Annotated in this window: 51 protein-coding genes (2 of these 51 only partly in view); 26 read left to right on the top strand and 25 right to left on the bottom strand. The window is 57.6% G+C overall.

Annotated elements, in window-relative coordinates; genetic code table 11:
• Positions 1–1,177, bottom strand: the 5' portion of a protein-coding gene (gene ascF, locus ACMGG1_RS21650; RefSeq protein WP_414161010.1) for a PTS cellobiose/arbutin/salicin transporter subunit IIBC. Its footprint begins 266 nt before the window's first position; 1,177 of the gene's 1,443 nt are visible here — the first part of the coding sequence; the start codon lies at positions 1,175–1,177; the stop codon falls past the left edge of the window.
• 283 nt (positions 1,178–1,460) lie between these two features.
• On the opposite strand from ascF, the gene ACMGG1_RS21645 reads away from it, so the two are divergent.
• Positions 1,461–2,495 (top strand): LacI family DNA-binding transcriptional regulator, encoded by a 1,035-nt coding sequence (locus ACMGG1_RS21645; protein WP_122080574.1) that lies wholly within the window; start codon positions 1,461–1,463, stop codon positions 2,493–2,495.
• On the opposite strand, the gene ACMGG1_RS21640 is transcribed toward ACMGG1_RS21645, so the two are convergent.
• Entirely contained in the window at positions 2,492–3,259 is a 768-nt protein-coding gene (locus ACMGG1_RS21640) for an AraC family transcriptional regulator (RefSeq protein WP_128865527.1), read from the bottom strand. The genes ACMGG1_RS21645 and ACMGG1_RS21640 overlap by 4 nt on opposite strands.
• Positions 3,260–3,363: 104 nt before the next feature.
• Between ACMGG1_RS21640 and ACMGG1_RS21635 the strand changes: the two genes are divergently transcribed.
• On the top strand, positions 3,364–4,533 hold the full coding sequence (locus tag ACMGG1_RS21635) for an MFS transporter (RefSeq protein WP_130016126.1): 1,170 nt from the start codon (positions 3,364–3,366) through the stop codon (positions 4,531–4,533).
• Positions 4,534–4,536: 3 nt separating this feature from the next.
• Here ACMGG1_RS21635 and ACMGG1_RS21630 read toward each other — a convergent pair whose 3' ends face one another.
• The 11 genes from ACMGG1_RS21630 to ACMGG1_RS21580 form a co-directional block, all read right to left on the bottom strand.
• A complete protein-coding gene (locus ACMGG1_RS21630; protein WP_128865529.1) occupies positions 4,537–5,307 on the bottom strand; it encodes a thioesterase II family protein in 771 nt (256 codons plus the stop codon).
• Positions 5,308–5,377: 70 nt separating this feature from the next.
• Positions 5,378–6,115 carry a tryptophan 2,3-dioxygenase family protein gene (locus tag ACMGG1_RS21625; protein WP_122076910.1) on the bottom strand — a complete coding sequence of 246 codons (738 nt, stop codon included), beginning with the start codon at positions 6,113–6,115 and terminating at the stop codon, positions 5,378–5,380.
• Entirely contained in the window at positions 6,112–6,924 is an 813-nt protein-coding gene (locus ACMGG1_RS21620) for a cyclase family protein (RefSeq protein ID WP_122076912.1), read from the bottom strand. Before ACMGG1_RS21620 ends, ACMGG1_RS21625 begins: the two co-directional genes overlap by 4 nt.
• Entirely contained in the window at positions 6,911–12,445 is a 5,535-nt protein-coding gene (locus tag ACMGG1_RS21615) for an amino acid adenylation domain-containing protein (protein WP_414161009.1), read from the bottom strand. Before ACMGG1_RS21615 ends, ACMGG1_RS21620 begins: the two co-directional genes overlap by 14 nt.
• A 269-nt stretch (positions 12,446–12,714) precedes the next feature.
• Entirely contained in the window at positions 12,715–13,644 is a 930-nt protein-coding gene (locus ACMGG1_RS21610; RefSeq protein WP_414161008.1) for a diiron oxygenase, read from the bottom strand.
• A gap of 15 nt (positions 13,645–13,659) precedes the next feature.
• Positions 13,660–13,944, bottom strand: a complete 285-nt coding sequence (locus ACMGG1_RS21605; protein WP_122076923.1) for a 2Fe-2S iron-sulfur cluster-binding protein — start codon at positions 13,942–13,944, stop codon at positions 13,660–13,662.
• A 418-nt stretch (positions 13,945–14,362) separates the two neighbouring features.
• Positions 14,363–15,325: a GTPase gene (gene yjiA / locus ACMGG1_RS21600; RefSeq protein ID WP_401423556.1), complete on the bottom strand. Its 963-nt coding sequence runs from the start codon at positions 15,323–15,325 to the stop codon at positions 14,363–14,365.
• A 12-nt stretch (positions 15,326–15,337) separates the two neighbouring features.
• The gene (locus ACMGG1_RS21595) at positions 15,338–15,541 is read right to left on the bottom strand and encodes a YbdD/YjiX family protein (RefSeq protein WP_004953088.1); all 204 of its coding nucleotides are present in this window, start codon (positions 15,539–15,541) and stop codon (positions 15,338–15,340) included.
• A 67-nt stretch (positions 15,542–15,608) separates the two neighbouring features.
• Positions 15,609–17,789, bottom strand: coding sequence for a carbon starvation CstA family protein (locus tag ACMGG1_RS21590; protein ID WP_414161007.1), 2,181 nt, complete (start codon positions 17,787–17,789; stop codon positions 15,609–15,611).
• A gap of 364 nt (positions 17,790–18,153) precedes the next feature.
• Positions 18,154–18,864, bottom strand: coding sequence for a trehalose-6-phosphate synthase (locus ACMGG1_RS21585; RefSeq protein ID WP_201895781.1), 711 nt, complete (start codon positions 18,862–18,864; stop codon positions 18,154–18,156).
• Between the two features lie 33 nt (positions 18,865–18,897).
• Positions 18,898–20,277 (bottom strand): glutamine synthetase family protein, encoded by a 1,380-nt coding sequence (locus tag ACMGG1_RS21580; RefSeq protein ID WP_371078742.1) that lies wholly within the window; start codon positions 20,275–20,277, stop codon positions 18,898–18,900.
• A 258-nt stretch (positions 20,278–20,535) separates the two neighbouring features.
• Here ACMGG1_RS21580 and ACMGG1_RS21575 point away from each other — a divergent pair, with 258 nt between their 5' ends.
• Together ACMGG1_RS21575 and ACMGG1_RS21570 are read left to right on the top strand one after the other, a co-directional pair.
• Positions 20,536–20,850 carry a hypothetical protein gene (locus tag ACMGG1_RS21575; RefSeq protein WP_414161006.1) on the top strand — a complete coding sequence of 105 codons (315 nt, stop codon included), beginning with the start codon at positions 20,536–20,538 and terminating at the stop codon, positions 20,848–20,850.
• Positions 20,851–20,953: 103 nt separating this feature from the next.
• Complete coding sequence (locus ACMGG1_RS21570) at positions 20,954–21,253, top strand: helix-turn-helix domain-containing protein (protein WP_128865536.1); 300 nt, start codon at positions 20,954–20,956, stop codon at positions 21,251–21,253.
• A gap of 37 nt (positions 21,254–21,290) precedes the next feature.
• Here ACMGG1_RS21570 and ACMGG1_RS21565 read toward each other — a convergent pair whose 3' ends face one another.
• Positions 21,291–22,367 carry a YncE family protein gene (locus tag ACMGG1_RS21565; protein ID WP_048762869.1) on the bottom strand — a complete coding sequence of 359 codons (1,077 nt, stop codon included), beginning with the start codon at positions 22,365–22,367 and terminating at the stop codon, positions 21,291–21,293.
• A gap of 587 nt (positions 22,368–22,954) precedes the next feature.
• Here ACMGG1_RS21565 and ACMGG1_RS21560 point away from each other — a divergent pair.
• The gene (locus ACMGG1_RS21560) at positions 22,955–24,091 is read left to right on the top strand and encodes a porin (protein ID WP_142816015.1); all 1,137 of its coding nucleotides are present in this window, start codon (positions 22,955–22,957) and stop codon (positions 24,089–24,091) included.
• 57 nt (positions 24,092–24,148) lie between these two features.
• Here the strand turns inward: ACMGG1_RS21560 and ACMGG1_RS21555 are convergent, their stop codons facing one another.
• Positions 24,149–24,967, bottom strand: coding sequence for an AraC family transcriptional regulator (locus ACMGG1_RS21555; protein ID WP_048762871.1), 819 nt, complete (start codon positions 24,965–24,967; stop codon positions 24,149–24,151).
• Positions 24,968–25,083: 116 nt separating this feature from the next.
• On the opposite strand from ACMGG1_RS21555, the gene ACMGG1_RS21550 reads away from it, so the two are divergent.
• The 8 genes from ACMGG1_RS21550 (at position 25,084) to ACMGG1_RS21515 (ending at position 33,458) form a co-directional block, all read left to right on the top strand.
• The gene (locus ACMGG1_RS21550) at positions 25,084–25,479 is read left to right on the top strand and encodes a hypothetical protein (protein ID WP_020825052.1); all 396 of its coding nucleotides are present in this window, start codon (positions 25,084–25,086) and stop codon (positions 25,477–25,479) included.
• A gap of 16 nt (positions 25,480–25,495) precedes the next feature.
• The gene (locus tag ACMGG1_RS21545) at positions 25,496–26,374 is read left to right on the top strand and encodes a helix-turn-helix domain-containing protein (protein WP_217331510.1); all 879 of its coding nucleotides are present in this window, start codon (positions 25,496–25,498) and stop codon (positions 26,372–26,374) included.
• A 171-nt stretch (positions 26,375–26,545) separates the two neighbouring features.
• Positions 26,546–27,466 (top strand): L,D-transpeptidase family protein, encoded by a 921-nt coding sequence (locus ACMGG1_RS21540; protein WP_041414166.1) that lies wholly within the window; start codon positions 26,546–26,548, stop codon positions 27,464–27,466.
• Positions 27,467–27,979: 513 nt separating this feature from the next.
• Positions 27,980–28,387, top strand: a complete 408-nt coding sequence (locus ACMGG1_RS21535) for an ExbD/TolR family protein (RefSeq protein ID WP_020825056.1) — start codon at positions 27,980–27,982, stop codon at positions 28,385–28,387.
• Between the two features lies 1 nt (position 28,388).
• Entirely contained in the window at positions 28,389–29,141 is a 753-nt protein-coding gene (locus ACMGG1_RS21530) for an energy transducer TonB (protein WP_116691340.1), read from the top strand.
• Between the two features lie 39 nt (positions 29,142–29,180).
• A complete protein-coding gene (locus ACMGG1_RS21525; RefSeq protein WP_046374590.1) occupies positions 29,181–31,421 on the top strand; it encodes a TonB-dependent receptor family protein in 2,241 nt (746 codons plus the stop codon).
• A gap of 143 nt (positions 31,422–31,564) precedes the next feature.
• Entirely contained in the window at positions 31,565–32,215 is a 651-nt protein-coding gene (locus ACMGG1_RS21520; protein WP_201895775.1) for a MotA/TolQ/ExbB proton channel family protein, read from the top strand.
• Complete coding sequence (locus ACMGG1_RS21515) at positions 32,208–33,458, top strand: phospholipase D-like domain-containing protein (RefSeq protein ID WP_414161005.1); 1,251 nt, start codon at positions 32,208–32,210, stop codon at positions 33,456–33,458. Before ACMGG1_RS21520 ends, ACMGG1_RS21515 begins: the two co-directional genes overlap by 8 nt.
• Before the next feature lie 102 nt (positions 33,459–33,560).
• Here the strand turns inward: ACMGG1_RS21515 and ACMGG1_RS21510 are convergent, their stop codons facing one another.
• The 4 genes from ACMGG1_RS21510 to ACMGG1_RS21495 form a co-directional block, all read right to left on the bottom strand.
• A complete protein-coding gene (locus tag ACMGG1_RS21510; RefSeq protein WP_020825062.1) occupies positions 33,561–34,667 on the bottom strand; it encodes a P1 family peptidase in 1,107 nt (368 codons plus the stop codon).
• Positions 34,668–34,669: 2 nt separating this feature from the next.
• Complete coding sequence (locus ACMGG1_RS21505) at positions 34,670–36,046, bottom strand: APC family permease (RefSeq protein ID WP_020825063.1); 1,377 nt, start codon at positions 36,044–36,046, stop codon at positions 34,670–34,672.
• Positions 36,047–36,205: 159 nt separating this feature from the next.
• Positions 36,206–37,714 (bottom strand): CoA-acylating methylmalonate-semialdehyde dehydrogenase, encoded by a 1,509-nt coding sequence (locus tag ACMGG1_RS21500; RefSeq protein ID WP_414161004.1) that lies wholly within the window; start codon positions 37,712–37,714, stop codon positions 36,206–36,208.
• 16 nt (positions 37,715–37,730) lie between these two features.
• Positions 37,731–39,071 carry an aspartate aminotransferase family protein gene (locus ACMGG1_RS21495; RefSeq protein ID WP_414161003.1) on the bottom strand — a complete coding sequence of 447 codons (1,341 nt, stop codon included), beginning with the start codon at positions 39,069–39,071 and terminating at the stop codon, positions 37,731–37,733.
• Positions 39,072–39,331: 260 nt separating this feature from the next.
• On the opposite strand from ACMGG1_RS21495, the gene ACMGG1_RS21490 reads away from it, so the two are divergent.
• Positions 39,332–40,261, top strand: a complete 930-nt coding sequence (locus ACMGG1_RS21490) for a LysR family transcriptional regulator (protein ID WP_020825066.1) — start codon at positions 39,332–39,334, stop codon at positions 40,259–40,261.
• 134 nt (positions 40,262–40,395) lie between these two features.
• Here the strand turns inward: ACMGG1_RS21490 and ACMGG1_RS21485 are convergent, their stop codons facing one another.
• Positions 40,396–41,523 (bottom strand): iron-containing alcohol dehydrogenase, encoded by a 1,128-nt coding sequence (locus ACMGG1_RS21485; RefSeq protein WP_414161002.1) that lies wholly within the window; start codon positions 41,521–41,523, stop codon positions 40,396–40,398.
• 266 nt (positions 41,524–41,789) lie between these two features.
• Between ACMGG1_RS21485 and ACMGG1_RS21480 the strand changes: the two genes are divergently transcribed.
• The 3 genes from ACMGG1_RS21480 (at position 41,790) to ACMGG1_RS21470 (ending at position 44,339) form a co-directional block, all read left to right on the top strand.
• On the top strand, positions 41,790–42,548 hold the full coding sequence (locus tag ACMGG1_RS21480; RefSeq protein WP_046374583.1) for a response regulator transcription factor: 759 nt from the start codon (positions 41,790–41,792) through the stop codon (positions 42,546–42,548).
• Positions 42,549–42,650: 102 nt separating this feature from the next.
• Complete coding sequence (locus ACMGG1_RS21475) at positions 42,651–43,952, top strand: NAD(P)/FAD-dependent oxidoreductase (protein ID WP_020825070.1); 1,302 nt, start codon at positions 42,651–42,653, stop codon at positions 43,950–43,952.
• A 21-nt stretch (positions 43,953–43,973) separates the two neighbouring features.
• A complete protein-coding gene (locus tag ACMGG1_RS21470; RefSeq protein WP_129983279.1) occupies positions 43,974–44,339 on the top strand; it encodes a cupin domain-containing protein in 366 nt (121 codons plus the stop codon).
• 40 nt (positions 44,340–44,379) lie between these two features.
• Here the strand turns inward: ACMGG1_RS21470 and ACMGG1_RS21465 are convergent, their stop codons facing one another.
• From ACMGG1_RS21465 to ACMGG1_RS21450, 4 genes are all read right to left on the bottom strand, one after another.
• Positions 44,380–45,186 (bottom strand): alpha/beta hydrolase, encoded by an 807-nt coding sequence (locus ACMGG1_RS21465; RefSeq protein ID WP_115060203.1) that lies wholly within the window; start codon positions 45,184–45,186, stop codon positions 44,380–44,382.
• An 86-nt stretch (positions 45,187–45,272) separates the two neighbouring features.
• Positions 45,273–46,385, bottom strand: a complete 1,113-nt coding sequence (locus tag ACMGG1_RS21460; protein WP_414161001.1) for a class II histone deacetylase — start codon at positions 46,383–46,385, stop codon at positions 45,273–45,275.
• Positions 46,386–46,398: 13 nt separating this feature from the next.
• Positions 46,399–47,571 (bottom strand): MFS transporter, encoded by a 1,173-nt coding sequence (locus ACMGG1_RS21455; protein ID WP_414161000.1) that lies wholly within the window; start codon positions 47,569–47,571, stop codon positions 46,399–46,401.
• 140 nt (positions 47,572–47,711) lie between these two features.
• On the bottom strand, positions 47,712–48,359 hold the full coding sequence (locus ACMGG1_RS21450) for a helix-turn-helix transcriptional regulator (RefSeq protein WP_046374577.1): 648 nt from the start codon (positions 48,357–48,359) through the stop codon (positions 47,712–47,714).
• Between the two features lie 565 nt (positions 48,360–48,924).
• Here ACMGG1_RS21450 and ACMGG1_RS21445 point away from each other — a divergent pair.
• From ACMGG1_RS21445 to ACMGG1_RS21425, 5 genes are read left to right on the top strand one after another with little or no spacing between them, the layout of a single operon-like run.
• Positions 48,925–50,418 (top strand): APC family permease, encoded by a 1,494-nt coding sequence (locus tag ACMGG1_RS21445; RefSeq protein WP_308531174.1) that lies wholly within the window; start codon positions 48,925–48,927, stop codon positions 50,416–50,418.
• Positions 50,393–50,980 carry a DUF3156 family protein gene (locus ACMGG1_RS21440; RefSeq protein ID WP_413510553.1) on the top strand — a complete coding sequence of 196 codons (588 nt, stop codon included), beginning with the start codon at positions 50,393–50,395 and terminating at the stop codon, positions 50,978–50,980. Before ACMGG1_RS21445 ends, ACMGG1_RS21440 begins: the two co-directional genes overlap by 26 nt.
• Positions 50,973–51,755: an SDR family NAD(P)-dependent oxidoreductase gene (locus ACMGG1_RS21435; protein WP_046374575.1), complete on the top strand. Its 783-nt coding sequence runs from the start codon at positions 50,973–50,975 to the stop codon at positions 51,753–51,755. Before ACMGG1_RS21440 ends, ACMGG1_RS21435 begins: the two co-directional genes overlap by 8 nt.
• A 10-nt stretch (positions 51,756–51,765) precedes the next feature.
• Complete coding sequence (locus tag ACMGG1_RS21430) at positions 51,766–52,563, top strand: molybdenum cofactor biosynthesis F family protein (RefSeq protein WP_129941569.1); 798 nt, start codon at positions 51,766–51,768, stop codon at positions 52,561–52,563.
• A gap of 4 nt (positions 52,564–52,567) precedes the next feature.
• Positions 52,568–53,359 (top strand): SDR family oxidoreductase, encoded by a 792-nt coding sequence (locus ACMGG1_RS21425; RefSeq protein ID WP_414160999.1) that lies wholly within the window; start codon positions 52,568–52,570, stop codon positions 53,357–53,359.
• Positions 53,360–53,411: 52 nt separating this feature from the next.
• On the opposite strand, the gene hpaR is transcribed toward ACMGG1_RS21425, so the two are convergent.
• Complete coding sequence (gene hpaR, locus ACMGG1_RS21420; RefSeq protein WP_041415197.1) at positions 53,412–53,864, bottom strand: homoprotocatechuate degradation operon regulator HpaR; 453 nt, start codon at positions 53,862–53,864, stop codon at positions 53,412–53,414.
• A 359-nt stretch (positions 53,865–54,223) separates the two neighbouring features.
• Here hpaR and ACMGG1_RS21415 point away from each other — a divergent pair, with 359 nt between their 5' ends.
• The 4 genes in view from ACMGG1_RS21415 to hpaD are tightly spaced (at most 37 nt apart) and all read left to right on the top strand, a layout consistent with a single transcriptional unit that may run on beyond the window.
• The gene (locus tag ACMGG1_RS21415; protein ID WP_046374572.1) at positions 54,224–54,856 is read left to right on the top strand and encodes a fumarylacetoacetate hydrolase family protein; all 633 of its coding nucleotides are present in this window, start codon (positions 54,224–54,226) and stop codon (positions 54,854–54,856) included.
• Positions 54,853–55,617, top strand: a complete 765-nt coding sequence (locus tag ACMGG1_RS21410; RefSeq protein ID WP_115060190.1) for a fumarylacetoacetate hydrolase family protein — start codon at positions 54,853–54,855, stop codon at positions 55,615–55,617. Before ACMGG1_RS21415 ends, ACMGG1_RS21410 begins: the two co-directional genes overlap by 4 nt.
• Positions 55,614–57,068: a 5-carboxymethyl-2-hydroxymuconate semialdehyde dehydrogenase gene (gene hpaE / locus ACMGG1_RS21405; protein WP_046374571.1), complete on the top strand. Its 1,455-nt coding sequence runs from the start codon at positions 55,614–55,616 to the stop codon at positions 57,066–57,068. Before ACMGG1_RS21410 ends, hpaE begins: the two co-directional genes overlap by 4 nt.
• A gap of 37 nt (positions 57,069–57,105) precedes the next feature.
• Positions 57,106–57,216, top strand: the 5' portion of a protein-coding gene (gene hpaD, locus ACMGG1_RS21400) for a 3,4-dihydroxyphenylacetate 2,3-dioxygenase (RefSeq protein WP_020825085.1). It continues 963 nt past the right edge of the window; 111 of the gene's 1,074 nt are visible here — the first part of the coding sequence; the start codon lies at positions 57,106–57,108; the stop codon falls past the right edge of the window.

Genomic DNA, 57,216 nt, shown 5'->3' with positions numbered 1-57,216 from the left:
GGCTGGCGATTAATGGGCGTTTGAGCCGCACCGCCACGCCGTACAGCGCCGGTTCGGAAATGCCCGCCACAATGGCGGAAGCGGCGGCGGCCAAGGCGGTCTGGCGCAGCTCGCGGTTCTTGGTTTTGAATGCCACCGCCAGCGAAGAGCCGCCGAGCGACAGGTTGGCGCCAATCTCCGAAGGCATCACCATGCCCTCTTTGCCGGTTTCGGCGATGGTCTGAATGATGGTCGGGGTGAAGACGCGGTGCATGCCGGTCATCACCAGCAGCGGCCAGATCGCCCCCATAATGGCGACGGAAAGCCAGCCCAAATAGCCATGCACGGTGTACACCAGCGCCGAGATACCGCTGCCGAGCCAGATGCCCAGCGGGCCGATCAACACAATGGCGATCGGCGCGGCGATCAGCACAATCAGCATCGGCTTAAGGAAGTTCTTGGTCACCGCCGGGGTGATGCGATCGACCCATCGTTCGATATACGACAGGATCCAGGTCATCACCAGCGCCGGGATCACCGTGTAGGTGTATTTCACCGCCGTCACCGGAATGTAGGCGAACTCCACCGCCTGGCCCTGCGCCGCCTTGGCCATTAAGTCGATAAAATTAGGGTGCAACAGCACACCGGCAATGGCGATCGCCAGCGACATGTTGGTTTTGAATTTAAGGGCGGCCGACGCGGCGACCATCACCGGCAGGAAGAAGAACGCGCCGTCGCCAATCACGTTGAGGATGATCAGCGTCGACGAGCCTTTGTCGAACAGGCCAGCCATATCCAGCATCATCGCCAGCAGCTTCACCATCGAACCGCCGATAATGGCCGGGATCAGCGGCGACATGGTGCCGACCAGCGCATCGAGAATGCCGGCGCCAATGCCTTTCAGGGTGATTTTGCGCTTTGCCGGTGCGGCCGCGGGGGCGTTACCCGGCATGCCGAGCGCCAGCACCGCCTGATAGGCTTTCGACACTTCGTTGCCGATGATCACCTGGCACTGCTCGCCGCTGTGCACCACGCCCATCACGCCGCTAATCGCTTTGAGTCTTGGCGTGTCGATCAGCGCCTTGTCTTTCACCACGAATCGCAGGCGGGTCATGCAGTGCGTAACGGCTTCGACGTTCGCGCGGCCGCCCAACGCATCCACGATGGCGTGCGAGATCTCTGTGTAGTTCTTCGGCATGGAATATCGTCTCTAAGATATGAATTCGGATTGCCCAAAGGCTCACTTTTACTGCCTGGGCGATCCGCCGTTCCATCTTAATGAAACGCCCACAAGAAACCGGTTTCACAAAATCATGATGATCTGTTTTAACTCTGGCAAGAATTATGATTTTTTGGTTTTTAATTTCGTGAAGCCAGTCACTTTAAGGCTGGGGAGGGCGGCAACGGCAGGCGCGAAAACATTCCAAAGGCGGGGCGTCTTGGGTAGACTGCGCGGAACCCTGGATTTTGACGGCGCAGAGATGGCAACAATACTTGAGGTGGCAAAAAGGGCCGGCGTTTCGAAAGCGACGGTGTCCCGCGTGTTATCCGGCAGCGGCTATGTGGGCCCGGAGAAGCGCGAACGGGTAGAGAAAGCCATCGCCGAGACCGGCTATCGGCCCAATCTGCTGGCGCGCAACCTCGCCACCAAAACCACTCAGACCATCGGGCTGGTGGTCACCAACACGCTGTACAGCGGCAACTATTTCAGCGAGCTGATGTTCCAGTCGGCGCGCATCATGGAAGAGCACGGCCGCCAACTGATCCTGGCGGACGGCAAGCACACCGCCGAAGAAGAAAAGGCCGCCATTCAATTCCTGTTGGACCTGCGCTGCGACGGCGTGATCATCTACCCACGCTTTCTGTCGATTGCGGAAATGGACGAGATCATTTCCCAGCACAAACAGCCGATCCTGGTGATCAACCGTCGGTTAAGGCTGAACGACAGCTACTGCATCTTCAGCGATCAGCACGCCACCAGCGCGGCGGCGGTGGGGCACCTGATCGAACAGGGGCACCGCGATATCGCTTTCATCACCGGTTCGCTGGATTCGCCCACCGGGCTGGAGCGGCTTTCCGGCTATAAAGCCGCGTTGGCGGAGCAGGGTATTGCCGTCAATAGCGCCCTGATTGTCGAGGGGAAGTGGAATGCGCAAAGCGGCATGGCGGCGGTCGATACGCTGGTGGCCAGCGGCAGCGCTTTCAGCGCCATTGTCGCCAGCAACGACGAGATGGCTATCGGCGCTATCAAGCGGTTGACGGAGCGCCAAATTCCGGTGCCGTCCGCCGTTTCGGTGATTGGTTTTGATGACATCCCGCTGGCACCTTATACCATCCCTTCGCTCTCCAGTATGAAAATGCCGGTGACCGACATGATCAAGGAAACCATCAATCGGCTGGTGTCGATGCTGGACGGCGGCGAGCTGAGCAAGCGCCCCACCTTCCCGGCCAGCCTGATCCTGCGCGATTCGGTAGCGGCGGGGCCTTATTTGTCGGCAGAGAAGGCGGACCGTTAACGGCGGATCAGCATATAGGCGCGCGGCGAGCTGCCGGTCATATTTTTAAAGAAGGTTGAGAAGGCGCTGTCGCTGGAGAATTCGAGCTTACCGGCGATATCTGACAGGCCGTATCCCTCCGCCAGCAGCTCGATGGCTTTGATCAAACGCCATTGCTGGCGCCACTGCTGGTAGCTCAATCCGGTCTCCTTGCGAAAGATGCGGCTGATGGTTTTCTCCGAAGCGCCACTGTAGCGCGCCAGCTCATTGAGCGGTGGCACTTCCTCCATGCCGGCCAATTGCCGTAAGCGGCGGTCCTTGGGCAGCGGCAATAAGGTCGGTTCGCGCTGCGCATGCCGTATTTCGTCCAGGCATACGGCAAGAATATTGGCGCTGGGGCCGCTTTCCCACTGGGTAGCAAAGTCGGCGATGGCGATCCGCTCCAGCACTTCCCGCAGCAAAGAAGAGGCCGACAGCACTTCCAGATGGGGCGAAAGGCCAGGGTAGCGCTGGTTGTCGAGATAAACCGAGCGATAGCCCGCCACGCCGGTAACCTGAACGCGGTGCACCACCTTGGGAGGGATCCAGGCAATGCGTGCCGGCGGCAGGAGGCAAATGCTTTCATTGAGCGTGATGCGCATACAGCCCCGCTGGCTGAACAGCAACTGCCCCATGTGGTGCCAGTGCGGCCCGGAATCATGCTGCGCCAGCTCGGCCGCAATGCCTAACACGCTATTGTTGATAGCATCGGGATCAAATTCGTCCTGTGCGCTGAGCCATGCCATAAATGTGTCCGATTTTATAAGTTTTTTGTCTTTTATATTGTAATGGTCAGGGTGGGGAAGGTGCTACTTTGTGGCCTACTTTCTTTTTGGAGACGGGATGTACCATGCAACGCAGACTGACCCTTACCCTGGCGACACTGATGATGATGTTTCCCCAGATTGTGGAAACGATCTATAGCCCGGCGCTCACGCATATTGCCGACGGTTTTCACGTCAGCGCGCAGGCCGCGGCGCAAACCCTGTCCTGTTACTTTTTCGCTTTTGCATTCGGGGTCGTCGTTTGGGGCCGTTTGTGTGACGTGATCGGCCGGCGCCCCACCATTTTGGCCGGTCTGGCGCTGTATCTGCTGGCGTCGATCATCGCCATCTTCAGCACTGGCTTTACCTTGTTGTTGGCGGCAAGGGTGTTGGCGGCGTTTGGCGCGGCGGTGGGCTCCGTAGGCACTCAGACCGCCATTCGCGACCGGTTCGACGGCTATGAGCTGGCGCGCGTGTTTTCCGTGATGGGGATTGCAATGGCGGTCAGCCCCGCGGTGGGGGTGCTGAGCGGCGCCCTGTTGACCCATTACTGGGGTTATCAGGGGGTGTTCGCCGGGCTGGCGGCGTTGGCCGCCTTGCTGCTGGCCTATGCCGCATGGCAGTTGCCGGAAACGCGCCCGGCGCAGGTGGTGAAAAGTTCTTTCTTCGGTACGTTAGGCCGCATGGCGAAAGACGGCGATATCTGGCGCAGCGCATGGCTGGTGGCCCTGTTCAACGTCTGTATGTTCAGCTATTACCAACTGGCGCCGTTTCGGTTTGAAGCGCTGGGCATTCCGCCGCAGTGGTTTGGCTATACCGGGTTGGTGCTGGCCGCCGGCGTTGGGATCGGCGCGGCAATCAACAAGTTTCTCATCGCCAAACAGTGGCTGTTTACACCGCTGCTGATGCTGGCCTGCGTATTGGCGCTGATCGGCGGCGGCCTGGTGTTCCTGTTGGAAGATAAGCTGTGGTTCGTGCTGCCGATGATGCTGGTGGTGATGGCGTACGGCATCGCGATCCCCAATATTCTGGCGCGGGCACTGCGGAATTATAAGGATTGCATGGGGACAGCGGGCGCAATTCTTGGCCTGATGTATTACCTGATGCTGGCGGCGGGGCTGGTGCTAGCCGGGATGGCGCAGCGGCCGGGCATCGTGCTGATGGCGAGCAGCGCCTGCGCGCTGCTGCTGGCGTGGACCGTCGTGCGCGGCGAACGCACCGTCGCATTGGGTAAACGCAACAGCGAGCAGGCGTAACCCTCAGCGGGGAGTTGGCGGGGCACTCAGCGGGCCCGCCAGCAAGGTATGAAGCGCCTCTATCACCGCATTGCGCTGTTCGTTCAAAAAGAGGTGCCTGCCGGGGAAGCGTCGTTCATGCACTTCGCCCCCGGCCAGCAACCGCCAATCCGCCAGATCCTGCCTGTCGACCCAAAGATCGTCCTCGCCATAAAAAACCGCCAGCGGGATCGGCAAATGTGTTTCCCGTGGGAAAATAAGCTGGCTGGCAAGCAGGAGATCGGCGCGGATCAGCGGCAAATAGGCGTCAAGCAGGTCGGCGTTTTCATCGGTGATTGCAGCCGTTTGCCCGGACTCGTGAAGTGTTTCAATCAGCGCGCTGCGCGTCAGGCGCAGCAAATGACCGTGCTTTGCCGCGTAGGGTGTGGAGCAGGCGGACACGATCAACCCTATGGGCGGCAGCCTGGCTGAGAGTGCGGTTGCCAGGGCCAACCGGCCGCCAAGGCTGTGTCCGAAAAAGACGCAGGGTTTGTCCTGCAGGGGGGCCAACGCCTGCTGCAGTTCGGCCACCAGCCCGCGGTGCTGGCACGCCGGCGCTTCGTCCGCCCGGTCTTCACGCCCGGGATATTGCATGGCGAACAGCTCGATGTCCGAGCGCAGCAGGCTGCTCCAGGCGCGGAAGGTGCCGGCGCTGCCACCGGCATGAGGAAAGCAAATCAGTCGCAATTTGCCCTGGCGTGTGGGGGTCAGCGCTTTCAGGCATCGCTCGGCTCCCCGGAAGGGTATGTTGTGCATGGCAGGTTAATCGCCGTTCAGGATGAAGGGGAAGGGGATCGCGCGATCCCCGGATTTTCGGCTAAGGCGATCAGTTGATCGCCTCCCACAGTTCGTCAAAGATCGGCGTAAACAGCGTGGATTTCAGGTAGTCGGAACCGGCGGACCCGCCGGTGCCTTTACGTTGGCCAATGGTTCTTTCCACCAGCTTGACGTGCCGATAGCGCCATTCCTGCAGCAGTGAGTCCAGATCCAGCAGCTGATTCAGCAACAGCGACTCGCTGGAAGCTTCCTCCAGCACGGTTTTTATGATGGCCTTGAAGGACTCGGCCTGCTGTCCCTGGCGATCGTTGAGCAGCAGCAGGTGGCGCTGAACCGCTTGCCAGAGCGAGATTGGGCGAATGATCGCGCCAAGCATTTTCTGAATGGCCGGATCTTCACCGTACTGCTGCAACTTTTTACCGTTCGCTTTACCCAACAGCGCCTCAATGCCCGCAAATTGGTAGGACTGAAATCCGCTGGCGGAGCCGAGGTAACCGCGAAATTTTTGGAACTCATGGAATTTCAGCGTGAAAATCACCTCAATCTGGTTCACCACGGTTTTCGTGATGGCGTTGATGCGGATCAGCCCATTGTTTGCGGCGGCTATGTCGCCGTTTTCTATCAGATCGATAAGGCAGTGGAGCTCATCGATCAGCTGTTTGAACCACAGTTCATACGTCTGATGCGTAATGATGAAGAGGTTCTCGTTGCGGTGTTCGCTCGGCGGCGAGGCCGGTTGCTGCAAAGCGAGTAGCTGATTTAACTGCAAATAACTTGAGTAATTCATGCTGCGTCATTCCCTTGGGAGAACGGAAACAAAATTGGTTTGCTGGGGAGGGCGTCGCCCGAACAATCCGGCAAATGCAATGACAGGAAATAGCTACCGGCCGGGGTTGCCGGCGAAACCTGCGCCATTTCCGTTACGGAGCAGCGCAATCTTGCGCACGCCTCCGCCGTTGGCAGGCCCATTCCCCAAAAGCAGCGGTGGTTGTCCATCCTGCCGTCATCGTGCAATCGGTCAATCGAAGGCACATCAACCAACAGGTGATGTACGCCAAGCTCGACGATGCGCGCCATCGCCTGGTGGCTGAAATAAGGCGGTATTTCATCCGCCAGCCGCCAGCTCGGCGCTTTGGCGGCGATCACCAACGCCTGAAGATAATGCGGCGCCACCTGCGACAGGGCATCGTCGATCGCCGCGCGGGTAATGACCAGGTCCGTTCCCCGGGCGCTCGCATTATAAGTTTCCGACATCTCGCCGGCCCTTTGCAGCGGTACCCGAATCAGCGTGGCGGCAATGAATGGCTCGAAAACCAACTCTGCCACGTTATGTTCGCCAGGCATGATGTGCCCGGCGCACTCCGTGTGGGTGCCGTGACAATGCGGCACCAAAGAGATGCGGGAGGCATTGCATGCCCCCCCATGCTCTACGCTGGCCAGCGAATCGCCGTAGCGCAGGGGCGCTGCGCTCGCCGGTGCCACGCCGTAGATATTGGTTGGGTTGTCGCCGAATTTCAGCATGGCGGACAGTGGGATCCGCTCATGGTGATGCACTCGGTGGCGCCGGCCGCGGTAGGTCACCTCAATGCACTCCATCCGCTTCCTCCCTGGTTTTGGTGAGCGCCAGCGCGGTCAACTCGCGAATTTGGCTGTGCAGGATGAATTCGCGAATAGTGAGGGAAATGTGCATCGTCTGGCGAATGGCGTGCAATAGCCGTGGGATCTGCAGCGAGTTGCCGCCCAGGCTGAAAAAACTGTCCGTCACGCTGATGTGTTCCTGCATCAACACGGCTTGCCAGATTTCCTGCATGGCGTGTTCCGCGTCGCTGGCCGGCGGCACGTAATCCGTTTCGGAGGCCGAGTAGGTTATCGTCGGGGCAGGTAGCCTGCGAACGTCGATCTTGTTGTTATTGGTCAGCGGGAAAGCGGACAGCACCATAAAGCTGGAGGGGATCATGATGTTGGGCAGCCTGCTTTTCAACGCCGCGCGCACGGATTTCTCGTTTAACTCCGCGCCGGGCTCCATTTGCAGATAACTGACGATCCTGGCGTTATTCCCTTCTCCGACGATCAGGCTCAAGGCATGCGCGATGCTATCCATGGCGGATAAATTGAGGTCGATCTCGCTGAGCTCAATGCGATGGCCGCGAATTTTTACCTGGTGATCGTTACGGCCCAGATATTCCAATTGCCCACGGCTGTTGAAGCGTGCGATGTCGCCGGTTTTATACAGGTAATGGACGGTACCAAGGACCTGGCGTTTGGCGAACGCCTGGGCGCTCAGCGCACCGTTGTTCCAGTAGCCCGGAGATACGCCAGCACCGCCCAGGCAAAGCTCGCCGAAAGCGCCGCTGGGCACCAGGCCGCCGGTCGAGTCCATAATGAAAGCCTCGGTCATGTTTATCGGCGTGCCGATGCAGGTGCTGTCGCCCTCAAAGGTCAGATCGGCGCAGGTTGACCAGATAGTGGTTTCCGTCGGCCCATAGACCTGCAGCACCTGAGTGGCGATGCGCCGCAGTTGTGAAAGCAGTGCGACGGGCATTTTCTCGCCGCCGCACAGCACCGTCAGCGGTCGGCTGCCCGCCGCCGGTAAATGACTGACGATGGTGCCCCAGACGGTAGGGGTGGCCTGAATGACGCTGGGTTGCTGCTGCTCGATAAAATGATAAAGCCTGACGGGATCCATGGCGGTTTCCCGCGGGCACAGCACGACATGAGCACCCGAGGCCAGAGAGCAAAACAGCTCCAGACCGAAAATATCGAAACTGATGCTCGTCAGGCTCAACATCTTGTCAGCAGGCCCCAGGGCCAGCCGGTCGGCAAAGTCATTGGTGAAATTGTTCAGATTGCTGTGGCTAATCATCACGCCTTTCGGGTTGCCGGTAGAACCGGAGGTGTAGATGATGTAAGCCAGCGGATCCTTTTCTCCGTTCGAACGCGTTTGCTCAACGGCGGGGCGGGCAGACAGTATTGACTCGAAAGTCACGTGCGGGCAATCCGCCGGCACTGCGGCGTTTGCTTCGTCGGTGACCAGGATTTTCGTGCGCGCATCGTCAATCATGTACCGCACGCGATCCGCCGGGTAATGGACATCAATGGGAATATAGTATTTGCCGGCCTTGAGCGCGCCGAGGATCAGCGCCGCCACCCTGCAGCTCTTTTCCATCATGATGCCGACAGAAAACGCGTTGCTGTCCAGCGCGCTCAGGTAATGGGCGACATGCTCAGAGAGGCGCCACAGTTGCTCGTAGCTGTAACTCTCTTTTTCGCAACTCACCGCCAGCGAATCCGGCTGCCTGCGTGCCAGGTCATGAATTTGCTCGATCAGCGTCCCACGCGCGCTCTGCGTCGTATTGCTTGCGAGCTGTAAAAGTCGGGTTTGCTCTGCCTCGCTGAGTGGGTTGATAGCGGCAAGCGCCATCGAGGGGGATTGCGTCAGCAACTGATGCAGCACCTGTTCATAATTGTTCAGCATCATCTGCAATCTGGCGGCGTGGAACAATTCGCTGGCGTAATCAAGCTCAATGCTGATGCCGTCTGCGGCCAGGCTGAAGTTCCAGGTCATGTCGAACATCGAGAAACCCGAAGACACCGGCAATTTTTGCAATGAGCAGTCATGGAGGCCGGCCTGACACACGTCCCCGGCGTTTTGCAGAATAGCCATGATTTGGAACAGCGGGTTTTTGTTCGATACGCGCTCATAATCAAGCTGGTGGAGAATGCGGTCGAAGGACAGCTGTTGGTGCCGATAGGCGCCCGTACAGGTTTCCGTCATTTTACCGATCAGGGTTGCCAGGGTGTCACTCGCGCTCAGTACCGTGCGCAGCGGTACGGTATTGACGTGGAATCCGCTCACCTGCTCGAGGTAAAGGTTGTCGCGCGCGGCGATGGCGCTGCCAATGACAATATCGTCTTGGTTGGCGTATTTACTCAGCAGATAGGTCAGCGCTGCGGTAAGCACAACGAAGGGAGTCGCGCCCAATACCCTGGCGCGCTGTTCCAGCAGCCCCGCGATGGCGGGATCCAACCGGCGGCATATGCGTTCGCCGGCATGCGTCGGTGCCAGGGGGCGAGGCATGTCCAGGGGGAAATCCAACTCTCTGCACGTGTGCAGTTTTTGCTGCCAGTAGGCGATATCGCTCTCGAGGTGGGGTTCCCCGGCATCATTGACGATATCAATTGTTTGAACCTCTGGCGCTGGCAGTGCGTAGGGGCCTCCGCCGCACAGATGATTGTATTGCCGCCAAAGATCGTTGAGGATGAGGTCCTCACTCCAGGCATCGGTCAGAATGTTGTGTTTCACCCACACTAACACATGGTGCTGGTCATGGTACTGCACCAAACGCAGGGTGACCGGCGGGCGGTGGGTGATATCGAAGGGGACGGCGCAAAGCTGTTTCACCCTGTCTTCCAGAGGCGGATGCTGCCCGGTAAGGGTATGCCCGGCAAGGTTAATGGGAATATGCGGCAGGGCATGCTGATAGGCGATGCCCTGAGCCTCGCCAAATTGAGTACGCAGGCTTTCATGTTTTTCATAAATGAAATTGATGGCCTGCTCGAACAGCGAAAGATTTAGCGGCCCGCGGATCTCCACCGCAATGGGCAGGTTATAACTGCAATCATCAGGATTCAGCGCGCTCAGGTACCACAGTAAATTTTGCTGGGGGCTGAGCGCCGCCCGGCGTTGCTCGCCGATGGGAACGGCTCTGTCTGCGGAAACCGCCTTATTCTCAATATATTCCGCCAGCTTGCGTATCGTATTGTTTTGGAAAAGGTCGGCGATATTCAGACGACAGCACAAATCCCGGGCGACCAGCGAAACGATTTTACTCATGGTAAGTGAGTGTGCACCCAGGCAGATAAAGTCTTGCGTGACGTCGGCGCGGGTACAACCGATGGCCTCGGTCACGATGCGCTCCAGGATCACTTCAGTTTCGGTTTCCGGCAGCGCCATATCGCCGTCATTGTCTTCTATAACCCAGTTTTCCAACCGTTGGCGCGCCACTTTGCCATTGGTGGTCAACGGCAATGCAGGCAAGAAAACGAAAGCGGTCGGAATGGCGGCGGCATGCAGCAAAGGGGCCAGCGAATGCCGCAAGCCATCGGCGGTCAACGCCGGCGACGACGCTTGCACAAACGCCACCAGCGCTTTGCCGGCGGCCTGCGGTTTGGCTACCACGCACACGCTTTCTACCTGCGGATGGGTGCGAATGGCCGTTTCCACTTCGCCAATTTCGATGCGTACGCCGCGGATCTTGACCTGATGGTCTTTGCGGCCAATAAAAATAATATTGCCCTGTTTATCCCATTTGGCGATATCGCCCGTTTTGTAAATGCGTTCTTTACCCTGACTGCCGGGTAGGGCGAACGTGATGAATTTTTCGCCGGTCAATTCGGGCTGATTCAAATAACCGCGGGCAAGGCCGTGGCCGGCGATGCACAATTCACCCTCGAAGCCGAGGGGCTGCAGATTATTGTGCGCATCCAGGATATGGCAGCGGTAATTCTTCAGCGGTTTGCCAATGCAGTTCCAGGCCACGCCGGGCTGGTATTCGCACAAAGAAGTGGCGATGGTGGCCTCTGTCGGGCCATAGCCGTTGCACAGACGAGTTTGCTCCGCCCACCAGGCCACCACATCCGCCGGCGGTGCATCGCCCATCACAATCATCGATTTTAATCCGCGCCAGGCTTCACGCGGCAGCAACTCAAGGATGGCCGGGGTAATGGTGATATGGTTCACCTCGTGCAGCGCGAGGTAACGGAATAAGGCATCGGTTTCGGTATGCAATGCCGCAGGGGCGAGGTAGAGCGTTGATCCGCTGATCAAGGCGCCATAAACATCCCAGCCAAAAGCGTCAAAACCCAGAGAGGCAATCGACAGGACTTTACTGCCGGTTTCCAACCGCATGAAGTCGCGATGGTTTTGCGCGACATTGGCAAGCCCCTCACGAGTGATCATGACGCCTTTGGCTTTGCCGGTGGTGCCCGAGGTGTAACAGAGGTAAGCCAGGCCATCAGACAGCCGGGGAAGATGTGACGCCGGCAGGGTCATTGCCTGGTAATTAATGGTTGCCGGATCAATGCACGGCGCATTCCCCGCCTGCAGAAGGGTATCGGCCAGGATCAGCGTGGGCCGCACATCATCAAGGATATTCTGATTGCGGGTTGCCGGGGCCTGCGGGTCGAGCAGAACATAGGTCTTATTACTTTTCAGGATGCCCAGCATCACGATTGGCAGCAGGGCGGATTTCTGCATGGATACGGCGATAATGTCGTGGCCGTCTACGTCGCCGCGGTGTTCGAGCAGCCAGCAAGCCATTCTGTCAGAAGCGTCATCGAGCTCAGCATAGCTGTATTCTCTGTCGTCGGCATGCAAGGCGATAAGCGCCGAATTTGCCGCCGCCGTACGGCGAAACAGGGTGACAATATCTTGGGAAAGCAGGGTCGCGTCCGCGGTATCATTGAAGGACGCCAACTGGCGTATTTCATCAGGCGAAATGACCAGCGGCGCGGTAGCGGGATCGTCCTCAGAGGTGAGCAGCGCGTCCAGATAGTCGGTGAAGCGTTGGAAACGGGCATCGTCCCCGGTGACCGTGACCCACACGCCATCACCGGCGGGGGTCAGGGAGATCATCGCATGGGTTTGCGCGTATCGGTTTTGTTTGAGAATGCCGGTTTCATTGAAGAAGAAATGCCGCAGGTTTTGATTCTCCGGCGTGACCTGATCTTCGGCAAGGGTATGGAAGTCAGCTTCTTTTCGCCAGGTGACGAAACAGAGATCGGTCGCGCAACGCCCCTGGGTCTGGTCACCCAGCCGCTGTAAAAGCGTGACGATCAAAGCGCGCAGGCGTTCTGGCGAAGCGGAATAACATTTCTGGCCGATGCGAGGAGGCAAGCTGATATTGTCAGGCGGTATGCCGCGTGACAGAGAGACCACTATGTCGCAGATTAAGTCTTTCAGCTGCGCTGCGTTATTTCTTTGGCTATGCCGGGCATCGGGTATCAGGCTGCCGCACAGGTAGCCGATTTTTTCTTTTTGAATAAAATACAGGGATAAGTATTCTTGTTTTTGTAAACTATCAATATCGGTGATTATTTCTTTATTGGACGATATCACCAGAACGTTTTCAGATAATTTCTGCAGTCGTTGTAATTCCTCCTGATGATTGTTTGTCGTTATTATCAGATCGATTTTTTCGGCGGGTAGGCGGGGTGAATATAACGGGTAAATATGATGTCCATATTCTTGTATTTCTGAGGTGAGCGCTTCCCCGCAATGGATATCACCTGAGAATACTATGTTTAATAGTTCCACATTGGCTTCCTAGTAATAGTGTAACGTGAGCATCCGGTGTTGATGCCCAGTTTTAATTCGGTTTATCTGTTTTATGCCTGCGTTATTTTTGAAATCGGCAGGTCTTCGAGTATGCCCGCTTTATCCAGTGCCAGCAGCATTTGCTGCGTAACAATATTATTGGTTTCCCATGGCTTGGTGTCGGCAGGTGGGTAAGTGTCGTGAATGACGGCGGCGATGGCTTCTGCATCCATATTCAAATGACCTAGCATCCGGGCGCTAAATTCTTTAGCGATGGCATCCGTCGTATAGTGTTCAATAAAGGTCAGGATGGGGAGTTTCATCGCCTCTTTTGCATGCGTATCGCTGTGGTGCCATATATGCCCAAGTATCTGTTGAGAAAAGCGGGCGTGTCGGCCTTCGTCCGCGACATGGTCTTTCATGATCTGATAGAAGGAGGGGAAAATATTTTCATTGTCGATCACATCGATGAGATCGGTGGTTAACGCCTGTTCTGACAGGGAAACGCACACCAGCCGGAATAACTCACGGTGTTCATCCGGGGTCTGACCAAGCGCGAGCGCGAGCGCGAAGGACGCTTCGGTGTCTTTCGGCATGCTCAGCGGCGCTATGCCCGTCATCTGTTCGACCTGATTGATAAGGTCCAGTGCGACCAGAGCATGATAGGACTCATCTACAACGACGGTTAATGCATCCAGGCGCATATCTGCGGGGAAATCGACGCCTGCGGTATTTTTGTATAGTTTGTAGGTTGAGTCATTAATAATATCCAGCTCAATGTTGGCAATGCCATTCAGATAGTGATAAAGCGTTTGGACCTGAATATAGCGCAGTGCTTCGTCACCCAACGCTGCCACGCGCGGGTGCATGCAAAGCGGCAGGCGTTCCGTAGGGAAATATTGCCGGGATTGGTAATCTTGCTCATTAAGTATGCGACGCGGACGGGAACGGACAATAGCAGCGCGATCCCATTTTTTCAGGGTTGTTTCAATTATGCTCACGGAAAGAATCCTTCTTTAGTAGAGTTCGACTTCAATATCCGACAGCGGATAGGCACAGCAAGCTAATATAATATTTTCCTCAAGCTCATCTTCGGCCAGGGCGCTTTGTTTTCCATGACGCACTTCACCTTTGACTAACAACATTTTGCAGCAGCCGCATTTTCCTGCGCGACATAAATGTGGAATATCGATGCCTTTACTCTCAAAGTTATCTAATAGTGACTTCTCGGAGCAAAAGCTACCCGTGTCCTCACCATCAAGAATAACCTGATAGTGGGTGTTTTTTGATTGTGAAATCATGGCGGGGATTCCCTTGGCTATTAATTAAATGGTGTGGGGTCCATTATTCTTCCCTGATTGAATGATATTTTTATTTATGTGCCTTGATGGCGGAATAACAGTAGCTTCTGAGTTGTTTATTGTCAACATGAATGGTTAATAACTTTAACATTTCATTAATATTTGCGTTGTCTTTTTATTTTTTAATGGTTAATTCGTTAATTATTTCTTTTTTTATTTTTACAGGTGCAGATGTGCATATTGCAAGAAGTGTCTTTGTAATAATTGATTTTAAAATTATTTTATTTGGTATCGACCGCCGGCGGGGGCGTTGAATATTCACTTCTGTTGGAGGCCAACCTTGGGACCTCGCCCCGTTAACGAAAAAGGGCAAGCTTTCGCTTACCCTTTGGTTGGTGCAGTACGCAACGTCGCTATCTCAACCCAACCCGCCAATCCGCCCCCGGATCTCCTCCTCAGGCAAATCTACGCCAATAAACACCAAGGTGCTGCGGCGCTCTTCCTCCGGCAGCCACTCGCGATCCCAGTCGGCGTTATACAGCCGTTGTACGCCCTGGAATAACAGCCGGCGCGGCTCGTCCTTGATTGACAAAATGCCCTTATAACGCAGCAGGCTGTCGGCGTATTCCAGCAGCAGGCCTTCCATCACTTCGGAAATCTGCATCAGCTCCAGCGGCTGGTCGTGGTATACCGCGATCGAGCCAATGTTGTTTTGCGCTTGCGGAATGCGGCGGAACAGCGGCGTCGGCGGCGTCAGGGTCAGCTTGTCGTTCAGCACAAAGCCTTCGATGTCGAACAGTACGCTGAGATCGATATCGCCGTGCGTCACTTTATACACCGGTGCGCGGGCGTTCATCTGCTGCAGGCGTTGGATCAGCGCTTCGCAGTCCGGTGCCACGTCGGTTTTGGTCAGCAGAATGCGGTCGGCGTAGCCCACCTGCGCCTGCGCGATGCTGAACTGGGTCAGTTGTTGGTCGGCATGTGCGGCGTCCACCAGGGTGATGATGCCGTCCAGCAGGAAGCGTTCGCAGAGGATCTCGTGCGAGAAAAAGGTCTGGGTGATCGGGCCGGGATCGGCCATGCCGGTGCATTCGATGATCAATCGATCGAACGCCAACTGGCCCTGGTCTACGCCGTCCAGCAAGTCCAGCAGCGCATCGGCCAGTTCGTTGGATTTGCTGCAGCAGATGCAGCCGTTGCTCAGGGTGGTGATGCGGCTGGCACGGTCGCCAATTAGCGCATTGTCGATCGGCACTTCGCCGAATTCGTTTTCGATTACCGCAATCTTGTAGCCGTGCTCGGCGTTGAGAATATGGCGTAGCAGAGTGGTTTTACCGGCGCCCAAAAAGCCGGTCAGAATGGTGACTGCGATGGGTTTCATTACGGGTCCTTATTAACAGCAGCGCATGCCGCCTTTGCCGTCCCCACCGTAGCGGGCCTGCTGGCGTTCGCGGAAAAACTCTTTATAGGTCATCACCGGTTTGTCCGGGTGGTTGTCTTTCATGTGCTGGACGTAGGTATCGTAGTCGGGCACGCCCACTAACATGCGCGCTGCCTGACCGAGGTATTTCCCCGCCTGGCCGAGATTTCCGAACATCGCCTTCTCCCCAAAAAATTACCCTGCATAACAGCTTTCATTATGCAGGGTATCCGTTAAATCACCATCAGTGCTGCGGTGAAACTTTGACGTCCCCCTCAGTTACGCCGTTGGAGGGCGCTTCTTCAGGCACCGGCACGTACGGCGTTTCCTGGTCGCTGCGGTTCGGGTTTTTATGCGCCGCCATGGCGGTTTTCACCCCGTAGAAGATGATGCTGTACACCACCAGCAGGAACAGAATGCTCAGCCCGGCGTTGGTGTAGTTGTTCACCACGATATGGTTCATGTTAGCCACTTGCTGAGCGGTCAGCTCGGCACCGCCTTCGGCGATTTTGCGCTTGTACTCACCAGCCTGGAAGAAGAAGCCTTCCAACTGAGGATTGTCGCTGAACAGCTTCAGACCCAGGGCGTAAGTGGTACAAATCAGCAGCCATACCGCCGGCAGCACGGTGACCCAAATGTATTGGGTGCGCTTCATCTTAATCAGCACCACGGTACCCAACACCAGCGCCACGGCGGCCAGCATCTGGTTGGATATGCCGAACAGCGGCCACAGGCTCTTCACGCCGCCGAGCGGATCGACCACCCCTTGATACAGCAGGTAACCCCACAGGCCCACGCAGCCGGCGGTGCCGACAATACCGGCCACCAGCGAGTCGGTTTTCTTCAGGAACGGCACGAAGTTGCCCAGCAGGTCCTGCAGCATAAAGCGACCGGAACGGGTACCGGCATCCAGCGCGGTCAGAATAAACAGCGCTTCAAACAGAATACCGAAGTGGTACCAGAAGCCCATGTTGGCACCAGGAATGATCTGGTGGAACACGTGGGCGATACCCACTGCCAGCGTAGGTGCGCCACCGGCGCGGTTCAGCACCGAAGGCTCGCCGATGTCCTTGGCGGTCTGCAGGATCTGTTCCGGGCTGATGACAAAGCCCCATGAGCTGACGGTCGCCGCCGCGTGGGCGGTCACATCTTTCAGTGACGCCATGATCATCGGCGCATCTTCGGTACCCAAACGGTGCAGGTCAGGCATGGTGATGCCCAGTGCTGCCGGCGGGGTGTTCATGGCGAAGTACAGGCCCGGCTCGATAATCGAAGCCGCCACCAACGCCATGATGGCCACGAAGGACTCCATCAGCATCGCGCCGTAACCGATAAAGCGCGCGTCTTTTTCATTGGCCAGCAGCTTCGGCGTGGTGCCGGAGGCGATCAACGCATGGAAGCCGGACACGGCGCCACAGGCGATGGTAATGAACAGGAACGGGAACACCGAGCCTTTCCACACCGGGCCTGTCCCGTCGACAAACTGGGTGATCGCCGGCATTTTCAGCTCAGGGTTGAGGATCACGATGCCAATCGCCAGCCCGACGATAACGCCAATTTTCAGGAAGGTCGCCAGATAGTCGCGCGGCGCCAGGATCAGCCAGACCGGCAGCAGGGCGGAAACGAACGCATAACCAATCAGCGTATAGGTGATGGTGGTGTCTTTAAAGGTCAGCGCCGGGCCCCAGTACGGGTCGTGGGCGATCACGCCGCCGAACCAGATGGAAGCCACCAGCAGCACGATGCCAATGATCGACACTTCGCCCACCTGTCCCGGACGCAGGAAGCGCATGTAAACGCCCATAAACAGGGCAATCGGCACGGTGGAACAGACGGTGAACACGCCCCACGGGCTTTCCGCCAGCGCTTTCACCACGATCAGGGCCAGCACTGCCAGGATGATGATCATGATCAGGAAGCAGCCAAACAGCGCGATGGTCCCCGGTACCGGGCCCATTTCCTTTTTGATTATCTCGCCAAGCGAAGCGCCGTTGCGGCGCGAGGAAATGAACAGCACCATAAAGTCCTGCACCGCCCCCGCCAGCACCACGCCGCCCAGTAGCCACAGCGTGCCGGGCAGGTAGCCGACCTGCGCTGCCAGTACCGGGCCCACCAGCGGGCCAGCCCCGGCAATGGCGGCGAAGTGGTGGCCGAACAGCACGTTTTTGTTGGTTGGCACGTAGTTCAGGCCGTCGTTATTGACCACCGCCGGCGTCGCGCGGAAGGCGTCCAGCTTCATCACCTTGGTGGCGATGTACAGGCTGTAATAACGGTAAGCCACCAGATACACCGCCACCGAGGCGACGATGATCCACAGCGCGCTGATGTGTTCGCCACGGCGCAGCGCAACCACGCCCAGGCAGGACGCGCCGAGTATTCCCAGCAGCATCCAGGGTATGTGTTTTAAAATCCCCTCTCTGTTCATTGAGGTGTCCTTAGTTCAAATCTGCAAAATGAGTGAGTTAACCCGCTTATAAGATGTTTCAGGCACGCGGCCCGGTGCGGATAACGTTCGGGTACGAACTCTAAATAATTCGAGTGGCATTGAGGCGGCAAGGGCGCGTAGCCCGATGAACTTACATAAGTAAGTGATTCGGGTGAGCAATCGTAGCCAACAACGATGCAACTTGAAGTATGACGAGTTTAGGAACAGCTCATCATTGCGGGTTGGGACAGGGGAAGACATGCGAATTTCAGTCAACGGTGCTATAGGGTGCCGAACGGTTGAAATCCCGGGGTGAGCGGTTGGGCGTTGCAGGGGGAGTGGCAACGCCCCACCGAGGGCCGGGTCAGTAAATCTTTCTGGTGTTGATCCCGGCGGGGAAAATGCCGGTGGCGAAGATGTGCCCGTTAACCTGCAGCTGGCCGTCGGGCAGCATTTCGACCGGGTATTCGTGGGTCAGATAACTGAGAAAGTTATTGCGGTCGTCGAGCGTCTGAAAGCCGATCAGATCGTAGAAAAACAGCGATTCGATTAAGCCGTGATGCTCGGGGATCTGTCTGAGCAGCGCCGTCGACGGGAACGGCAAATGGAAGAAGAACGCACAGGGGTTCAGCAACCCCTGTTCTTTCAGCGCCTGGCCGCAGGGCAACAGCTGGTAATCATCAATACAGATGATGTCGTTCGGGCAAACATACTCGCAGGCGATATCGGCGAAGTGCCGGTTGAGTTGCCGATAAGCGCGGTAGTTCTCCGGCGTGAAATGCGCCTTCTCCGGGTGGTTATGGAACACTGGCCACAGGCCGTCGTGATAGTAGCCCTGATAGTGGAAGTGAAACTCCTCGGTCGATAACGGAAAGGTCACCTGCTCGTAGCCGCTGCGGTGCTGATAACTGACCGGGCGCAGCGGCGCATCGCCAAAGTTCTGTACGTCACCGTTCCAGCCCAGCCACAACCCGCGATCGTCGTCGCTCTGGCTGTCAGGCGATAGGGCCTGCGTAGCGCAGGCCAGATCCTTGCCGTCACACTGCTTATTCGAGATCAAAACCAAACGAGACATGCTGCGTTCCTTGTTCAGGTTACGAATAGGGGGTTAAAGCATCCAGCGGGTTTCCGCTTCGGTGACCTGCGCTTCAAAGCGGCGCAGCTCGGCGCTCTTGCAGGTGTGCCACAGCGCGGCAAACGCCGGGCCGAGGCTTTCCTGCAACGGCGGAGTTTGCCGGAATAACGTCAATGCTTCCTGCTGGCTGAGCGGCAGTGCCACCGCGTCGCCATTTTCATAGCCGTTGCCGCAGGCTGCCGGCGGCAGGGGTTGCGCGTGCTCCAGCCCATACAGCATGCCGCTCAGCATCGCCGCTACGGCCAGATACGGGTTGGCATCGGCCCCGGCCAGCCGGTATTCGATGCGCTGGTTGGCATGGTCGGCGCAGGGTAAACGCAGCGCCACCGTGCGGTTATTGTGCCCCCAGGAGGCGCGCAGCGGCACGTGCATACCGGGACGAAAGCGGCGGAAGGCGTTAACGTTGGGCGCGAATATCGCCATCGAGGCTGGCATCAGCGCCAGCATGCCCGCCATCACCTGCATCATGGTGGCGCTCAACTCGCCCGGCAGGCTGGCCAGCAGGTTGTTGCCCTGCTCATCCTGCAGGCTGATATGAAAATGCAAACCGCTACCGGCGGCCTGAGCACAGGGCTTGGCCATAAAGCAGGCGTGCTGGTGGTGTTTCTCGGCGATCTGGCGCGTCAGCCGCTTCAGGGCCAGCACCTGATCGCAGGCCTCCAGTACGCGAGCGCTGTGATGCAGATTCAGCTCATACTGGCCGGAGGCGGCTTCGGCGACCACGCCGGTCAGCGGCAAGGCCTGCAGCCGGGCCTGATGTTCGATGTCATTGAGCAACGCCTGGTGGCGCTCCGGTGCATCGACAGAAAAACTCTGCGTCGGGCACTGTCCGGCGTCAGCCGGTTGCTGCTGCGGATCCTGCAGATAAAACTCCAGCTCTGCCGCCACGACCGGGAAGTAACCCTTGGCATGCAGGCGTTTGAGCACCCGTTGCAGCACCACGCGCGGCTCCAGTTCGCAGGCGTCGCCGTCGGCATTTTTCATCGTCAGCAGCAATTGGGCATGGTGCTGCGGATCGCGGGCGCAGGGCCGCAAGGTTCCGGGCACCGGCAGACACAACCTGTCCGGCTCACCGGCCTGCTGGCCCAGCCCGCTTTCTTCAATGACCTGGCCGCCAAGATCCATGGCGTAGATTGACAGCGGGAAATAACAGCCTTTATCCAGCGTAAACACCTCGGCGACAGGCAGCCGTTTCCCGCGGAATTGACCGTTCAGATCGTTGAGATAAATATCGACGTGTTCGGTGTCCGGATAGCGCTGTAAATACTGTTCTACTTCTTTGTGGAATGAACGCGCCTGCGAAGCGGGAATATCTGCCAGCAGCGGGTTGAAACCAATAACGTTAGCATGCATGGCAGCCCCCGAAATGAATTAAAGCCGCGGGGGAAATTATTATCAGGGCAGGGGATAAACACATGAGGCATCCGTCTCGTAAGGCCATATTGGCGATGTAATGATGTTATCTGCGCCCCTAAAACCTGTCTGTAAAAACGCCGTAACTTTATTTATAGCCGGAATAAAAAAGGTGTAAATAAGGGGCGTGGCTCTGATGGCCGAAGAATAAATAGCTGCATATACTGCTGAGAGCGACGTTATTCAGGAGAGAAAATAATGATCAGAGTTTTTATCGTGTTTGCCGCCGTGATGACGGCGTTCAGCGCCGAGGCCTCCTCTGAAGCGGCATGGGCCAGCGGCGATAAAGCACTGCAAACCGCCTGCCTGAAAGCCAGCAGTTTGAAAGGGGCCAAAGCCGTCGGCAGCATTATCCATTATGGTGACGACGTCGGTTACTCGGCCCTGTTGATCGCTGGGCGCTATCCGCAGGCGTTTATGCATAACAAAGCGGGCAAAGAGATGTGCCTTTACCAGCGAGCCACTAAAAAGGCGGTGGTTCAGGACGCTGACGGGCTGGCGGGAAAGCCATAGCAGCAGGGTTCTTGGCGGTACAGTTTTAAAAATGGCGTTGTAAATATAGACTGTAGTCTATAATTTGTCGTTCAGTATACACCTGTATTGAAAGGACACTTAAATGGGTACTTTAAAAGAAATGTTAGCTTCGCGTACCCCTGATAGCAGGCAGCGAATTGAGGAAATGGCAGAGGAGATGCTGCTGGAAACGCGCTTATATGAGGTGCGGGAGGCACTGGATATTTCACAGCAAACGCTGGCGAATAAACTCGGTATTTCGCAACCCTCTGTTGCCGCTATAGAGCAACGTGGCAATGAACTGAAGATTTCGACATTAAAACGGTATGTGGAAGCGATGGGCGGAACACTGCGGCTGGATATCGAACTGCCGGATGGCAAACACGTAGGATTTAGGGTTTAAAACGATCAAAAAAGGGCGCCGGGGCGCCCTTATGCCGTTATTTCAACGCGATACGGATCACGTCGTCCGGCGCGGTGGCTTCTTTCTCGCGGCTGGAAGCCTGTTTGACGCTCACGTACAGCGTCTGGCCATCCGGTGACAGCGCCAGGCTGTTCGGGTGGGTTGGGGTCTTGATGGTTTGCAGCAGCTTGTAGTTCTTGGCGTCGATCACGCTGACCTGGCCTGCCTGACGATGGGTGACATACACCTCATTGCGCGTCGGGTTGAACAGGACCGCCAGTGATTCCGGCACGTCGATTTTGCTCAGAATCTTGCCGTCGCGGGTATCGACCACCAGCACCTGGGCCTGCTTGGAGTCGGTGATAAAGGCGCGATGCGTGGCAGGATCCAGGCTGATGTTCAGGAAGAAGTGCTCTTTGGACTCGTCCAATTTCTTGCGGCTGAGCACCTTGTTGGTTTTGGTGTCGATAGTCACCAGCTCGCCGTCGGCGTTGGTCACGTACAGGCGGCTTGCGGCCGCATCCAGTGCCAGACCGGTACCGTATTTGCCGGTTTCGGTGATGGTGGTGCGCAGGGTCAGGTCTTTGCCGTCTACCACCCAAACCACGCTGGATTCACCCAGCCCGGTGATATACAGGGTGTCGGTGGTGGCGTCGGCCACCAGCTCACGCGGTGCCAGCGGTTTTACCGTTTCGGAGCGTTTACGCGCATCCAGCACCAGGCGGCCTTTGACCTCACCGGTTTTACCGTCGATGGCAGTGACCGAGTTATTGACGGTGTTGCCGAAGAACAGCGTGTCGGTTTTGCTGTTAATGGCCGCGCCGAAAGGTTTGATATCGTTGTGAATGATCTGGGTGATATCCAGCGTTTGCGGATCCAAACGATACACCACGCCGCCTTTGTCCAGCTTGCGGCTTTGCGAAGTGGCCAGATACAGCGCGTTCTCGCCCTGGCTGTAGACCATCTCGTAAGCGCCTTTGCCGACGGGCTTGCGCAGCAGTTCCGGCTCGCCCTGGGCCAGCAGCGGGGCGGAAAACAGCATTGAAGTGAGCAGCAGCAGTGGGAAAGCGGCGCGTGCGCCAAAGCGGCGGCTGGTCGTTGTTGCAGAGTTCATAACCTCTCCATGGAGTTAAAATGCCTGTCGCCGCAGGGCGGTTGCCCAGAGGCTAAAAAGCTCAACATTGAATTCAAAGCAAAATCCGGCCGGTCGCATCGTGTTGCGCCGGGCCTTCTGTTTGCGAATAATAATCATTATTCATGCCGGAGGGGAGTGATTTCTACCCAGGCTGGGGTGAAAATCACAATGTGAAGAGTGGGTGAAGGGTGATCGTTGCCGTGTCGCTGCGTGGGTTTCCTGATTTTCCTTGTGGGCAGATAACAAATAATTAATTTAGCTGCGTTATTGTTTGGTCGCTGTAATAATATTTATTTGTTATCTCTTATAATAAAAACCCGATAATAACGGAGGTTTCTTTGGGTTAAAAACTCCTGCTTTGTACGTTATGTGAGCGGTTAATTACATTGTCTTGCATTGAATTACAGTTGAATACTTTTGTGGTGAAAAAGTCATCCTGTGGTGGATAATCTCAGGTTATGACATGAATTTTTATAACTTGCGTCATTTGCACACATCGGGTAATTGTTTATGCGTGGCTCAAGACCACCGTATTTATAACAATAATTTTTCGGGCAGGGGTAATAATGAGATATATAAAAACGCCAATATTCATTGGCGGCGTTGTGCTGTCGGCGTTATCCGCCGGCGCGCGGGCAGAAATCACCATTCTGGATAAAAACCCGCAAAGCAATGTGTTGCTGGCACCGCTGAGTTTGAAAGTTGGCGGCAGTATTCGCCCCGAGTGGATATTTAATAATGGCCCGGAGCCGGGATATTATAAAAATGGTCATGATGGCGGCACGCGCTTTCGCTTCAGCGGCGACTATGCGCTGACGCAGGATACCTCGGTTATCGGCTACTACGAGTGGGGCGTCGATCTGGCACACGCGCTGAGCTGGGACGGCCACTACAACGAAGACGGCAAACGCGACTATCAGCGCCAGCTGTACGGCGGCTTCAAAGATGATCGCTACGGCACCTTAACCTTTGGTCACCAATACGGCATTTATTATTCGGTTGTCGGCATTAAAAGCGACGTCTGGGATAACGATGGTCATGCGGGCGGCACCGGCATTGGCATTTCCGGCGACTACGACGGCGGTAATAAACCGAAGAACAGCCTGAAATACACTAATGATTTTGGGCCGGTTACCTTATACGCCAACTATTTATTACCGGAAGACGATTTGCACACGGCGGATAATCTCATCTATCGCCGTAAAGGCGGCGGTGGGTTGGGGTTTGATTATAAGGCGACGAAGGAATTAACCTTCAGCGCGGCCTACAGCTACACCGACGCAAAAATCAAAGACAATCAATATAACGAGAAAGAGTATCACCAGCAGTTGTCCGGCACCGCGCTGACCTGGCAACCGAATAACTGGTATATCGTCGGGACCGCCAGCTATTACAAAGACTATGTGCCGAGCACCCGTGAACGTACCTTGTCACATTATTTCGCCGGGAGCGGTTACGGGGTAGAAGGCTTTGTCGGTTATACCTTTAATATCGACAAGCCTTTCCTGAAATCGATCCAGCCTTATGTGGCCGCGGACTCGCTGCAATTGAAGGGCGACGAAGAGTACCACGCCAATCACGTTTACCTTGGGGCGGGTACCACCATCGGCTACGGCCTGTCGGTGTATGTGGAACGGACGCTGGCCAACAGCAGCGACAACGAACCGGACTCCACCTGGGTGACGGTGTTCTACGACTTCTGATCGCTCCTGACAAACTTTCCAGGCCGGCCTCGTTGCCGGCTTTTTTGTCTGGTTATTTCACAGGGTGATCCAACCGCCCTGCGCCCGATCCGCCGCGGTTTTCTCCGCCAGATAGCGTGCCGGCGGTTTGCCGACGGCTTTGCGAAACATGGTGACGAAGCCACTGGCGCTCTCATAGCCCAAATCCAGCGCCACCCGCTGTACGGTCTCCCCCTTGGTCAGGCGTTGCAGCGCCAGCATCACGTGCAGTTGCCGTCGCCAGTGGCCAAAGCTCATGCCCATTTGCTGCTGCAGGGTGCGGTTGAGGGTGCGTTCGCTCATGCCGATGCGCTGAGCCCATTGGCTGAGGGTGGCCTTGTCCGCCGGATCGGCCAGCAGGCGCTCGGTCAGTTGGCGAATGCGTGCGTCATTGGAGACTGGCAAGTGCAGGTTCTCAATCGGCGCGGCGGCCAATTGATCCAAGAGTACGCCAATCAGCCGCCCTTCAGCGCCTTGCTCGTCATACAGCGGATCAAACCCGCTGGCCTGCAACAGCAGTTCGCGCAGCAACGGCGAAACGGCCAACGTACAGCAGCTGGTCGGCAACCCGGCGATGGCAGCCTGATCGACAAACAGCGCGTAACATTCGGTGGCCCCGGTACCCTGAGCGTTGTGCAGCACGTTGCTGGGCATCCAAAGCGCACACTGCGGCGGAACCAGCCACAGGCCGTTTTCCACTTCGCAGCGGATCATGCCGCGCATCGTATAAATCAGCTGCGCTTTTTGGTGCCGGTGATGGGCGACTTCCCAATCCTTGTTAACGGTGGAACCCTGCACGGCAAAAACCGCCCGGGGCACCCGATCGATATCGAAAAGCGGTGGAGTGACAAAAGGCATGAGAATAATTCTCAATTTGGCGTAAATGAAAAACATTATGTCCTGATTGTGCAATGTGGTCTAGTGCTTCCGCCGATAAAGTAAGCGCACGTTTCCGAACTCTTAGGAGAAATCTCATGTCATTAGATTCTGCAACCTTCCCACTGGTCTGGATGCGTCAGCAAGCCGCCGGCGAACCGAAAGATACCCTCGCCGAATTTGCCGAATTCAGCACCTTGCTGCAGCGTGAACAGCCGTTTGTGCTGCTTTGCGATCGTCGTATGGACGAAAGCGGTGAGCAGGATCGCGACGAGCGTACCCAGGTCGCCCTGTGGAAACGCGATCACCGTGAGGCGTTAGCGAAGTGGGTCAAAGGTATGGTGCTGATCGAGCCGGACGACATGCGCCGAAAGGCGGCGGAAGAGTTTGTCGATTTCGCCAGCCGTTTCTGGGGTTATCCGGTGATGGTGGTGGCCAGTGAGCAACAGGCCCATGAGCTGGCACAACGCCTGCTCGAGCAGCGGGAACAATAATCAATAAGGAAGCGCCATGTATCAGCAACAGGTAATTGCGCAACTGCTGGCCTGGATTGAAGCAAACCTCGACCAGCCGCTGACGCTGGACGATATTGCCGCCAAATCCGGCTACTCCAAATGGCATTTGCAGCGGCTGTTCAAGCAGTTGACCGGCCATATTCTGGGCACTTACGCCCGGCGCAGACGTTTGACCGCCGCCGCGCGTGAGCTGCGGCTCACCCATACCGGCGTGGCCTGCATTGCCGATAAGTACCAGTTCGATTCCCAGCAGACCTTCACCCGTTGCTTCAAAAAACAGTTCGGTTTGCCGCCGGCCGGCTATCGCCGCAGCGCGGATTGGTCCAGCCACGGCATGCAGCCGCCGCTACGGATGGCAGAAGGCCCATTGCCTCAGGGGAGTATTGTCACTCTGCCGGCCATGCAGCTGGTGGGGCGTACCCAGCGCCGCAGCTGCACTCTGGGGCAAATGCAGCATTCGAAAAATGAGCTGCGCCAGTACGTCTGGAACCAGGTGCTGCAACCCGAAGTCGCGCCACCGGCGGTAGTCTACGGCCTCACCAGTCTGGAAGCGGACAACCGACAGCTTGATGGTCAACGCATGGCCTATACACTGGCGCTGGCAGATGAACAGGCCGAAGGGGAGCAGATCCTGATCGAGCAGGGCGATTACGCCAGCTTTACCTATCAGGGGCAGGTCGAAGAGTTGCCAAACTTCGTCGATCGCCTGTACGACTCCGCGATGCCCATGATGAACGCTGTGCGCCGTCCCGGGCAGGATATCGAGCGTTTTTACCCGGCACAGGGAGAGGTTTGTAATGCACGCGGTACGGCGATCCGCTGTGAATATCTGATCCCGATTCGCCGAACGTCACCGCCGGCCGCTGTGCTTTAACGGCAGTTTTCACAGAAAAACCTCTTCGTGCTGCACCAGGTTACAAAAAAGTTCGATATTGCGCTGGTAATGTTTCACACTTAGGCCGATGTGCACATATAATGCGCATCCGGTCATTTATGGCCGCATAACCTATATTGATAACTGCCAGTGGCCACTACCAACACGAAGATGAAAATGAGCATTCGCGCGTTACTAACCCTGTTTACGGCACTGGTGGCTTTCAGCCAGGCTGCCTTCGCCGTTGTATATCCGTTGCCTGCCAAAGACAGCCGTCTGGTGGGTGAGAACATCCAGATCACCGTACCGGAAGACAGCAAGCTGCCGCTGGAGAGCTTTGCCGCTCAATACCAGATGGGCCTGAGCAATATGCTGGAAGCCAACCCGGGTGTGGATCCTTTCCTGCCGAAAGCAGGCAGCACTCTGACCATCCCACAGCAGTTGATCCTGCCGGATGCGCCACGTGAAGGCATCATCATCAACAGCGCCGAGATGCGTCTGTACTACTACCCGAAAGGCACCAACACCGTGATCGTGTTGCCAATCGGTATCGGCCAGTTGGGCAAAGATACGCCGCTGAACTGGACCACTACCGTGCAGCGCAAGAAAGATGGCCCAACCTGGACGCCAACCGCCAAGATGCGTGCGGAATACGCTGCTGACGGCGAGATCCTGCCTGCGGTATTCCCGGCCGGTCCGGACAACCCTATGGGGCTGTACGCGCTGTACGTCGGTCGTCTGTATGCGATCCACGGTACCAATGCCAACTTCGGTATCGGTCTGCGCGTGAGCCACGGCTGTGTGCGTCTGCGTGCTGACGACATCAAGTTCCTGTTCGAAAACGTTCCGGTCGGCACTCGCGTGCAGTTCATCAACGAGCCGATCAAAGCCAGCGTTGAGCCGGACGGTTCCCGTTACATTGAAGTGCACAACCCACTCTCTGCTAACGAAGAACAGCTGAAGTCCAAAGATCCGGTGCCGTTGACCATCTCTGCGCCAGTGGGCAAAGTGATGATGGACCCGGCGGTTAACCAGAGCGAAGTGGACGCGGCAATCAAAGCCCGTTCCGGTATGCCGGTTAAAGTGAACTGATTGATTCAGTCGCTGTAGAAAAGGCGCCTTAGGGCGTCTTTTTTTATGGCTAAAAAACACCGTTTTGCGCAGGCCTCCGCAGTTCTTTGCTTTTCGTTACCGCTGCCGCTGCCGCTTTAAAGGTCCGGTACTGTTAGCAAAAAACAGATTTTCTCGTTGCCTTAAACGGACATCGCGAAGCTGTAGGTGGGCCAAATTGCGACAGGAAACTGTCGGGAGGCCCGTCGCTGAAACTTCTTTTCTCTGGTGCAAAAACGCGGTCTGGAGATCTTGCTGTAGAGTGTCAGAATAATCACAGCTTACCTGCCTATACATCACCGCTATAAGTCCTTCCTGGTAATTATTCCTCAAAAAATCACCGTTAATTAATTGGTTATATATCCCCTCCGACCAGTGATTGCCTGAGAAAAAACTCTCAAAACCTCTGTATTGTGAAAATAAGATCACACAAACGTAACAAAAGATAAACATAGGCTCTCTATATTGGCTGCTTTGCTTTTGGGAGGGAGTGTCATGCGTAACTGGAACGAGCCGAAAAAGAACAAAGCGCACATCGAACTGATCCCGATGATCGACGTGATGATGTTTTTGCTGGTGTTTTTTGTGTTGATTAGCCTGAACGTGATCCCGGCCCTTGGGCTGAAGACTCAGTTGCCGTCCGCCGGTAGCGCTCAGCAATTGAAGCCGCAGAAGAAGGCGATCATTACCCTGGGCGCTGAGGAACAACTGCAGCTCGACGGTCAGCCGATAGCGCTGAGCGCGCTGGTCAGCACGCTGAAGCAGCAGCAGCAGGAAAACCAGACCACCACCATTATCGTTAACAGCGACAAAGGCGTTGCGGTAGAGCGCTTGGTCGCGGTGATGGATAACCTGCGCCAGGGCGGTTTCTTCTCCGTCTCCATCGCCACACGGAAGCTGTGACATGTATCTGCTCTATCGCTCACGTCACCTTTTCAGCTGGTTGCCGGCGCTGATCGTCGCGGGCTGCGTGCTGTTCGCCAGCCAACAGGCGGCGCTGAAAATTCAGCCGCGCTATGACGAAACCGCCATGGAGCTGGCATTGGTCGAGCCGGAACCTCAGCCACAGCCGGAACCGGAGCCGCCGGTGGAAACCCCGCCGCAACCCGAGCCACCGCCGCCGGAACCTGAGCCCCTTCCTGAACCTGTGGTGCCTGCACCTGAGCCGATTGTCGAGGCCAAACTGGTGCCCAAGCCACAGCCGAAACCCAAACCCAAGCCGGTGAAAGAGAAAGCCAAGCCGGTGGAAAAGGCCAGGCCCGCCGCGGTGCCGGCAGCACCGAGAACCTTGGTCAGCAAGCCCGCCGCACAGCCCGTTCCGCCGGCTCCAGCGGCACCGAAGGTGAATGCGCAGGCAATCGAAAACGGTTATCTGCAGGCATTGCGCCATGAGCTGGAGCAGCGCAAGCGCTATCCCAGCGGGCGGCAGGCTTCGCTTGAACGGCCGCAGGGCAACGTCGAGGTGTGGCTGGAGGTGGATCGCAGCGGTCGGGTGATCTCTTCCGGCATCACCAATAAGGCTTCCAGCATGCTGCTCAACCGCGCGGCGCTGAGCAGTTTGCAAAGTATCAGCCAGGTGAAGCCGTTCCCAACTGAGGCTTTCAACGGGCAGACAACCAAAAGATTTTCAGCCACGTTCAATTATCAGGCGCCTTGATGCCTGGCATAACAGTTTGATTTTTATGGGATGGAAACAATGAAATCTTTCAATCGATCTGGGATTTATCTGGCAGTGATGTCGGCGATGTTACCGGGTGCCGTGCTGGCGGCGGACTCGACCGACGTCGGCACCATCAACGTTAAGGGGCAGTCGCTGGGCGGAGGCATGATGGTGCAGGAGGACAGCGCCAAGTCGCGTTCCACCGTCACCAAAGAGGCGATGGATAAAATGCCGGCGGCGGCCAACGCCATCGACAAGCTGAAATACACGCCGGGCCTGAACGTCAACAGCGACGATGCCAGCGGTCTGAGCGGCGTTGATTACACCATGCGCGGTATGAGCTCCGATCAAATCGGCCTGTCGATGGACGGGATCCCGATTAATGATTCCGGCAACTATGCGGTTTACCCGAACCTGCTGGGTGATTCGGAGAACCTGGGGGAAGTGTTCGTCACCCAGGGCTCCTCGGAAGCCGACGGCCCGCACATCGGCTCCAGCGGCGGCAATATTGGCCTGGTGACGCGGCGTCCGTCTAAAGACTTCGGCGGCTTCGTCAAACAGACGCTGGGCAGCAACAACCTGAGCAAAACCTTTGCCCGTCTGGAAACCGGTGAGTACAACGGCTTCAGCAACTGGATTTCCTATTCGCACACCGAGGCCAAAAAGTGGCGCGGGGAAGGGCGTTTGTACTCCAACAAGTTCGAGATGAACTCGTTGTATGAGGACGGCAACGGCAACAGCAGCAACCTGATCATGAAGTACAACCAGCAAAATAACGTCAACTACAACACCCGCAGCAAGGCTCAGTTCGCGGAAGACCCCCGTGGCGATTATGACACCACGCCGTCCTACAACAACCGGGGCCAGCTGACTCGCTATTACAAGCTCAACCGTAATCCGTTCGAGAATTTCAACCTGACGTTCACCCAGAAGCTGCAGCTGCGCGACAACCTGGCGTTAACCCTGCAGCCGTACTACTACTGGGGGAACGGCGGCAGCTTCAGCGGCCAGAGCGCGTCGGTACTGTCCAGCACCTCGGATCGGGCCGGTCAGTATGACCTCAGCAACTTGCAGTCCAACACCTATTACCGTCCTTCCTGGACCCAGACCTGGCGGCCGGGTATCACCACCAAGCTGAAGTGGGACATCAACGACCAGCACAGCCTGGATATCGGCTACTGGTTTGAACGTGCGCGCCAGTCGCAGACCCAGCCGTTTATCGGCATCAAGGACGACGGCAACCCGCAGCAGCTCTCGGGTAAACCGGGCGGTTCCGATCAGGTGAAGGACGCCAACGGCAAAACCGTGCAGGGGCGTAACCAGTACACCATTACCCCGGCGCAAAAAGTGTGGCTGCAGGACACCTGGTTCGCGACGCCGGACTGGACCTTCGTCGGCGGGCTGGCCTATCAGTACGTTGAACGAAAAGGCGATAACAAGGGCAGCCTGTATAACGTGCCGGAAAAGCGTGATGCCAAATACCATGAATTTCTGCCGAACTTCAGCGCCAGCTACAAGCTGAACCCGGAAAACCAGGTGTTCTATAACCTGACTCGCAATATGCGCACCCCGCCAAACTACGTGTTGTACAACGTCGGCGATTCGCTTAGCACCAAGCCTGAACTGAGCTGGAACCATGAGCTGGGCTGGCGTTTCGAGCGTGAAGATATGCTGCTGAGCGCCTCGCTGTTCTACTTGCGCTACAGCGACCGTCAAATCTCTACCACCAATCCGGACGGTGACTACGAGATGATGAATATCGGCAACGTAGAGAACAAAGGGCTGGAACTGGAGTGGAGCGGCCAACTGCCGCATAACTTCAACTACTACACCTCGTACACCTATACCGAGTCCAAGCAGAAGAGCGACATTGTCAGCAACGGCGGCCTGCCGCTGCCGACCAGCGGTAAAGAAGTGCCGAACGTGCCGAAAAACCTGCTTAACGTGACCCTGGGTTACGACGACGGTTTGTATTACAGCAGCGTGAGCGGCAAGTACGTCAGTTCGTTCTACGGTGACCTGACCAATGACGAGAAGATTGGCGGCCGGACGGTATTCGATCTGGCGGCGGGGGTGCATTTGCCGGTGGACAAGAAGATCGTCAAGAGCGCGGCGCTCCGCTTCGGCATCAGCAACCTGTTTGACAAGGAGTACCTGACTTCGGTGCGCTCCACCACCTTCAACGCCGCACCTTATAACGGCGTAAGGGCCAGCACGCCTTACTACAACGTCGGGGAAGAACGTACCTTCAGCGTATCCCTGGAAGCCACCTTTTAACTATTTATACCCTATGGCTTTCAAGTTGCAGCTAGGCGGCCAACTCGCTCATCCCCAGGCGCTTACTTAAGTAAGTAACTGGGGTGAGCGAGTGCAGGTAACAACGCTGCGGCTTGAAAGACGACGGGTAAGAGGACTGAACGATGAATGCCAATCTGCTACACGACATTATTTTCTACGTGATGTACGCCGCGCTGGCGATTGCACTGGTGATCATTATCGAACGTGCGTTGTATTTCACCTATACCCAACGCCAGGCGCGTCGACTGGAGCAGGCGCTGACGTTGGATGTGCACCGCACGGCCGATCTGCCGGATGAGTTGACCCAGCGCAACAGCCTGCCGCTGGCGGTGATTTCACCGGTGCTGGAGCAAAAACACCGTGCCGGTGACCGCGAGGCGATCGGTGATTTGATCGACGCTCAGTATTTGTTGAGCAAGCCGCTGATGGCGCGGGGCCTGTGGTTGCTGGAAACTATCGTTACCGCGGCACCGCTGTTGGGGCTGCTGGGTACGGTGATGGGGATTATCGAAACCTTTAAGGCACTGGCTGCCTCGGGAGTGTCCGAGCCGAGCCTGGTTTCTGCCGGGATGGGCACCGCGCTGTACGCTACCGGACTGGGTATCGCCATCGCGCTGCTGTGCCTGGTGGGGAACAACTATCTGCAAAGCCGCATGGAGCGCATTAACGAACTGTTGAAGGTGCTGCTGATCCGTGCCGGTGCGCCGGGCAGCCGCCCGGAAAACGGCAGCCGCGAGCAACGGGTTGACAGCGAGGTGCCGCGCTATGCCTAATGGCCGTCATTCACGGTGGCCATTAGGCCGCCTTTACACTGCGTTATGGGGTGGTTGCCTGTTGATGTTGAGCCAGAATGCGGCGGCGCGCTTTGAAATTCCCGGCTACGAGCTGGTGTACACCGCACCGGTAGAAACCGCGTTGCAGGCGGATGACCTGCGCAACACTGCCGAAGTGTGGCAGCAGATGTTTGATGCGGCGAAAACCCGCATCGATCTGGGCCAGTTCTACGTGGCGAACCAACAGGGTTCGCTGCTGGATGGCGTGCTGCAGCATCTTAAAGCGGCGGGGGAACGTGGGGTAAAAATTCGTTTCCTGATGGAGGAGAAGGGCATCCGCATTTCTACTCCCGAAACGCTGGAACAGCTTAAGGCGATCCCGAATCTGGAGCTGCGTATTATCCCTTACCAGCGGCTGAGCGGCGGCATTCTGCATGCCAAATACCTGCTGGTGGACGGTGAACAGGCGTTTGTCGGCAGCCAGAACTTTGACTGGCGCGCGCTGGCGCACATCCATGAAACCGGGCTGCGCATCAGCGATGCCGGTGTGGTGCGGCAGATCCAGGCGATCTTCGAACAGGACTGGCAGGCGCAGGCGTTGCTGGCGGCGGAAAAACCGGTGCCCCAGCTGACGTCCCAACCCACGGTTGAACCGCTGCAGAGCAATTACCTGGTCGCCAGCCCGCGTGCCTACAACCCGGCGGGCGTGATTGATTCGCAGCTTGAGCTGCCGCGCCTGTTGGCTTCGGCCAGGCAGCGAGTGCGGGTACAGGTGATGGACTACGCGCCGTTGTCTTTTGGCCCGGACCGCACCCGGCCTTACTACGCGATGATCGATAACGCCCTGCGCAGCGCTGCCGCGCGCGGTGTGCAGATTGAGCTGATGGTCGCTAACTGGAATACCAAAAAGCCGGATATCGCCTGGCTGAAAAGCCTGGCGCTGGTGCCGAATGTGCAGGTGAAAGTGGTCACCATTCCGCCGGCAAGCAGCGGGTTTATCCCGTTTGCCCGGGTGATCCACAGTAAAATCATGACCATCGACGGCGAGATCGCCTGGGTAGGCACCAGCAACTGGACCGGCGGCTATCTGGACAATTCGCGTAATCTGGAGATTGTGCTGCACGACGTGAACATGAGCCAGCGGCTGGACAAGCTGTACAGCCAACTGTGGGACAGCCTTTACGCCGAACCGCTGAAACTGGATTACGACTACCCGACGCCCAAACCGGGCGGTGAGTCCTGAGATTGTCGGCAAATCCTCGTCAAGACTGAACCGGTAGGGTCGAACAGGTTCGACCCGATTTACCCCTTTTAATGCTGCGCCTCTGCGCTTGGCTTTGCCGGATTATTTCCGCCAGCCGCTTTTTTCCAGTGCCGTCAGCAACTGTTCGGCGCTCAGTCCCTCCGCCCGATGGCCATTACCGGAAACGGTATTGGCGGCCAGCAGGGCATTGATAATCGCCTCTTCCACCGCTTCTGCCGCTGCGGCAAACAGCTCGGAGATGTAATCGTTGTTCACCATGCGCAGCGGGGTGGTAAAGGCTCCTTTGTTGGCGTAGTCGGCAGGGGGGAGGCCGTCATTGCCGGTGGCGAAGGCGATAAAAATGTCGCCGCTCGAGTCTTCGGTACCGCCGCCGGTGCGGGCAATGCCGATGCTGGCACGTTGGGCCAGACGGGCGCATTGGTGCGGCAACAGCGGGGCGTCGGTGGCCAGGGTGACGACGATCGACCCCATGCCCGGGTGCGGCAGCTGCGGTGTAAACGGCGAGTGAATATGTGCCAAATGACGGCCCACCGGATAACCGCCCACCAGCAGCGACGCGCGTTTGCCGTGGTTGGCCTGCACGATGGCACCGACCGTCCAGCCACCGCGATCGGCAGGCAGGCGGCGCGAAGCGGTGCCGATGCCGCCCTTGAACTCATGGCAGATCATGCCGCTGCCGCCACCGACGGCACCTTCCTGGGGTAATCCTTCGTGTGCCGCCTGCAGTGCTTGCCGCACATGTTCAGGCTTGACGTGAAAACCGTTGATGTCGTTGAGCAGGCCATCGAAGGTTTCCATTACCACCGGCATATTCCAGTACACCGCGTCGTCGGCCGGCAGCGCTTCACGTTCCAGCGCGATCAGGCTGTCACGTACCACGCCGACGCTGTGGGTGTTGGTGAAGGCGATTGGGCTGGTGAGCAGGCCGGCTTCGCGGATCCACTCCAGCCCGGTGGCGTCGCCATTGCCGTTAAGCACATGCACGCCGGCAAAGCAGGGGGATTGCCGGGCCTGGCCGGCACGCGGTTCGATCACCGTGACGCCGGTACGCACGCTGCGCCCGTCGGGCAAATCGGCGTGGATGCTGGCGTGGCCGACGCGAACGCCGGGCACGTCGGTGATGGCGTTCAGCGGGCCGGCAACGCCGTGGCCGATTTTAATGCCCAAATCCTGAGCGCGCTGCGACATGGTTATTCTCCTTCAATTGAGGGTTCAACGTGCGGGATAGCCTGCCGGGTGCGCATATAGCTCAGCAGCAGGCCAAAGCAGAGGATACCGGCAATGATAATAAAGTCTTTCAGGCTGCTGGCGATCAAAATTGTCCATAACACATACAGGCAGCCGATCAGCGCGATCGCCACCGGCAGCGGCCACAGCGGCATCAGATACGGGTGGTGGAAACGTACGCGGCGGCGACTGATCAGCGCGGCGACGGCCATGATGATGTACACCAGCAGCAGCAGGATCACGGTAAATGAGGTCAGATCGCCGAGGTTGGAGCAAAAGGCCAACAGCGCCGAGGGAATACCGAACAGCAGAGTGGCAATCCACGGCGTGCCGAAACGCGGATGGATGATTTTCAGCGCCCGGTTCACCTGCGGCAGCCAAAAACCGTCACGCCCGCTGGAGAACATCATGCGGCTAAACTGCGCCACGATGGCGATAATGGCGTTGAACACCGACAGGTAAATCGCGCCGCTGACCACCCGCGCCAGCGTCGGCCCACCCAGTTGGCTGACCACGTAGCCGACCGGATCGGCCTGTTTGGCCATTTCCGCCAGGGACGGCGCGCCAATCAGCAAAGCGGTGAAGGGCAGCAGCTCGACCAGTACCACGATCGCCAACGTCAGCATGATGGCGGTGGCCATGGGTTTGCCCTGCTCGCGCATGTCCTCCGCCATATACACCGCGGCACCGTAGCCGTTATAGGAAAACAGCGCGACGCCGACCATGGCGACGATCAGCGGTACGGAAACCGGTGCCAACACGCCTTCGGGGTTTAGCATCACCGGCGCGACGAGGATGTCCGCACTTTGGTGCGGGGTGCTAAAGCCCAACCAGGCGATTAGCCCCAGCACCGCGATTTCAACCACCAAAAAGGTGCCGGTCAGCAGCGCATTGGCCTTGATGTTGAAAATGGCGCAGGCTCCGCCGATCAAGATGGTGATCATCCCGGCGGTAGAGGCGTCGAACTGAGTCCCCAGCGCGGTGTTCAAATAAGGCACGGCACCGGTGGCCAGCACCGCCGGTACGAACAGCGCGGCACTGAGAATAAACAGGTAAGTTTGCAGCCCGCACAGGGTGCCGAACAGGCGTTTGATAATGCTGTATTCGCCCCCGGCGCTGGGATGCGCCGCACCGAGTTCGGCGTAGCACAGGGCAATAGTGGCGGCGATAAAGGCAGCGATCAGAAATGAGATAAAGGCACCGCTACCGGCGCTGGCGATCGCCAGCGGAGCAATAACGAAAATTGAGCTGGCGGGCGTGACGCCGGAGGCGGTAATCATCACCACGTCGAGGACGCTGAGATTACCTTTGAATTTGTGTTCTGGTGTGGGCTCAGTCATTCAAAACTCCATTAACGCGTTAGTGGGTTATTTTGCGGGCGGCGATCGTACGGTAGAGCCTTGCGATGGCATGCCGCTGCCCGGGCCTGATTAAATGGAGCGCGTGGAAAACGAGGCGAATTTCTTCGCCTCTAAAAAATCATTATGATTATTATGAAATTACCCTTGCCCGGACGGGAAGCTGAAGGTGGCATGCTGGGCGTCATGGGAAGAAGGCCAGCGCTGGGTAATGGTTTTGCGCTTGGTGTAGAACCTGACGGCATCCGGGCCGTAGGCGTGCAGGTCGCCAAACAGCGAGCGTTTCCAGCCGCCGAACGAGTGATAAGCCACCGGAACCGGCAGCGCAACGTTGATCCCCACCATACCGACCTGAATATGACTGGAAAAATAACGCGCCGCCTCGCCGTCGCGGGTGAACAGGCAGGTCCCGTTGCCGTACTCGTGGGCGTCTATCATCGCCATCGCCTCTTTCAGCGATCCGACCCGAACCACCCCCAGCACCGGGCCGAAGATCTCCTCCTGATAAATCCGCATGCCCGGTCGCACGTGGTCAAACAGCGTTGGGCCAAGGAAATAACCCTGGCTGATTTGCCCGCTGTCGTCCCGCACCGCCAGCTCGCGACCGTCGACCACCAGGGTAGCTCCCTCCTCAACACCCTGATCGATACAGCCTTTCACTTTCTCATAATGCTGTTGGGTGACCAGCGGTCCCATGTCGTTGCGGTTATCGTTACCGGCACCGACCCGCATGGCCGCCATTTGCCGCTGCAACCCGGCAACCAACGCGTCGGCCGTGCCGTCTCCCACCGCCACCACCAGCGGGATGGCCATGCAGCGTTGTCCGCAGGAGCCGAACGCCGCACCCATCAGCGCACTGACGCTGCCGGCGATGTCGGCATCCGGCAGCACCACCGCATGGTTCTTCGCGCCGCCCAGCGCCTGCACCCGTTTGTTCTGGCCACAACCGGTGTGATAGATGTGCTCCGCTACCGGCGTAGAGCCGACAAAGCTGACGGCTTTGACCCGGGGATCGTGCAGCAGGGTGTCCACCGCCTCGCGGTCGCCGTTGACCAGGTTCAGCACTCCCGGCGGCAGCCCGGCTTCGGACGCCAGTTGAGCGATATACAGCGTGGAGGAAGGGACGCGTTCGGAAGGTTTCAACACAAAGGTGTTGCCGCACACCACCGCCATTGGCCACATCCACAGCGGTACCATCGCCGGGAAGTTAAACGGCGTGATGCCTGCCACCACTCCCAGCGGTTGAAACTCGCTCCAGCTGTCGATGCCCGGCCCGGCATCCTTGCTGTGTTCGCCTTTCAGCAGTTCCGGCGCATAGCTGGCGTACTCAATATTCTCGATACCGCGCTGCAGTTCGCCCATGGCGTCGCTGAGCACTTTGCCATGCTCGGCGGTGATCAACCGGCAGATGGCATCGGCATGCTGTTCCAGCAGCGTTTTTAGACGTATCATCACCCTGGCCCGCTTTAGCGGTGGCGTATCGCGCCAGGCTGGGTAGGCTTGCTCGGCGGCGTCGATAGCGCTTTCTACCGTGGCGCGGTCGGCCAGTAACACCTCCTGATGCGACAGCCCGGTAGCCGGATCGTAAACCGGCTGGCTGCGGGTTCCGCCGGTGGCGGACTGGCCGTTGATCCAATGTGCAATTGGCATGGCTTGCGCTCCTTTATTATTCGGTTGCGTTGATAGCGTCGCCGAGGGCGTTGATCAGCGAGTCGATCTGCGCCTCGCTGCTGATAAACGGCGGTGCCAACTGCAGGGTGTCGCCGCCATAGCGCACATAAAACCCGCTTTCCCAGCAGCGCATCGCTACTTCATACGGCCTGCGTGCCGCTTCGCCCGGTCGGGACGCCAGCGTGATACCCGCCGCCAGACCGAAGTTGCGAATGTCGCTGACGTGGTTGCTGCCCTGTAAGCTGTGCACCGCACGTTCGAAATAGGGGGCCAGCGCCTGCACCCGTTCGATCATCTGTTCGCGTTCAATGATATCCAGCGTCGCCAGCCCCACCGCACAGCTGACCGGATGGGCGGAGTAGGTGTAGCCGTGCGGGAATTCGAGCAAATATTCCGGTTCATCGGTGGCCATGAAGGCCTGGTAAATTTCGGGGCGAACTACCACGGCCCCCATCGGCTGTGCGCCGTTGGTGACCTGTTTGGCAATATTCATGATGTCCGGCGTGACGCCGAATGCCTCGGCGCCGGTCAATGCGCCGCAGCGGCCGAAGGCGGTGATCACTTCGTCAAAAATCAGCAGAATATTGTGTTGAGTGCAGATCTCGCGGATGCGTTGCAGATAACCGACCGGCGGTACGATCACCCCGGCCGAGCCGGAGAAGGGTTCGACAATCACCGCGGCGATGGTCGAGGCGTCACGCAGTGTGATGATGCGGTTGAGTTCTTCCGCAAGCTCGGCGCCCTGCTCGGGCATGCCGCGCGAAAAGGCATTTCCCGCCAGTTGGGTATGGGGCAGGTGGTCCGCTTCGGCGCTGGCGCCAAAGGCTTTACGATTGCCGGCAATGCCGCCCACCGCGATGCCGCCAAAGTTAACGCCGTGGTAGCCCTTCTCGCGACCGATAAAACAGGTTTTGCCCGCCTGGCCCTTGGCTCGCCAATAGGCACGCGCCATTTTTAACGAAGTGTCAGCCGCTTCTGAGCCGGAACCGGTGAAAAACACATAGTCCAGCCCGGCCGGGGTCATGGCCTTGATTTTGTTCGCCAGCTCGAAAGATAAGGTATGGCCGAACTGAAACGCCGGGGAATAATCCAATCGGGAAAGTTGCCGGTGAGCGGCATCGGCAATTTCCTGGCGGCCATGGCCCAATCCGCAGCACCACAACCCGGATAACCCGTCAAAAATCTTGCGACCGTCCTGGCTGGTATAATAAACGCCTTGCGCGTGGCTTATCATTCTCGGGTTGGCTTTAAAATTACGGTTGCCGGTAAAGGGCATCCAATGTGCTTCTAACCATTCACGGTCGGCTTTATTTTCACGTTGATTTAAATCAGCCATTTTTCCCTCCGAGGGGGAGAATAGGTACGGTTAATTAACTATGCCCGTCATCTTTTAAATTGCAGCGTTGTTATCTGCACCAGCTCACCCCAGTCACTTACTTGAGTAAGCACCTGTGCTGAGTGAGCTGGCCGCCTGGCTGCAACTATAAAAGCTAGAGGGTATATATAAACGTGTTAATGAATTGTTGAGTGAAATTGACTATGTTCTGCTTCTTCACTAATGTGAATAATCATATGTCGAAACTTACTTAAGGTTTTATGCAAGTAAAAAAGCGCGCATTGTTGGGCCAGTTATCGGATATGGATCTGCGGTTGCTGCGGGTATTTAAGGCGGTGGTCGACTGTGGCGGCATGAGCGCCGCCGAGCTGGAGCTGAATATCAGCCTTTCGACCATCAGCAAGCATATCAAGGATTTGGAACAGCGACTGGGCCTGACGCTGTGCCACCGTGGGCGCGAGGGGTTTGCGGTTACTGACGAAGGGCTGCTGATATATCAGGAAACCGTGAATCTGTTGGCGGCGACCGAGGCCTTTCGCCGTGGGGTGGATGATGTGCATCAACGCCTGGGGGGGCAGCTGCACGTGGCGATATTCGACCATACCGTCAGTAATCCTCAGGCGCATATCGGCCGGGCGATTGCCTTATTCAGCGAGCAGGCGCCGGATGTCTCTTTGCAAATGTATGTGGAACCGATAAATACCATTGAACGCGGCGTCATTGACGGCCAATTTCAAATTGGCATTATTCCCATGCACCGCAGTGCGGAAAGTTTATCTTATAGTTCGTTATTTCATGAGAGGATGTTCTTATATTGTGGCGCGCAACATGAATTATTTTCCGCTAACCATGAAATACTAAATTGGGATCTGTTGCACAATTATGCCTTTGCCGGATTAGGCTACCATTCGCCGAATATGGAACTGAGCCTGCAGCAGCATTTACATCGCAAGGCAACGGGGTTTGCCCAGGAGTCGATCGCGACCCTAATTCTTTCCGGTAAGTACGTCGGCTTTCTTCCCGACCACTATGCGGCGTTTTTTGTCGCGCAAAATATGATGCGCGCCATCAAACCGACGCTGTTCCGTTATCACTGCGAATATTCCAGCGTGCTGCGGCGTTCGCCCAGCCCGCAGCGGGTGGTCAAGCTGTTCCACGAATGCCTGCTGGCGGCTCATGGAACAGCTTGATGTTTACTGATCTTTCTTCTTGCCAAAAATCTTGATCAGCAAGCCGACCAGGATGCCAATCGCGATGCCGGTGAAAATCCAGCTGATGATGCCCATGTCCAATCTCCCGCTATTACTTTGATCTGATTATATAATCATTCGATGCGGAATGCGCCTTCGATCATCTGCTGCCGCTGCGGCGCGCTGTAGTCGATCAGCGAGTTTTTGCTGTTGGATTTTGCCAGCGTCACTGCCAGTTCGTCGGCGGAAATCGGCAGGTCATCCTGCCAGAAACTGGCGATGGCATTGCGGGTAATAAAGTCGATCAGGTAGCGTTCCGGGCTGTCATGCTGCTCGGGGAACAGGCGGGCGGCAAGCTCAGCCATCAGCGCCCGCTGCTGCGGTTGTTCGCTTTTCGCCAGCAGTTCGAGGAACGGCAGCAGCAGGCGACCGCAGACCTGGCCGTGGTGATAATCGCGCAGGGCGCCAATCTCGCCGGCGATGCCGTGGATCACTCCCAGCCCAGCGGCGCTCAGCGTCAGGCCGCCAAGGTAAGAGGCTTGCATAATCGCCTCGAGAGCCTCGGCGCTGCGGTTGAGCGCAGGCCAGGCCTGCAGGAAGTGGCGAATGCCGGTCAGCGACATCTCGCGCGTCATGGTATTGGCGGTTTTGGACAGATAGGCCTCGAACAGGTGGGTAAAGGCGTCGATGGCGCAGTAGGCCAGCACCTTGTCCGGTGACCCTTGCAGCAGTTGCGGATCCAGGATGGCGGTGTGCGGCACAAAGTTGTTATGGCGCAGCGAGGCTTTCACCTTGCTCACCTGGGTGTCGGTGATCACCGCATTCTGCGTGACTTCACTGCCGGTACCGGCGGTGGTCGGGATGGCAATGAGCGGCAGGGTTGCACCGCTGATTTTTGTGTCGCCGATCTTTTCCATATAGCGCAGGGTGGGCAACGGGTGCTCGACCAGCGCGGCAAAGGCCTTGGCAGCATCCAGCACGCTACCGCCGCCAATGGCTACCACGCGTCTTACCTTGCCGCGCCAGCGCGCGACCCAGGCGTCTATCTCTTGCGGTGAAGCCTCGTGACTGACGATTTCGGTGCCGAGCAGAAGTGGCGTCAATCCGTCTGCCAGTGAGGAATACACCGCGCCATTGAGGAATGATCGGCAGCTAAACAGCAGCGTCGGCTGTGGCTCGGCGGTCAGTAGCGGGATCAGTTGGCGGATGCTGCCGTGGCCGAACCAGGTCTGGCGGTTGGCAATGGTCAGGCTGGTAGTCATGTTCTCTCCTTGGCACGCGAAAACCACAGCATAAGCCAGCCTCTGCGGCTGAACCACTGCTTTTCGCTGCCTGAAAGGGATTCCGTTAATATATTAATCCAGCCTCGTTCGGCCACGCCGCAATAATCTGGCGAAGGTGTGATTTGTTTAACATGTAAACGATTCTGCTGTTGCATTTGGCGCTATTGAGTGTTTTCTATAACAAACAGGCCACGGCGTAGCCGGAATAAAGTGATTGTTAATTTATTAATGATGGCGGGGCGAAGATGAATATTCAGGTGGAACGGTTATCCGCAGTGATAGACGCAGTCGCAACCCAAGGTTTCTATCCCAACCTGTTGGCCTGGCTGGAAGGGTTCTTCGCCTTTGATAGCGCCATTGTTTACGCGTTTGAACGCGGCCAGGCACCGCGTTGCCTGATCAAAACCGAGCGAGAAAACAGTGACGCGGTCAATCAGCTCTATCAACAGGGCGCTTACCTGCAGGATCCGTTTTACCAGGCGCTGAATGATGGCGGCGGCGGCGAGGTGCTGACCCTGCGCCAGTTGGCTCCCTGCGGCTTCTACCATACTGATTATTACCGTAACTTTTACCGCAAGACCGGCTGGCATGATGAAGCCGGCGTGCTGCTGCCCCTGACGCCGGAACGCGGGTTGGGGGTGTTTTTCGGCTCAGCGCGCCAGTCGGTGGGCGTGCGTTATCCGCAGTTGGCTGAGTTGCGTGATGCGCTGACGCTGCTCAAGAGCGTCGCGCGGCTGCATGGCGAAGTGGTCGTCGCCCCGGCAGAACCAGAAAGGGTGACGGATCATGCGGTGCAGGCACGTTATCTGTTGACGCCGCGCGAGCGCGAAATAGTGGATCTGATCCTGGACGGCTGCGGCTCGCAGCAAATCGCCGATCGGCTGTTCATCAGCCTGGGAACGGTGAAAAACCACCGCAAGAACATCTACAGCAAGCTGGCGATCGGTTCGCAGGCCGAACTGTTCAATCTGCTGTTGGCCACCCCGCTGCGCCGCAGCGCCTGAGTGTTAATTATTTGTTGCGAATGTCCCTAAAGGGACATGGCGACGTCGCGCCCACCTCCTGATAATCCGATGTTATGGCATAGGGTCTTCGGGAGTGCGACAGTGAACAATAATATCGAATCGTTAACCTACTACGCGGCAACCAAAAAATACGATCTGCGCTTTCCGACGCTGGAAGAAGATCTGGACGTTGACGTGGTGATCATCGGCGGTGGTTTCTCCGGCATCAATACCGCCCTGGAGTTGGCTGAGCGCGGCATCACCAATATCGCCATACTCGAAGGGCGCTACCTGGGCTACGGCGGCACCGGCCGCAACGGCGGGCAGGTGATGGCCGGCATCGGTCACGATCTGGAAAAAATCAAACGCCACGTCGGCCCCTCCGGGCTGGAAACCATCTTCAAAATCAGCAACCTCGGCGCCGGGATTATTCGTGAGCGCATCAAGAAGTACGCGATTGATGCCGATTTCTGTTTTGGCTACGGCTACCTCGGCAGCAATGCACGCCAGGAGAAAACCCTGCGCAGTTGGCTGAAAGAATTCAAGGCGGTATCGCCGGATGAAGAGATTGAACTCTACACCGGCGCAGAGGTGAAACAGGTCGTGGGGTCAGATGCCTATACCTGCGCATTGAAACACATGGGCGGCGGCCACGTGCATTCGCTCAACCTGCTGTTGGGCGAGGCGAAGGCGCTCAGCGGCTACGGCGTGAAAATCTTCGAAAACAGCAGCGTGCTGGGCGTGGAATACGGTTCGCGCATTAAGGTGCGCACCGCCATGGGCTCAGTACGTGCCAACAAGATGCTGTGGGCGTGCAACGGTTTCCTCAACGGCATGGAGCCGTTCATCTACAACAAAACCATCAATACCTACGCTTTCCAACTGGCGACCGAACCCTTGCCTGAAGAACTGATCCGCCAGATCAGCCCGATCCGCGGTGCCTACAGCGATATCCGCCCGGTGATCGATTACTACCGGGTGACCAATGAAAACCGGCTGCTGTTTGGCAGCGCCACCCGCTTGATCGAATACATTCCGTCGGATCTTAAGGCCTGGAACCGCAACCTGATGCTGAAAGTGTTCCCGTATCTGCATGACGTGAAGATCGATCTGGCCTGGGGCGGGCCGCTGTGTTGCAGCGCCAACCTGTTCCCGCAGATCGGCACCTTGCCGCAGCATGACAACGTGTTTTATGTGCAGGGTTATTCCGGCTTTGGCGTAACGCCGAGTCATATCGTCTGCAAAGTGTTGGCAGAGGGCATGAGCGAAGGATCGGATCGTTACGATCTGATGAGTTCGATTCCGCACGTCAATATCTTCGGTAAAGACAAGCTGCGACGGGTAATGACCACCGCCGGCAAGGTTTGGCACCAGACGTCCGGCTACTGGAAAGGCCGTCGCTAATTTTTATCACAGGAGAGAAACATGAAACCATTACTGCTTAAGCAACCGCTGCCTGAACTGTTGGACATTGGCAGCGTCAGCAACCTGGGCGCCACGGTGATCGCCGGTGAGCCAAACGTCGGGGTGGCGAGCCTTTTCGGTGAGCCGACCGATAACCTGAACTGCGGTGTTTTCAGCTGCACGCGCGGCACCTTTGTAATGGAGTATCCGTTCTCCGAACACGCCACGGTGTGGGAGGGTAGCGCGACGCTGACCGACGAAAAGACCGGTAAATCCGTGCAGTATCAGGCCGGGGATTCGTGGTTTGTCGAAAAAGGCACCCCGGTACGCTGGGAGATCACTTCGGATCGTTTTGTAAAACATTACCTGGCGATCGTCGAAGGCTGATCGTTAACTGGCCCCTCTCCGCCGGGAGAGGGGTGTTCAGCTATCCCAGCACCCGTTCGATAAAGTCGGTGATCCGCCTTAATATCTGATCCTTGTTGGTTTCGTTAAAACTCTCGTGTCGCCCGCCTGGATTGACCATCGCTTCGAAATCGCTGCCCTTGAGCCGATCGATCGCGGTTTGCGATTCCGCCATTAACACCAGCCTGTCGTCATCACCATGTATCCACAGCGTAGGCAGCGTGCCGAAGCCCGGGCCGGCGTTGATCTTTGCCAGGATCTGCTGCATCGCCCGCAGCGTCGGGCGTTTGAACGGCCCGTGCCACACCAGCGGGTCGGCCTGATAGGCTTCCCCCACCGACGGATCACGCGACAGGGTGGCAGTATCGAGCGGCGTGTCTGGGATCTCTGGCAGAGTAAGCAAATCCGAAATCAGGGTTCTTTCGCCAATCAAGGGGCCGGAAAGCACCAGCGCACGCACGTCATCGCCATAACGTTGAACGTAGCGGGTGGCAATCATCCCGCCCATGGAATGGCCGATAACCACCAGGGGGACGCCAGGATGCAGCCGCTGAAAATGCTCCGTTACGCGTCGAACGTCGTCGACCACGGCGTCATAATCTTCAATCAATACGCGTTCGCCCTGCGAAAGCCCATGGCCGAGATGATCGGGGCCGAACACCCGCGCACCCTGCGCTTCCAGCGTACGAGCGACGTACTGATAACGGCCGAGATGCTCGCCGTAACCGTGCACCAGCAGCGCCAGAAAGCGCGGTCGGTCATGGCCCCAGTCATGCACGGCAATATCGCCATGCCCACCTTTGATAAAGCTGATCTTCTGTTCAGACATCGTATTTTCTCATCGGAAGGGTCATATTCAGCGTAGCGGCAAAGCGGAGAATGGGTAGGGGCACTGCGTGCGGTGCCCCAGGATATTTAGCGAATGAAGTGCTGTGCCAGCGCATCGATAGCCTGGCGTTGGAACAGATTGAAGGCGTCTCGCGGCTGCTGTTGGCGGATGAATGCCAACAGCGGATCTTCGACCTCGGTGCGAATACCGCTAAGCTGCTCCATCACCGCCAGCCCGCAGAAGGGCACGTAGGACTCGGCATAACCGCCCTCATGCACCATCACCAGCTTTCCATCGCACAGGCGGTCGGCGGCGTCCTGCACCAGGGCCGTCATGCTGCGGAAACTGTCGCTGTGCAACTGCATGCGCGCCAGCGGGTCGAGGGCATTGGCGTCGTAGCCGCAGGCAACAATGATCAGCTCGGGTTTGAAGCGCTCGAGTGCCGGGATCACTATCTGTCGCATGGCATACAGATAGCCGTCGTCACCGGCGCCCGCCAGCAGCGGAACATTGATGTTAAAGCCTTCTCCCGCCCCGGCACCGCGGTCCTGTTCACCGGAGTAGCCCGCCGGGAAGCAGCCGTCCTGATGCAGCGACATCGTCAGTACGTCGTCACGTTGCCAATAGATATGCTGCGTACCATTGCCGTGATGCACGTCCCAATCGAGCACCGCCACTTTGCCCAAACCGTATTTGGCCCTGGCACGCTCGATGGCGATCGGGATATTGGCCAGAAAGCAGAACCCCATCGATTGATCCGGCAGGCAATGGTGGCCCGGTGGGCGCGACAACGCATAGGCGTTATCCAGGTGGCCCTGCAGCACCGCTTCGACCGCCGCGCAGGCCAGCCCGGCGGACAGTTTGGCTATCTCGTAGCCGCCCGGCCCCAAAGGTGCTTCCTCACCCAGCATGCCGCCGCCGTTATCACTTAGCTGTTTGAAACGTTGCAGATAGTCGGCCGGATGAATGCGTAACAGGTCTTCTTCCGTCGCCATGTCGGCACTTAGCAGCTGGATCTGTCGCGACAGGCCGGACACGTCCATCAGGTTTTTCATCCGCCGTTTGGTTTCCGGCGATTCGGCATGGCCCGCCCCTGAAGGCGGTTGCACCCAGCCGCCGACCGGCAGCGTGGTGGCATGCATGCCGGTGCTGTGCCAGAAACAGCGTTCATCAAACAAGAAACCGGTTTTTCTTTTCACCTTATTACTCCTGTTAAATGGCGCGTTGAACGCGCGGTGAAGCCAGCGAAATCAGCAGCAGCGACAGCAGCGCACTGCCTAGCGCCCCGACCAGCAGCCTGTCGTAACCGCCTGAAGACTCAATCCAATAACCGGCCAGCGTTGGGCCGATCGCCATGCCGCCGCCAATCACCAGATTGATGTTGTTCATCAGCTTGCCGTTGTTATCCAGCCCGGCGACGCGGGCCAGGATAAACGGCAGCACAAAGGTCCAGGTAAACTTGAACAGCACCGCCGCCAGCGCAAAGCGCAGCAGCTGCGGCGTGTGGAACAGCAGCGCAATGCCGGCGAGCAGCAAGCCGTAACTTAGCCAGATCAGCCCATTGCCGCCTCGCCTGGCGCTGATGAACGCCGCACCGCCGGCGCCGACGATGCCAAACAGCGTAGCGGCCGCCAGCACCTGGCCGCTGCTGACCGGCGAAAGGCCGGCCGCGTGGGCGATACTGCCGATAAAGGTCCAGACTGCGCTCAGGCTGATATAAAAGGTCAGCACCGCCAGGACGGCGAAGACTTTACGCAGCCATGGCGTTGCCGTGGTATGGGCGGTGGATTGCGCAGGGTGAAAGCCGCTGGGAAAGGAGGAAAGCAGCGGCAAGCAGCACAGCATGATGGCCGCCAGGATCAGGTATACCGCCATCAGGCCAAAATGGGCGAACAGCAAGGGCAGCACCAGCAGCCCAACGGCGCCAAGCACCAGCTGGCCCAGCACCCACAAGGCGTAAACTCGGCTGGGGTTGGCGGTGCCACCGGCACAGGTGATACACAGGATCATCAGCGTGCCGCCCGCCAAAGAGGCGATGAAACGCAGCCCCAGCAGCAGGTGAAAATCACTGACCAGTGCCGACGCCAAATTGCCGACGATAAACACCCCCGCAGCCAGGGTTGCCACCCGGCGCCAGTTAACGCGGCTGATCCACCACCAGGCAGGCAGGGTGGCGAGGCTCATGGCCCCCAGCTCGGTGGAAAACAGATGGCCGATTTGCGCGGGGGTGAGCGACCATTGGCTGGCCAGTTGCGCGGCAACCGCCGGGGCGGTCATCAGGATGCCCGGTGCAATGGCGGCAAAGATGATGATGGCGGTCAGCAGCCGCGGCGGGCAGGGGAGAGCCGCCCCGGCAGCGGGTACAGAAACGGAATCACTGGACATAATAATTATCCCCGCAGGTTAAGCCTGAGTCAGATATAACCGCGTTGCCGTATTCTGGGCAGGCGGAAACCGCGCCATGAATGGCGAATAATTAACGAACTTATTTTCTCCACTATAAGCCGATGTTATGGCTCTATTTATTAACCGTGGGCAATAAAGCTGCTGGCCACCAATTCGGTACGGTTGACCACTTCAGTTTTGGCAAAAATATTGCGCATATGGGTTTTTACCGTTGAAAGCGAAATACCCAGCTTCAACGCTATGCGTTTATTACTGGCGCCCTCACGCACCATATTGACGATCTCCTGCTCTTTGGCGGTCAGCAGGCGGGCTTCCCCGTCGGGCAACAGGTCGCGGGTCGCCAGTTCGATCAGCGGCATCACCGCCCGCAGGCGACCGCGTTCCAGTTCGGTAAACGGCGTATCGCGGATCAAGGACACCCCGGCAACGATGCGTTTACGCTGCCGAATAAAGATCTCCGTCATGTCGCGCATATCATTGGGCAGCATAAAATCATGATAGTAATGGCGGTTATTGGCGATTGCCGCCGGGCTCATGCCGACCATATTGATGTCCTGCTGGTGAAAGTTGGCAGGCTTGAGCGGATCGATCTGCTGGAAATGGTTCAAGTACTGCTGGTGGGTTTTATCGGAGATGCCGTGCAAAATATAGTGGTCTGGCCGCAGGTCCTGGTTAACCAAATAAAACACCCCTGCGGACACCGGGATCAGGTGCGCAATGGTGGTCAAACAGCTGTTGATAAAGGCATCGGACGATGCAATGTGCATGATTCATTTCCTCCCTTTATCGTTCGGTCTGGAATATTCGGTCAATATGTGAACGATACAAGCATAGTGATAGCAATTGTGCAACACAATAAATACATATTAACAACGTGAGCCTGATTGCAATAAAACACATAAATAACAAGGCAACGAAGAAGCCTCGGCAGCGACAGTGCCGCACGAGTGTCGATATTTTATTAATATATTAACGAATGACCTGTGGCCTTCCTGCTGAATTTACTGCAATTTCCCCCTCGGCGTGGTGACCCCCTGCGATATCACCGGCCAGTCTCGCCGCTGATGCCGCTCCCCGCGGCTCGTTCTTAAGAACGATAGACAGCCTTAATCCCGTTTGTTCTCCCTGTGAAAACCTTTTCTGGCCAACGAAAACCATAACGGTTGATTGGGCACCAAAGGTAAGACGAAAAAGCTATGGTTTGGCCTCGTCCTTAAGGACGATAGTCAGCATTTTCTTTTCCTCTCTATAGTGATATTGCCGCCACTGGCGACGAAACACCTGCAAAAGCACCATCAGGGCCAAACGATAAAACTATAAGAGGACATAACCATGAACCTGTCGTCGCGGCTTCATGCCCATCTTGAGCGGGGCAAGGTCGGATTCCCCACCACGCTGGCCAGCTCGGTCGGGGTGATTATGGCCAGCCCAGTTATCCTCACCGTGACCAGCGGTTTCGGCATCGGCGGCGATACCTTCGCGCTGGCGATGCTGATCGCCTTTATCATGATGCAGGCCCAGCTCACCACCTTCTCGGAAGCGGCGGCGATCTTGCCGACCTCCGGATCGGTGTATGACTATATCGCCTGTGGTATGGGACGCTTTTTTGCCATTACCGGCGCGCTGTCGGCCTACCTGATCGTGCATATCTTTGCCGGGACCGCCGAAACCATTCTCTCCGGCATTATGGCGCTGGTGAATTTTGAGCACCTTAATACCCTGATGGAAACCCACAATGCCTCCTGGATAGTGGGGGTGGGGTTGGTCATCGTGTTCGGTGCACTTAACGCCTTCGGCATCGAGGCCTTCGGTAAAGCGGAGATCGTGCTGACCTTCGCCATGTGGAGCACCCTGGTGATATTTGGCATTACCGGGCTGCTTTCGCCGCACGCGGTACCGCTGGAAGGCTGGTTCGGCAGCACGCTGAGCCTGAGCGATCCCTTTGCGGTATTCAGCCTGATCGGCATGGCGATGTTTATGTTCGTCGGTTGTGAGCTGGTCACGCCGATGGCACCGGAGATCAAACGCTCCGCCAGCGTGATCCCACGGGCGATGTCGCTGGGGCTGTGTGGCGTGGCGGTGTGCATGGCGTTGTACGGCGCGGCGCTCAGCCATCAGGTGGAAAACGTGGTGGTGGACGCCGCCAACGGCGTTCATCTGCTGGATACGCCGATGGCGATCCCGGCTTTTGCCGGTCAGGTGATGGGCGAGTTCGGCAAATACTGGTTGGGTATCGGGCTGCTGCTGGCCGGGGCGGCGACCATCAACACGCTGATGGCGGCGGTGCCGCGTATTCTTTACGGCATGGCGCTGGACGGGGCATTGCCACGTATCTTCGCCTATCTGCACCCCCGTTTTAAAACCCCGGTGGTAGGTATTCTGGTCGCGGTATTGATCCCCTGCGTGCATGCCTTTGCCATTCAGGGCAATCTCGACCGTATTATTCCGCTGGTGCTGGCGGCGGTGTGCGCCTGGGGCGTGGCCTACCTGCTGGTCACCTGCTCGGTGGTGATCCTGCGTATTCGCCGCCCGGATCTGCCACGCGCTTACAAATCTCCCTGGTTCCCGCTGCCGCAAATTGTCTCCAGCGTGGGCATCGTGCTGGCGATTATCTATATCACCCCGCCGGGCATGGATCCGCATGCCGTCTATATCCCGTTCAGCATCATGATTGGCCTGACTGCTGCCTATGCGCTCTTCTGGACCCTGTGTGTGCAAAAGGTCAATCCGTTTAAACCGGTGCCGGTCGAACAGGTATTGGAAACGGCCTTTGCCAAAGCGGAAAGCGAGGAGGCCCAGTTTGATCGGCTTACTTCCCTCACTTAATCGCTACTGGCAGCGCTCCCCGGCGGGCTACCAGCCGGGCGTCACCCTCAGCCGGCTGGCGAACAATCTGCAGCCCTATGCCTGCGAGCGCCTTTCGCCCTGCCTGCTGCGCCTGACCTTGCCGCAGGGGCCGGTTATCGACATTAACGAACAGGTCAGCGCGCTGTTTATGGCGCATATCGTTAGTCAGCGTTTCTGCGTGCAGGGGGCGTGCTCGCAGAAGGAGCCGCTGACGCTACGCATTAACGCCGGCGGTTGGTTGCGGCGACGCGGCGTGGTTTATCGCGCGACCCGGGATGATGCCGCAGCGCAGCGAATGATTGCCGCTCTGCGGCGCTATCCGCAGATTGCCGAAACGCTGGAGCAGCTGGATTTTCGGCGTATCCAACTGACGGTCGCGGCCGGTCATTGGCGGCTGGAGATCGAACATTTCGCCGCTTCGGAAGTGGTCAGCCGTTTGCCTGCCGGTCGCCGCTATCTGCGGCTGGAACCGGAGCAGCGGCGCTTGCTGCTGAGCAGCCTGCTGATGATCGGCCAATTGATGGAGAAACTGGATGAGTAGAGTGGTGGTGATTACCGGCGGCGGCACCGGCGTGGGGGCTGCGTGCGCCAGGCTGCTGGCGAGCAGGGGCGATCGGGTCTTTATCATCGGCCGCCGCCGTGAACCTCTGATGGCGCTGGCGGACGACATTGGCGCGCAGGCATTGGTGGGGGATGCGGCCAGCGGTGAATGCTGGCAAAGCCAGCTGTTGCCGGCCATTTTGCAGCAGGCCGGGCGCATTGATTGCCTGATCTGCAGCGCCGGCGGGATGGGGCTGGGGCGCATTACCGAAATGAACGATGACCAGTGGCGTCAGGCGCTGGACAGCAACCTCAACAGTGCTTTTGCCAGCGCCCGCGCCTGCCTGCCGGAGCTGGTGAAAACCGGCGGCAACCTGCTGTTTGTCGCCTCTATCGCTTCGCTGGCCGCCGGGCCGGAGGTTTGCGGCTACGTGACCGCCAAACATGCGCTGATTGGGCTGATGCGTTCCATCGCTCGTGACTACGGCCCGCTGGGCGTGCGTGCCAACGCGGTGTGTCCCGGCTGGGTCACTACGCCGATGGCGGATGAAGAGATGCAGCCGCTGATGGCTGAGTACCACCTCACGCTGGAGCAGGCTTACCAACGGGTATGCCGCGACGTGCCGCTGCGTCGCCCGGCCAGCGCCGAAGAGATCGCCGCTATCTGCCGTTTTCTCTGTTCGGAGGACGCGTCGATCATTACCGGTGCGGCGCTGGTGGCCGACGGCGGCTCCACCATTGTCGACGTACCGACATTGGCTTTTACTTCCCTTTAAGGAGCATCAAATGAGTACAGAAGCGGTATTTATTCAGGTTGGCGCACTGGCGGAAGGCTTTGCGCCGCACAGCAATACGCTGGAACAGCAGCATGGGTTGAGCGGTAACACGCTGACATTACGTTTTGCCGACGGTGAAATGCTGAGTTGTCACTTTGTCGATGAGCAGACGCTGAGTTGGGGGGAGTACAGGGGCATCGCTTATCGCGCCACCAGCATCCGCCCCGGCATTCTGTTTATCGATTTTCTCGATCCCGCACAGGAGAACGCCAGCATCACGCTGGTGTGCGATCGCAACCAGGGTAATTTCACGGCGGTGTATGGCCAGTTGCCGGATGAGGAACAAGCCCGTCTGGACGCCTTCAGCCGGGTTGAGCAAGGGCTGCCGCTGACGGCGGTCAACGTTGAATTCCACTTTGGCACGCTGGATAACGCCGATGTTGCGCCGCCACAGTTCACCGACGAGCTGATTGGCATGCGTAACATGTATACCTACAGCCCGACCGAGCGTTACGAACACATTTATCTGAACGACAATTTCTACGCCTGGCAGTGCCTGGACGGCGTGGAGAAAGGGCTGGCGGATGTCGATCGCTGCCACTACGTGAAGGTGGCCGAACAGCTGTACCTGTTTGTCTGGCGAGAGAAGATTGTGCCGACGCTGGGCGTGGTCATGATCGATCTGCAGGGCATGCGTACCGACGGCAAGATCCTCGGCTATCAGGGCAGTGATTTCAGCGCGCTGAGCAATTTTGCGGTAGGCGCCCATGCGCAGGTGCTGAACACCACCCACCATCCACGGGGATAGTCCGATGAATGCAACCTATGCGGCTGATGCGTTCAAGGGGCAGGTGGTGCTGGTGACGGGCGGTGCGCAGGGCATCGGGCTGGCGATCGTCAGTGCCTTTGCTCAGTTGGGCGCGACGGTGGTGATGGCGGATCTGCAGCTGCAAAAAGCGCAGGATGCCGCCGAGACGCTGCAACAGCAGGGCGGGCAGGTCCAGGCGATGGCCTGCGATCTGGCCGAACCGGGGCAGATTGCCGAACTGGTTGCAGCGGTGGGGCAGCAGCATCAGCGGCTGGACGTGGTGATCCATAACGCGGCTTACTTCCCGCTGACGCCCTTTGCCGAGATTGACGCCGTGTTATTGCAACGCACGCTGAGCGTTAATCTGATGGCGCCGTTCTTTCTGGCGCAGGCGGCTTTACCCTGGATGCAACGTCAGGGCGGGGGCTGCATTTTGGTAACGTCGTCGGTGACCGGGCCACGGGTCGCCTATCCGGGGTTGGCGCACTACGCCGCTTCAAAGGCCGGAGTCAACGGGTTTATTCGCGCGGCGGCGCTGGAACTGGCGGCGGCTGGCGTCAGGGTCAACGGTGTGGAGCCGGGAATGATCCGCACGCCGGCGATGGCCAATCTGGGGGGCGCGGCGGTCAATCAGGCGATTGCGGCCGCAGTGCCGCTCGGGCGATTGGGGGAGCCGGAAGACATTGCGGCGGCGATGGTGTTTCTCGCCTCACCGGCGGCCGCCTATATGACCGGCCAAACGCTGGTGGTGGACGGCGGCGCGTTACTCCCCGAGGCTCATCCTGTTCTTTCTTGACGTTGCAGCCTGGCTGCAACGCCAATTAATCAGAGGATGATAATCGGAAGGATCATTTCTTTGTGGGATGAGCGGTCACGTTGGCGGGCAGTTTATCCCCCAGGGTGATCAGCTCGTCCAGTAAGGTCATCAACTGGTCCATTTTCTGCTGTGAAAATGCGGCTTCGATTTCAGCGTACCCCTGTTCTACCTGGTGGCGCGCCACTTCATACAACTCCTGACCCTGCTGGGTGAGAGACACGTACAGCTTGCGCTGATCGTTAACCGGTTTCAGGCGGAAAATCAGCTTATCGCGTTCCATGCGCGACAAAATGCCGGTCAGGCTGGGGCGCAGGATGCAGGTTTCTGCTGCCAATTCGTGGAATTCGATCGAACGACTGTTGGCCAAAACGCGAATGATGCGCCATTGCTGTTCGGTCAGGTTATGGCTTTTCAGGATCGGGCGAAAAAAGCCCATGGCGGTTTCACGCGCTTGCAGCAGGGCAATGGTTAAGGACTCATGCATAGATTTGGCCTTGGCTATAAAGGTGTTCGTTATTCTGGCATTTACCGTTGTGGCTCAGCAGGTGGCCGTGCGGACACTGCAATACCCCTATCGGTAAATCCTGATTTTATTAATAACTTAATAGTAGCCAAGTTTACCCAGATGGATAAAGCGAAAACGCATCCGCAGCGGTAAAAATCACCTAAAAATGATTAATTCGTTGAATAATCACGCCAGTGTTCATGTGTTGTGAATATTTTGTTATCACGATCACAAATCAATCCACCGGCGTTGCGTAAAAGCTGAACAGTGTATAAAAGTATTCATTAACATATTAATGAATGCCGAATTGCCCTGTTGTGTCATTGAAAGGAGTTTGCATGAAAGGCACCGTATTTTCCGTCGCGTTGAATCACCGCAGCCAGATAGACGCCTGGGATCAGGCGTTTCATCAGCCGCCGTATAAAACCCCGCCGAAGACCCCGGTGTGGTTTATCAAACCGCGCAATACCCACCTCGCCAACGGCGGGGCGATCCCGTTTCCTGCCGGTGAGCAAGTGCAAAGCGGCGCCACGCTGGCGGTAGTGATTGGCAACACCGCCCGTAAGGTGCCGGCCGAACGGGTCGCCGACTATCTGGCCGGTTATGCGCTGGCCAACGACATCAGCCTGCCGGAAAGCAGCTTCTACCGCCCGGCGATCAAAGCGAAATGCCGCGACGGTTTTTGCCCGTTGGGGGAGATCGGTTCATTGGTGACCACCGATGCGGTGGAGATCATCACCGAAATCAACGGGGTAGAGCAGGATCGCTGGTCGACGGCCGATTTGGTGCGTTCGGTGCCGGAACTGATCGCCGCCATCAGCGATTTTATTACCCTGCAGCCGGGCGACGCAGTGCTGATCGGCACGCCACACCAGCGGGTGGAGATCAAACCTGGAGATGAAGTGAGGGTGCGTGCCGCCGGTTTGCCGACCCTGACCAACCGCGTAGTGCAGGCAGGAGAAACCGCATGAGACACGCCCGTATTCGCCATCATGGCCAAATTGTTAATGTCAGCGTCGACGAGCAACTGCGCGTGACGTTGCCGAACGGCACGGTGTTGCCAGAGCAGGACGTCGAGTGGTTGCCACCGGCGCAGGGCACGGTGTTTGCCCTGGGGCTGAACTATGCCGATCACGCCAGCGAGCTGGAATTCAAGGCCCCGGAAGAGCCGCTGGTGTTCCTCAAGGCGCCGAACACCCTGACCGGCCATCGGCAGGTTTCGGTACGCCCGGCCAACGTCGACTATATGCACTACGAAGCCGAGCTGGTGGCGGTGATCGGCAAGACGGCGCGTAACGTCAGCCGCGAAGATGCCATGGCATACGTGGCGGGCTACACGCTGTGCAATGACTACGCCATTCGCGACTATCTGGAAAACTATTACCGCCCGAATCTGCGGGTGAAAAGCCGCGATACCCTGACGCCGATTGGGCCGTACATCGTCGATCGTGACGATATCGCCGATCCGCACCGTCTGGCACTCAGCACCTACGTCAACGGCGAGCTGCGCCAGCGCGGCAGCACCGCCGACATGATTTTCGATATTCCCTACCTGATCAGTTACCTGAGTGAATTTATGACGCTGCAGCCGGGCGACATGATCGCCACCGGCACGCCGAAAGGGCTGGCCGACGTGCAGCCGGGCGATGAAGTGGTGGTGGAGATTGAGGGCATCGGCCGTCTGGTTAACCACATCATCAGTGAAAAAGATTACGAGGAAAGCCTGCGATGAAAACCATCAACCATTGGATTAACGGTAAAAACGTAGCCAGCAAAGAGTATTTCACTACCACCAACCCGGCCAACGGCGAGGTACTGGCAGAGGTCGCTTCCGGCGGGCAGTTGGAGATCGATCAGGCGGTGGCTGCCGCCAAGGCTGCGTTCCCGAAATGGGCCAATACGCCAATGAAAGAGCGTGCTCGCCTGATGCGTCGTCTGGGCGAGCTGATTGACGAGAACGTGCCGCAGATTGCCGAGATGGAAACCGCCGACACCGGTCTGCCGATCCACCAAACCAAAAACGTGCTGATCCCGCGTGCTTCGCACAACTTTGAGTTCTTTGCCGAGATCTGCCAGCAGATGAACGGCCGTACCTATCCGGTGGACGACAAGATGCTCAACTACACGCTGATCCAGCCGGTGGGGGTGTGTGCGCTGGTGTCACCGTGGAACGTGCCTTTCATGACCGCAACCTGGAAGACCGCGCCTTGCCTGGCGCTGGGCAATACCGCGGTGCTGAAAATGTCCGAGCTGTCGCCGCTGACCGCCGATCGCCTGGGTGAACTGGCGCTGGAAGCCGGCATTCCGGCCGGGGTACTCAACGTGGTGCAGGGTTACGGCGCCACCGCCGGGGATGCGCTGGTGCGTCATAAGGACGTGCGTGCGGTGTCCTTTACCGGCGGCACCGCCACCGGACGCCGGATCATTGAAAACGCGGGCTTGAAGAAGTTTTCCATGGAGCTGGGCGGGAAATCGCCGGTACTGATTTTCGAAGATGCCGACATCGAACGTGCGCTGGACGCCGCGCTGTTCACCATTTTCTCGATCAACGGTGAACGCTGCACCGCCGGTTCGCGCATCTTTATTCAAGAGAGCATTTACCCGGAATTCGTCAAACGTTTTGCCGAGCGCGCCAACCGCCTGCGCGTAGGCGATCCGCAGGATCCCAACACGCAGGTTGGGGCGTTGATCAGCCAGCAGCACTGGGAAAAAGTGTCCGGCTATATCCGCCTCGGGCTGGAAGAAGGCGCCACCCTGTTGGCCGGTGGCCCGGACAAACCGGCTGGCCTCAGCCACGGCAACTTCCTGCGCCCAACGGTGCTGGCGGATGTCGACAATCGGATGCGCATCGCGCAGGAGGAGATTTTCGGGCCGGTGGCCTGCCTGCTGCCGTTCAAATCGGAAGAAGACGGCCTGCGCATGGCCAACGACGTGGAGTACGGCCTGGCGTCGTACATCTGGACGCAGGATGTGAGCAAGGTGCTGCGTCTGGCCCGCAATATTGAAGCGGGGATGGTTTTCGTCAATACCCAAAACGTACGCGATCTGCGTCAGCCGTTTGGCGGCGTGAAATCTTCCGGCACCGGCCGCGAGGGCGGGGAATACAGCTTTGAAGTGTTCGCCGAGATGAAGAACGTGTGCATTTCCATGGGTGACCACCCGATCCCGCGCTGGGGCGTTTAAGCCTCAAACCATAATAAAAAAGAAGGAGATGAGAACAATGACGACCAAACTTACCACCGATGCTGTCCCTGCTCCCGATGTTGTGCGCTGCGCCTATATGGAAATTCAGGTCACCAACCTTAAAGCCGCGCGCGAATTCTACGTCGAT

The sequence above is a fragment of the Serratia sp. BNK-12 genome (genome assembly GCF_047456085.1).
Classification (GTDB): domain Bacteria; phylum Pseudomonadota; class Gammaproteobacteria; order Enterobacterales; family Enterobacteriaceae; genus Serratia; species Serratia liquefaciens.
The sequence above is the reverse complement of the archived record's forward strand: the minus strand, read 5'-3'. Positions and strand labels throughout refer to the sequence as shown.

What these genes read in the sequence shown, in the direction of transcription:
- ACMGG1_RS21645 (WP_122080574.1), top strand. Translation starts at nt 1,461, where the DNA reads ATGGCAACAATACTTGAGGTGGCAAAAAGGGCCGGCGTTTCGAAAGCG.
- ACMGG1_RS21640 (WP_128865527.1), bottom strand. Translation starts at nt 3,259, where the DNA reads ATGGCATGGCTCAGCGCACAGGACGAATTTGATCCCGATGCTATCAAC.
- ACMGG1_RS21635 (WP_130016126.1), top strand. Translation starts at nt 3,364, where the DNA reads ATGCAACGCAGACTGACCCTTACCCTGGCGACACTGATGATGATGTTT.
- ACMGG1_RS21630 (WP_128865529.1), bottom strand. Translation starts at nt 5,307, where the DNA reads ATGCACAACATACCCTTCCGGGGAGCCGAGCGATGCCTGAAAGCGCTG.
- ACMGG1_RS21625 (WP_122076910.1), bottom strand. Translation starts at nt 6,115, where the DNA reads ATGAATTACTCAAGTTATTTGCAGTTAAATCAGCTACTCGCTTTGCAG.
- ACMGG1_RS21620 (WP_122076912.1), bottom strand. Translation starts at nt 6,924, where the DNA reads ATGGAGTGCATTGAGGTGACCTACCGCGGCCGGCGCCACCGAGTGCAT.
- ACMGG1_RS21605 (WP_122076923.1), bottom strand. Translation starts at nt 13,944, where the DNA reads ATGATTTCACAATCAAAAAACACCCACTATCAGGTTATTCTTGATGGT.
- yjiA (WP_401423556.1), bottom strand. Translation starts at nt 15,325, where the DNA reads ATGAAACCCATCGCAGTCACCATTCTGACCGGCTTTTTGGGCGCCGGT.
- ACMGG1_RS21595 (WP_004953088.1), bottom strand. Translation starts at nt 15,541, where the DNA reads ATGTTCGGAAATCTCGGCCAGGCGGGGAAATACCTCGGTCAGGCAGCG.
- ACMGG1_RS21590 (WP_414161007.1), bottom strand. Translation starts at nt 17,789, where the DNA reads ATGAACAGAGAGGGGATTTTAAAACACATACCCTGGATGCTGCTGGGA.
- ACMGG1_RS21585 (WP_201895781.1), bottom strand. Translation starts at nt 18,864, where the DNA reads ATGTCTCGTTTGGTTTTGATCTCGAATAAGCAGTGTGACGGCAAGGAT.
- ACMGG1_RS21580 (WP_371078742.1), bottom strand. Translation starts at nt 20,277, where the DNA reads ATGCATGCTAACGTTATTGGTTTCAACCCGCTGCTGGCAGATATTCCC.
- ACMGG1_RS21575 (WP_414161006.1), top strand. Translation starts at nt 20,536, where the DNA reads ATGATCAGAGTTTTTATCGTGTTTGCCGCCGTGATGACGGCGTTCAGC.
- ACMGG1_RS21570 (WP_128865536.1), top strand. Translation starts at nt 20,954, where the DNA reads ATGGGTACTTTAAAAGAAATGTTAGCTTCGCGTACCCCTGATAGCAGG.
- ACMGG1_RS21565 (WP_048762869.1), bottom strand. Translation starts at nt 22,367, where the DNA reads ATGAACTCTGCAACAACGACCAGCCGCCGCTTTGGCGCACGCGCCGCT.
- ACMGG1_RS21560 (WP_142816015.1), top strand. Translation starts at nt 22,955, where the DNA reads ATGAGATATATAAAAACGCCAATATTCATTGGCGGCGTTGTGCTGTCG.
- ACMGG1_RS21555 (WP_048762871.1), bottom strand. Translation starts at nt 24,967, where the DNA reads ATGCCTTTTGTCACTCCACCGCTTTTCGATATCGATCGGGTGCCCCGG.
- ACMGG1_RS21550 (WP_020825052.1), top strand. Translation starts at nt 25,084, where the DNA reads ATGTCATTAGATTCTGCAACCTTCCCACTGGTCTGGATGCGTCAGCAA.
- ACMGG1_RS21545 (WP_217331510.1), top strand. Translation starts at nt 25,496, where the DNA reads ATGTATCAGCAACAGGTAATTGCGCAACTGCTGGCCTGGATTGAAGCA.
- ACMGG1_RS21540 (WP_041414166.1), top strand. Translation starts at nt 26,546, where the DNA reads ATGAAAATGAGCATTCGCGCGTTACTAACCCTGTTTACGGCACTGGTG.
- ACMGG1_RS21535 (WP_020825056.1), top strand. Translation starts at nt 27,980, where the DNA reads ATGCGTAACTGGAACGAGCCGAAAAAGAACAAAGCGCACATCGAACTG.
- ACMGG1_RS21530 (WP_116691340.1), top strand. Translation starts at nt 28,389, where the DNA reads ATGTATCTGCTCTATCGCTCACGTCACCTTTTCAGCTGGTTGCCGGCG.
- ACMGG1_RS21525 (WP_046374590.1), top strand. Translation starts at nt 29,181, where the DNA reads ATGAAATCTTTCAATCGATCTGGGATTTATCTGGCAGTGATGTCGGCG.
- ACMGG1_RS21520 (WP_201895775.1), top strand. Translation starts at nt 31,565, where the DNA reads ATGAATGCCAATCTGCTACACGACATTATTTTCTACGTGATGTACGCC.
- ACMGG1_RS21515 (WP_414161005.1), top strand. Translation starts at nt 32,208, where the DNA reads ATGCCTAATGGCCGTCATTCACGGTGGCCATTAGGCCGCCTTTACACT.
- ACMGG1_RS21510 (WP_020825062.1), bottom strand. Translation starts at nt 34,667, where the DNA reads ATGTCGCAGCGCGCTCAGGATTTGGGCATTAAAATCGGCCACGGCGTT.
- ACMGG1_RS21505 (WP_020825063.1), bottom strand. Translation starts at nt 36,046, where the DNA reads ATGACTGAGCCCACACCAGAACACAAATTCAAAGGTAATCTCAGCGTC.
- ACMGG1_RS21500 (WP_414161004.1), bottom strand. Translation starts at nt 37,714, where the DNA reads ATGCCAATTGCACATTGGATCAACGGCCAGTCCGCCACCGGCGGAACC.
- ACMGG1_RS21495 (WP_414161003.1), bottom strand. Translation starts at nt 39,071, where the DNA reads ATGGCTGATTTAAATCAACGTGAAAATAAAGCCGACCGTGAATGGTTA.
- ACMGG1_RS21490 (WP_020825066.1), top strand. Translation starts at nt 39,332, where the DNA reads ATGCAAGTAAAAAAGCGCGCATTGTTGGGCCAGTTATCGGATATGGAT.
- ACMGG1_RS21485 (WP_414161002.1), bottom strand. Translation starts at nt 41,523, where the DNA reads ATGACTACCAGCCTGACCATTGCCAACCGCCAGACCTGGTTCGGCCAC.
- ACMGG1_RS21480 (WP_046374583.1), top strand. Translation starts at nt 41,790, where the DNA reads ATGAATATTCAGGTGGAACGGTTATCCGCAGTGATAGACGCAGTCGCA.
- ACMGG1_RS21470 (WP_129983279.1), top strand. Translation starts at nt 43,974, where the DNA reads ATGAAACCATTACTGCTTAAGCAACCGCTGCCTGAACTGTTGGACATT.
- ACMGG1_RS21465 (WP_115060203.1), bottom strand. Translation starts at nt 45,186, where the DNA reads ATGTCTGAACAGAAGATCAGCTTTATCAAAGGTGGGCATGGCGATATT.
- ACMGG1_RS21455 (WP_414161000.1), bottom strand. Translation starts at nt 47,571, where the DNA reads ATGTCCAGTGATTCCGTTTCTGTACCCGCTGCCGGGGCGGCTCTCCCC.
- ACMGG1_RS21450 (WP_046374577.1), bottom strand. Translation starts at nt 48,359, where the DNA reads ATGCACATTGCATCGTCCGATGCCTTTATCAACAGCTGTTTGACCACC.
- ACMGG1_RS21445 (WP_308531174.1), top strand. Translation starts at nt 48,925, where the DNA reads ATGAACCTGTCGTCGCGGCTTCATGCCCATCTTGAGCGGGGCAAGGTC.
- ACMGG1_RS21435 (WP_046374575.1), top strand. Translation starts at nt 50,973, where the DNA reads ATGAGTAGAGTGGTGGTGATTACCGGCGGCGGCACCGGCGTGGGGGCT.
- ACMGG1_RS21430 (WP_129941569.1), top strand. Translation starts at nt 51,766, where the DNA reads ATGAGTACAGAAGCGGTATTTATTCAGGTTGGCGCACTGGCGGAAGGC.
- ACMGG1_RS21425 (WP_414160999.1), top strand. Translation starts at nt 52,568, where the DNA reads ATGAATGCAACCTATGCGGCTGATGCGTTCAAGGGGCAGGTGGTGCTG.
- hpaR (WP_041415197.1), bottom strand. Translation starts at nt 53,864, where the DNA reads ATGCATGAGTCCTTAACCATTGCCCTGCTGCAAGCGCGTGAAACCGCC.
- ACMGG1_RS21415 (WP_046374572.1), top strand. Translation starts at nt 54,224, where the DNA reads ATGAAAGGCACCGTATTTTCCGTCGCGTTGAATCACCGCAGCCAGATA.
- ACMGG1_RS21410 (WP_115060190.1), top strand. Translation starts at nt 54,853, where the DNA reads ATGAGACACGCCCGTATTCGCCATCATGGCCAAATTGTTAATGTCAGC.
- hpaE (WP_046374571.1), top strand. Translation starts at nt 55,614, where the DNA reads ATGAAAACCATCAACCATTGGATTAACGGTAAAAACGTAGCCAGCAAA.